This window comes from Actinosynnema sp. NPDC023794 (genome assembly GCF_040639675.1).
Taxonomy (GTDB): domain Bacteria; phylum Actinomycetota; class Actinomycetes; order Mycobacteriales; family Pseudonocardiaceae; genus Actinosynnema; species Actinosynnema luteola.
Map to the genome: position 1 here is coordinate 113647 of NZ_JBFAFR010000002.1, position 55469 is coordinate 169115.

A 55469-nucleotide genomic window follows, 5' to 3' on the forward strand; every position below is an offset into this window, starting at 1 on the left:
CGCGTTGCGCGCGGTGGAGGAGATCCCGAAGCCGACCGCGGCCGCCATCACCGGCTACGCCCTCGGCGGCGGCTTCGAGCTGGCGCTGTGCGCGGACCGGCGGATCGCGGGCGACAACGCCAAGGTCGGCCAGCCGGAGATCCTGCTCGGCGTCATCCCCGGCATGGGCGGCACGCAGCGCCTGCCGCGGCTGATCGGGCCGTCGCGCGCCAAGGACCTGATCTACACCGGCCGGTTCGTGGGCGCCGAGGAGGCGTTGCGCATCGGCATGGTGGACGAGGTCGTGGCCCCCGACGACGTCTACGGGGCGGCGAGGCGGTGGGCCGGCCAGTTCGTGAACGGCCCGGTGCGCGCGTACGCCGCCGCGAAGGCCGCGATCGACGGCGGGCTGGACACCGACCTCGGCAGCGGGCTGAAGCTGGAGAGCCAGCTGTTCGCGGCGATGTTCGCCACCGAGGACCAGAAGACCGGCATGGCGTCGTTCATCGAGAACGGCCCGGGGAAGGCGAAGTTCAGTGGCCGTTGATCCCAAGCCCAACCCGCACGCCACCGCCGAGGAGATCGAGGCGGCGTACTCCGACCCCAAGCTCGCCAACGTGCTCTACCACGACTGGGAAGCGGGCACGTACGACGAGAAGTGGTCGATCTCGTACGACGAGCGCTGCATCACCTACGCCACGGACCGGTTCCGCGCGGTCGCGGGCGACACCGGGCCGTACGAGCACGCGCTGGAGCTGGGCTGCGGCACCGGGTTCTTCCTGCTGAACCTGATGCAGGGGGGTGTGATCAAGCGCGGCTCGGTGACCGACCTGTCGCCGGGCATGGTCGAGGTCGCGCTCCGCAACGCCGGGCAGCTGGGCCTGCCGGTCGACGGCCGGGTGGCCGACGCCGAGCGCATCCCGTACGACGACGACACGTTCGACCTCGTGGTGGGGCACGCCGTGCTGCACCACATCCCGGACGTGCCCGCCGCGATGCGCGAGGTGCTGCGGGTGCTCAAGCCGGGCGGCAGGTTCGTGTTCGCGGGCGACCCGACGAACGTGGGCAACCTCTACGCCCGCAAGCTCGGCCAGCTGACGTGGTGGCTGACCACGAACGTGACCAAGCTGGCCCCGCTCAACGACTGGCGCCGGCCGCAGGAGGAGCTGGACGAGTCCTCGCGGGCGGCGGCGCTGGAGGCCGTGGTCGACCTGCACACGTTCGACCCGTCCGACCTGGAGCGGACCGCTCGCGGCGCGGGCGCGGTCGGGGTGCGCGCGGTGACCGAGGAGCTGTCGGCGGCGTTGTTCGGCTGGCCGGTGCGCACGTTCGAGGCCGCCGTGCCGCGCGAGAAGCTGGGCTTCGGCTGGGCGATGTTCGCCTACAAGACCTGGCAGCGGCTGTCCTGGGTGGACGAGAACGTGCTGGCCAAGGTGCTGCCGCGCGAGGTGTTCTACAACGTCTCAGTGACGGGTCGCAAGCCGGTCCGGTGAGCTACGCCTTCAGCCTCGACGACGTGGCGTACCTGCGTTCGGACGCCGGGTGCGCCGCGTTGTCGGCGCTGGCCGACCTGCCGCTGACGCCCGCGTCGCGGCTGGCGGACGTGAACCGGGCCAGGCAGGTCTCGCCGACGCGCTTCGCGGCGGTGCTGGAGACGGTGCTGCTGCGGCGCAAGGCGGTCGGCAAGGTCGGTTTCGCCGACGGGCTGTTCACCTCCGACGCGTTGCAGCAGGCCACCGCCCACCCGGTGGCGGCGCACCGGGCACGCCGGTTCCGCGGTCCCGCGCACGACGTGACCTGCTCGATCGGGGCGGACCTCGCGGCGCTGCCCGAGGGTTCGATCGGGTCGGACCTGGACCCGGTGCGGCTGGCGATGGCGCGGCACAACCTGGGTGACGCGGTGCCGCTCGTGCGGGCGGACGCCCTGCGGCCGGTGTCGCGTGGCACGGCGGTGCTCGCCGACCCCGCGCGGCGCGACGCGAGCGGGCGGCGCACGTGGCGACCCTCGGACTTCGCGCCGCCGTTGGACGAGCTGGCCGACGCCTACGCGGACCGCGACCTGGCGGTGAAGTGCGCGCCGGGCGTGGACTTCGCGGTCGCGCCGTGGGCGGACGAGGTCGAGCTGGTGTCGTTGGACGGGCAGGTGCGCGAGGCGTGCCTGTGGACGCGCGGCCTGGCCACACCCGGCGTGTCGCGGCGGGCGACCGTGCTGCGGTCGGACGGTCCCGAGTGGACGATCACCTCCGCCGACCCCGACGACTGCGGTGTGCGCGAGCCGGACGAGTGGCTGGTCGACCCGGACGGCGCGGTGGTGCGGGCCGGGCTGGTGCGGCACTACGCGGCCCGGCACGGGTTGGCGCAGCTGGACGAGCGGATCGCCTACCTGACCGGGCCGGTGCCGCCGCCGGGCGTGCGGGCGTTCCGGGTGGTGGAGCACGGGCACTACAGCGAGAAGGCGTTGCGGTCCGTGCTGCGGGCGCACGACGTGGGCCGGCTGGAGATCCTGGTGCGCGGGCTGGACGTGGACCCGAACGCGTTGCGGCCGAGGCTGAAGCTGTCCGGGTCGGGTGAGGCGACCGTGGCGCTGACCCGCGTCGGCCGCCGTCCCGTCTACCTACTCGCGCACGCCGAGCGCACCTAGCCTCTCGAAGAGGAACGCGCGCAGGCCGTCGAGGTCGGCGTCCAGGGTGATGTCGAGCGTCTTGGGCGCCTCCACCTCCAGCCGCTGGTCCACCACGAGCGCGCCCCGGTTCGGGCCGTACGAGCAGTCGACGTCCACCGGGAACGGCGTGCCGCTCAGGATGCCCGGCCGGACCGCCTCGGCCACCGCGACCGCGTCGTGCACCGCCATGCCGTCCCAGCCGAGGAACCGCCGGTAGGTCTCCAGGTAGGCGGGGGTGAGGCCGACCAGCGTGGCGGCCACCCGGGACGTCTTGGCCAGCGCGTCCAGCCACTCGGCGCTGACCGCGCAGCGGCGGGTCAGGTCCATCGGCACGAGCGTCGTGGGCACGTCCTCCTCGACCAGCACGCGGCGGGCGGCCTCGGGGTCGCTCCAGACGTTGAACTCGGCCGTGGCGGTGACGTTGCCGCCGTTCACCCCGCCGCCCATCACGACGAGCCTGCCGATCTTCGGCTTGAGGCCGGGGTGTGCCGCCAGCAGCAGCGCGATGTTGGTGAGCGGGCCGATGGGGACGATCGTGACGGGTCGGTCGGCCCGCTCGAGCAGTTCGCGCAGGAGCGTGACGGCGTCGCGCGCGTCCGGGCCGCGGGTGGCTTCCGGGAGCGTGTCGGCGTACCCGGAGAGACCGTCCGCGCCGTGCGCGCTGGACAGGTGCGGGTGGGGGTGGATGAGCGGCCGGGACGCGCCCACGCCCACCGGCACGTCGTCGCGGCCCAGGAGCGCCAGCAGTCGCAGGGCGTTGCGCGTGGTGTTCTCCAGCGACACGTTGCCGAAGACGGTGGTCACCCCGATCAGGTCGACCTCGGGGCTGGCGGCGGCGAGGGCGAGGGCGAACGCGTCGTCCACGCCGGGGTCGGTGTCGATGATCAAAGGAGTGGTCACGGGCACCATCCTGGTCTGGTGGTGACGGTGTTCTCCCTCCAGGTCGATGACTGGGCGTCGGTGGACGAGCAGCGGTGGCGGCAGCGGCTGCACGGGTGGCTGAACCTGGTCGCCTCGCTCGACGGCGAGCACGTGGGCATGGCGAGCGGCAAGGTCGGCGACCCGTGCAACCGGCATCGCTGTGGGTGGCGCCGCCCGCCCGCGGCCACGGCGTCGGTGACGCCTTGGTGGACGGCGTGGTCGCGCGGGCCGCACCACGTCCGGTCGTGTTGAGCGTGTCGGCGGGCAACGAGCACGCGGCGGGCTCTACCTGCGGTACGGGTTCGTCCGGGTCGGTCCCGGCAAGCTCGTTAGAGTGCCCTCCGTGACGAGCATGTGGGGTGCCCCGGTGTGGACGAGGTGGCGTCGGTCGCGCCGCGATCCGGCGCAGGCCAGGTTCCTCACCGTGGCGTCGCTGCGCTGGGTCCTGCGGCACAGGGCGTACACGCCCTGGTACCTGGTGCGGTACTGGCGGCTGCTGAAGTTCCGGATCGCGAACCCGCACGTGGTGCTGCGCGGCATGGTGTTCCTGGGCAAGAAGGTCGACCTGCACTGCCGCCCCGGCTACGGCAGGCTGGAGATCGGGCGCTGGGTGCACATCGGCGACGGCAACGCCATCCGCTGCCACGAGGGTTCGCTGCGGATCGGCGACAAGGCCGTGTTCGGCAAGGACAACACGGTCAACTGCTACCTGGACGTGGAGATCGGCGCGGCCACGTTGATCGCCGACTGGGTGTACATCTGCGACTTCGACCACGTCACGGCGGACATCACGCTGCCGATCAAGGACCAGGGCATCGTGAAGTCGCCGGTGCGCATCGGGCCGGACTGCTGGCTCGGCACGAAGGTCACCGTCACCCGCGGCACGCGGATCGGGCGCGGCTGCGTGATCGGCGCGCACGCCGTGGTGCGCGGCGACGTGCCGGACTTCAAGATCGCCGTGGGCATCCCCGCGAAGGTCGTCAAGGACCGCCGCGCGGACTACGAGGCCGACGCCGTGCGCCGCGCGGCCGTCGCCGACATGGCGCGCAAGGCGCAGGAAGCCCTCGAACAGTCGCGCAACGGGTCCTAGTGCTGCATCTCGGAACGTTGACCCGGTAATCGCCCCGGTGGGCTGACCGTCCAGGCTGGTCCTCCCATGTCGATTGGGAGGTGGTCGTGGGTCGTCGTCCGGAGGTGTTCGTCCGGCCGTTGTCCATGGAGGAGGGCCGGAAGTTGGCCCGGGTCGGTCGGACCGCGAAGGACCCGGTGCGGTTGCGTCGGGCGATCGTGGTGTTGATGTCGGCCCAGGGGCAGGCGGTCCCGGACATCACGTCGTTGATGCAGGTCAGCGCCGACTATGTGCGTGATGTGATCCATGCGTTCAACGAGCGGGGGTTCGCGGCGCTGGACCCAAAATGGAGCGGGGGACGTCCCAGGACGATCGGTGAGGCGGTCCGTGAGCGGATCTGCCTGATCGCCCGGACGTCCCCCGCCTCCTGGGGCATCACGGCGTTCTCGACCTGGTCGCTCGCGAAGCTGCGCGACCACCTGCTCGACCGCGGCACCGTCGCGACGATCAGCCGGGAGACCCTGCGTCGCATCCTGCACGCGGGCGGCGTGTCCTGGCAGAGCACCTCCACCTGGAAGACGTCCACCGACCCGGACTTCATGGTGAAAACGCACCGGATCCCGGACCTCTACGACCATCCGCCGGAGCAGGGGCGGGTGATCTGCGTCGACGAGTTCGGGCCGCTCAACCTCCAGCCACGCAAGGGCAAGGCATGGCGGCCGACCGGGGCGCCGCGCCGATTACGGGCCACCTACAACCGCCACCACGGCGTGATGCACATGCTCGCCGCCCTGGATCCGACCACCGGGAAGATCCACTACCGCATCCGCCGTCGCAAGCGGCACGGGGAGCTTCTGGAGCTGCTCAGAAGCCTGCGGACACGGTGGCCGGACCAACGACTCCACCTGGTCATGGACAACTTCTCGCCCCACCGCCACCCCGATGTCCACGCCTGGGCCGCCGCCAACGACGTCGAATTGGTGTTCCTGCCGACCTACTCCAGCCGGCTGAACCGGATCGAGGCCGAGTTCACCGCCCTGCGCTACTTCACCCTCAACGGCACCGACCACCGCAGCCACGCCGAGCAGAACGCCACGATCGCCGCCTACATCCGCCGGCGCAACGCCCGAGCCAGACCCAAGACCGGCTTCGCCACCGATTCACCCATCCGCACCTGGACCGATTACCTGATCAAGGTTGCGTGACGCAGCACTGGCCGGGTCTTTCAGCTCAGGCTGAGGCGCGTTGACGGAGGTTTCTGCGAGGGCTTCCCATCCCGCAGAGCCCAACCGTGGGGCGGACCCGGTCGGCGCGGTGCTCATGGCTCATCCGTGCCGAGCGGTGCGTGGTCCCCCAACCCTTCCCGGTTCGACCAGGACAGGAAATCCGACCAGAACGCTGCTGTGGCGGCAACGACGTGCCGCTCCTCGTCGGCTCTGCCCTGCGGGCCGCCGAACTCCTGGTGCACGTAGTCGATGAGGTCGTACCCGTAGGGGATGATGTCGGCGCCGCGGATCGACAACACCGGGTGAGCGAATGTCGCCTGGCCCGCGGGCAGGTAGCGATGGGAGTAGACCGGAACCAGCTGCGGCACTGACGCCAAGTGCGCCCTCGCGCCGGCTACGGCGTCGGTCTGCCGGGCAGGGCGCGTGCCCCAGCTCGGATGCCAGAAGTCCGCCTCCGCCACCGCGAATACCACGTCCTCGACCGGTCTGTCGAGCCAGGAACGAAGCTGTGCGGCGTTGCCGTGGCGCCAGTCGGGCCATGCCCCTCCCGTGGGCAGCCCCGCCGCGAGAAAAGCGCGGTGGTCGTCGGCGAACGCGAACCCGAACCGCGCTTCGATACCGGTCAACTCCTGCTCCGTCAACCCTGGGCGGATCTCGGCGCGTCCGAGCCGGGCCAGCAGGCGTGCGGCCTTGGCGCCGAGACTCACCCCGAACGGATTGATCATTTGTGCAGGTTACAGCCCCATGGCGTGCAATCAGGGCGCAAGAGCTGCGAGTTCGTCGACGCGCAGAAGATGTACGACGCGCATCGGAGCGATCGTCAGCACCGCACTCGCCCCGCTCGACATGGGAGGACCAGCCTGGACCGTCAGCAGACCGAGCCGATTACCGGGTCAACGTTCCGAGATGCGGCACTAGACGGGCTGGAGCGGCTCGCCCGCCTTGCGGTCGTACTCCTCCTGCGCGGCGCGGATGTCGTCGATGTGGGTCTCCGACCACACCCTGATCGCGTCCATCAAGCCGCCCACGTTGTCACCCAGCGGCGTGAGGCTGTACTCGACGCGCGGCGGCACGCTCGGGTAGACGGCGCGGTGCACGAGCCCCGCCCGTTCCAGGTCCCGCAGGGTCTGCGTGAGCATCTTCTGGGTGACGCCGTCGAGGCGTCGCCGCAGCTCGCCGAAGCGCAAGGTGCCCGGCCGCAGGGCCCCGACCACCAGGCACACCCACTTGTTCGTCAGCAGGTCGAGCACCGCGCGTGACGCGCAGGTGCGGAGGTAGGCGTCCGCGCCGCCGTGAGTGCGCAGGTCAGGAGTGGTATACACGAGGTACCTAATTACCATTCAAGTGCCTACTTCACAAGGGGTACCGCCGAAGATGATCCTTTGACCATGACGAACGAGATGCGAGCGGTTGTGGTCGAGGCCTTCGGCGGGCCCGAGGTCATGGAGGTGCGGACGGTCGCGCGACCGGAGCCGGCGCGGGACGAGATCGTGGTCGAGGTGCGGGCGGCGGGCGTGAACCCGTTCGACTGGCACGTGCGGCGCAACGGCTACTGGTTCACCACGCCGTGGGTGCCCGGATGGGACGTCTCCGGCGTCGTGGTGGGCGTGCCGGCGGGGGAGAACCGGTTCCGGGTCGGCGACGAGGTGTTCGGCATGCCACACCTGCCGCGCGCGGCCGGCGCGTACGCCGAGTACGTCGCCGCGCCCGCCCGCCACTTCGCCCGCAAGCCCGCCAACCTCGACCACGTGCACGCGGCGGCCCTGCCGCTGGGCGCGCTCACCGCGTGGCAGGCCCTCACCGAGGCCGCCGACGTCAAGCCGGGCGACCGGGTGCTGGTCCACGCCGCCGCGGGCGGTGTCGGGCACCTCGCCGTGCAGCTCGCGAAGTCGCTCGGGGCGTGGGTGATCGGCACCGCGAGCGCCGGCAAGCACGACCTGCTGCGCGAGCTGGGCGTCGACGAGCCGGTGGACTACACGACCCGGGACTTCGGCGAGCTCCGGGACGTCGACGTGGTGCTCGACCTGATCGGCGGCGACTACGAGCGGCGGTCGATGGGTGTGCTCAAGCCCGGCGGGCGGTACGTCGGCCTGCCGGACCCGACCCGGTTGCCCGACCTCCGCGTCATGGCGGACGCGCTGGGCGTGCGCGCGGAGGTCGTGTCCGTGGTGCCGGACCACGCCGTGCTGGAGCACGTGGCCGGCCTGGTGGAGCGCGGTGAGCTGAAGGTGGTCGTCGCCGAGACGTTCCCGCTGGAGGACGTCGTCAAGGCGCACGAGGTCGGCGAGGCGAACCGGACCACCGGCAAGCTCGTGCTCACCGTCCCAGGCCGTTGACGACCAGGTCGACCGTGCCGACGAGGAAGTCGTCGGCGACCGGACGGCCGGTCACCAGCAGGTGGAAGTAGGGCGGCCCGAGCACCGCCTCGATCACCCGCTCGGCGTCGACGGGCGCGATCTCGCCGCGTGCGACGGCGCGGTGGACCACCTCCGCGTCCACGGCCAGGCGCTCGGCCCAGAACGCACGGCCGGCGGCGGCCGGGGCGTCGTCGTGCGGCGAGAGCGCGACGGACGCCCGGACCATGGCCTGCACCTCCGCCGTGGTCAGGTTCGCAGCTGATCCGGGCTCTCGACGAGGATGTCCGCACCGGCGTCCTCACCGTGCTGGACGAGCTGATCCGATCGGTGCACGAGCGGGGCCGTCTCCAGGACTCCGTCCTGGACTACCTGTCGGCGCACCAGGCCGGACGAGCCTTCGCGGACCTCCCCGCGGCTCCTCGCACTCCAACGCATGGTGGAGGACTAGAGGAACACGTTGCCGGTCGGGATCTTGGGGCGGCCGAGCGGCGGGTGGTCGCGGACCGCGGCCGAGCGGTAGACCGCCGCGGTGTCCTCGGCGATCTTCGACCAGTCGAAGTCCGTGGCCAGGCGGGACTTCGCGGCGCGGGCCCGGCGGACGGCGGCGGGGCGGTCGTCCAGCACGGACCGGACCGCGCCGGCCAGGGCTTCGGTGTCGCCCGGCGCGAACGACAGACCGGTCACGCCGTCGAGGACGACTTCGCCGAGGCCGCCGGCGGTGGACGCGACGAGGGGCGTGCCGGCCGCCGCCGCTTCCAGCGCCACGATGCCGAACGGCTCGTACTTGCTCGGCAGCACGACCGCGTCCGCCGCCGCCAGCGCCGCCGCCAGCGCCCGGTCCGACAGGTGGCCGACGAAGTCCACCGCCCGTCGCACCTTGTGCTTGCGCGCCTGCTCCACGAGCCAGTCCCGGTGCGTGCCGGTGCCGGCCACGACCAACCGGGTGCCCGGGTGGATCCGGCGGATCCGGGGCAGGGCGGCGATCAGGTCCTGCACGCCCTTCTCCCACTCCAGCCGCCCGAAGAACAGCAGCAGCGGCGCGCCCGACGGGCTGTGCGCGGCACGCGCGGCGGCCACGTCGGACGCCCGGACCCGCCACCGGCGCGGCTCGATGCCGTTGTGCAGCACCGTGACCGACGACGGCTCGACCTCGAACAGGTGTGCCACCTCGGTCCGCATCGCCGACGAGCACGTGATCAGCGCGTCCGCCCGGTTCGCCAGCCACCACTCGACCGAGTGCACCTGCTGGTTCAACGTCTGCGACAGCCACCCGCTGTGCCGACCGGCCTCGGTCGCGTGCACGGTCGCCACCAACGGCGCGCCGCACTCCTCGGCCAGCGCGATCGCGGGGTGCGTGACCAGCCAGTCGTGCGCGTGCACGACGTCCGGCCGCCAACCGCGCAGCAGCGCCAGCCCGGCCCGCGCCATCGCGTGACCCATGGCCAGCGTCCACGCCACCAGGTCCCGCTCGAACACCAGGTGCGTCGGGTCCTCGGCCACCCGGATCAGCCGCACGCCGTCGACCACGGTGTCCGACGTGGGGTGCGTGACCGCGTCGGTCCCCGAGGGCTGCCGGCACAGCACGACCACGTCGTGCCCCCGCGCCGCCAGGTGCCCGGCCAGCGCGTGCACGTGCCGGCCCAAACCTCCGACGACGACCGGCGGGTACTCCCAGGACAACATCAGCACGCGCATGGGCCATCCTCGCATCTCTGCACCGCTACCCTGGGAAGCTCCGGGGAAATCGGGGGGTACGGTCATGCAGCCTTGGGTCTGGGCGGTCCTGTTCTGCGCCGCGATGCCGGCGATCGGGTTCGTGGTCGACCGGAGGGCCCGGGCCAAGCGCGCCGGCCTCGAACGACCCGCCGACACGAAGGGCCGCTCGAAGGCGGACCCGGTCGTGCAGGCGAGGATCGACAACCCCGGTTCGGCCGGCGTCGCGCTCCGCCAGCACGGCAACGACCTGTCGGGCGGCGGGGGCGTCAACTAGCCAGCCCCCGCGCGTCGAGGTGGCCGAACGGACCGTCGACCAGGCGCAGTTCGGCCGCCCGGTCACGCCCGCGTCCCACCCGCCGCAGCGCGACGAGCTCGGCGAACCGGTCCGCGTGCACCTTGGCCCGGTACCGGGCGTAGTCGGCGGCCGAGTCCTTGGTGACCATGAACGCCCAGTCGCTGGACAACGCCAGCAACGCCTCCCGCACGGCCTGGTCGGCGACCGGGTCGCGCACCGCGCCGGACAGGTCGAGGGCGAGCAGCTCCCGCTGCACCTGCGCGTTGCCGTGCACGATGTCGCCGACCTGGGGCCCGTTCCACACCTGCCAGTCCTTGCCCGAGCCCCACGACGACGGCGGCACGTCGACCGGCGCGCCGACGTGCCCGGCCTCGACCGCGCCGCGCAACGTCGTGACCCGCACCCCGGCCTCGGGCAGCTGCCGCAGCACCGCTTCCAACCACGCCGGGCCCTCGTGCCACCAGTGCCCGTACAGCTCGGTGTCGTACGCGGCGACCACCAGGGACGGCTCGCCGTGCTGCTCCTTCAACGCGCGCAGCCGCCGCACCACCGTGTCCACGAAGTCCGCCGCGTGCCGCCGGACGGCCTCCGCCGCCAGGTCCGGGTCGTAGGGCCGCTTGTCGGCCGGCTCGACCTTCTTGCCCGTCACCCGCGACGGCTTGAGCCCGCTGGGGTGGTCGTAGGTGTGGAAGTCCCGGTACGCCGGGTCGCCCGGGTAGCCGACCTTGGGCGACCACACCCGGTACGACACCTCCAGGTCACGACCGAAGGCCACCACGTCCGACGTGCCGACCGGCCGGCCCGCGGCGGTGTCGCCGCGCAGCGACGGGCCGTCCACCAGGAACCGCCGCACGCCCGCCCGCGCGTAGTCGTGCTCCATGCCGGGCGCGTACGCGCATTCCGGCGCCCAGATGCCCTCGGGCGTCGAGCCGATCCGCTGCGCGGTGTCGGCCAACCCGGTCCGCAGCGAGAACGCCCGCAGCCGCGGGTCGAGCAGCGGCTGGAACGGGTGCGCGGCCGGCCCGCCGAGCAGCTCGATCGTGCGCGAGTCCACAAGGGACCGCAGGGTGGGCGAGAAACCGTGCCGCCACCGCGTTTCGAAGCGGTCCAGGGCCCACGCCGACGCGCGGTGCTCGCGTGCCGCCAGGTCCGGCAGCCGGGACGACGCGCTGTGCGCGCGCAGCTGCCAGTCGCCCAGCCAGTCGTGCAGGCCCCGCAGGCTGTACGGGTCGTCGAGCTGCGCGGCCAGGACCGGCGTGACGCCCAGCGTCAGCACGTCCTCGCGGCCCTCGGCGGCGAACCGCTCCAGCAAATCCACCACGGGCAGGTACGAGTGCGCCCACGCCTGGTACAGCCACTCCTCGCCGACCGGCCAGGCGCCGTGGTGCGCCAGCCACGGCAGGTGGCTGTGCAGGACCAGGCAGAACGTCCCCTCGCGCGTCACGGGCGCACCGCCACGGCGACCAGGTCCAGGCTCGCGTCCAGGTCGTCGGTCGTGATCTCGAAGTCCTCGCTCCGCACGGACGCCACGGCGGTCAGCAGGTCGTCGGGCCACGCGCCGCCGTCCACCACCACGGCCACCTGCGCGTCGATGATCGAACCGCCGAACCGCTCGTCCAGCGCGCGCAACGCCGGACCGTGCCGCAGACCGGCCAGCAGCTCGACCCGAAGCCCCGCGCCGACCAGCAGTTCCCGCAGCTCGGCAGGCGCCAGCTCGCGGGTGTGGAAGGGGTTCAGCGGTGTGTCGCGGCCGGGGGAGAAGGTGATCCGGTTCGGCGTCGTGACCAGCAGCCTGCCGCCGGGCCGCAGCACCCGCGCGCACTCGGCCAGGAAGCCCTCCTGGTCCCACAGGTGCTCGATGACCTGGAGGTTCGCCACCACGTCCACGCTCTCGTCGCGCAGGGGCAGCGACGCCAGGTTGCCCCGCAGCACCGCCAGTTCCGGGTACGCCCGGTGCGCGTGCGCCGCGGTCAGCCGGTCGTAGTCGAGCGCGACGACCCGCGCGGCGTGCCCGGCGATCAGCGCGGCGCCGTAGCCCTCGCCGCAGCCCGCCTCCAGCACGACCGTGCCGACGCAGTGCCGGACCAGGTCCAGGTACGCCGCCTCGTGGCGCCTGAACCAGTAGTTCTCCTCGGCGATACCGGGCACGGTGCGCTCACCGGTGAGGGGCAGCGGCTCGACGGTCACCCGGCAAGCGTAGTTGCCCGTTACTCGCGGGTAGGCATCGCCTGTCCGTTAGGGCGTCACTGTTTCGTGTGAACTTTTCGCCGCTCTATGGCGGATTTATGTTGCTGTGCGCATTCACAATACCCCGGTTGATGACCGTTGAATGACTCCATCGGGTGACCTGAATCAAATTACCGGCGATCTTCCCTGATGGTGTTTCGCCTGCAAGAAGGGTGCTTGGAGTGGGTTGCACCAGGGTAGTCGTGGGTGGTCATGTGCCGGTTGGGTGCCTTACGCTCGGTACCCTCGGCCAATCTTCGAACGAGCGGGGCCGCCATGGGTGCGAAAGAGCCGGACATCGTTCCGCTGCACGCGGGTTTCGACGTGGTCTACCGGGGTTTCCACCGCCGACAGGTGATCGAACACCTGGAGAACCTGGACGAGCAGCTCAAGTACACGACCCTCGACCGGGCCGAGGCCCTGGCCCAGGCAGCCGACCTGCGCAAGCTGCTCGAGATGACCCGGAGCGACCTCGACGCGGCCCGTGCCCGCATCGAACGGCTGGAGATGTCGCCCAACACGACCTCCGGCGCGTCCGAGCGCCTGCACCGGATGCTGACGCTCGCCGAGGACGAGGCGAACGACCTGCGGGTGCGCGCCGAGCGCGACACCGCGGCGTTGCGCGAGCGCGCCGAGGCCGAGCTGGCCGACCTGCGGCGCCAGGTCGACGAGGAGTTGGCCGCCCGACGGGCGGAGGTCGAAGCGCACGCGCGCGACCGGCGTGAGGCGGCCGACCTGCGTGCCGCGGACCTGGACCAGCGCGAGGTCGACCTGGAACGTCGTCAGGCCGAGGTCGAGGCGCACCTCAAGGCCCGCACGGAGGAGGTGGAGGCCGAGTGCGCCGCGGCGCTGGCCAAGGCGGAGCAGGACGCGGAGCAGTTGCTGCGGGAGGCCGCCGAGCGGTGCGCGCAGCTGGAGGCCGAGTCCGACGCCAAGCGCGCCAAGGCGCAGAACTTCTTCGAGCTGACCATGAACCGGCGGCGCAACGAGGCCCAGCAGCACTTCGCCGAGCAGGAGGAGCTGGCGAAGGCGCGGGCCGCGTTCCTGATCAAGCTCGCGGCCCGCGAGGCGCACCGGCGGATCGACGAGATCCAGCGGCAGTCCGACGACTTGCGCGAACTGCGCCACCTGGTGGCCGCGCAGCTGGCGTCGGCGCGCGTCGCGCTGGACGAGGCGGCCGACCGCGTGCCCAACCTGATCCCGGAGCAGACGACCGTCGCGCAGGCGAGTGCGGGGGAGGCGGGTGCGGCCCAGGCCGGTCCGGGCGAGGTTGGGCCGGGACCAGCCGGTGACGGGATCGCCGGCGCGGAGCCGGTCGAACCGATCGCCGCCGAGACGATCAGCGCCGAGACGATCAGCGCCGGGAAGCCGAAGGGCGAGCAGGCGGACACCGACGGCCAGCGGGTCGGTGCTTGATGGCGGCAGCGCCGGCGGCCCGCCGGTCGAGTGGGGATGCGTGATGTCCGGGGCGGCGGTCGTGTTCGGGTTGTGCGCCTTGTCGTTCGCGGCGGGCTGCGTGCTGACAGCGGTCATGCTCCGCCGGGAACAACCACCCGAACCGACCCCGCAACCGGCGCCCGCCGTGCCGATGCCCCGGTTCGAACCGCAGTTCCCGCCGGAGGACTACGCGACGAAGCCGATCCACCGCAACCCGGTGGTGGGCATCCCGACCGCACTGCCCGAGCCGGACCGCCCGACCCCGCGCCCGAACCTGGTCGCCGTCCCGGACCCGGTGTCGCACAGCGGGAAACCCGCGCGCCAGGACGAAGTGCGCCGGATGCACGTGGTCCGCGCCGAGCCCGAACCGGCCACAGCTGCGGTCGGGTCGACCGAACCGAGCGCCGGGACCGCCGACCCGGGCAAGACCGCCGAGCCTGCCGACCCGGGCGACACCGGGGAACCGGGCTCCGGGCCCGAGGTCGTCCAAGTGGTGGTGGCGGGGACCGAGCCCGTCGTGGCCCGGCGCGCGTTCGAAGCGGCCCGCCCGGAAGCCAACCGGTAGCGGGCCGCTGAACGTCGAAGCTCGGTCAGCGCTTGCGGAACTTGCGCAACAGTTGCTGGGCCTTGGCCTTGTTGCGGGGGTCGCGCGCCGCGTGCTTGACCTGCTCGGTGACCCGGCGGCCCTGCGGACTGCGGGCGAACGCGGCGAGTTTGCTGAACAGAGATGCCATGTCCACCTCCTTCCCTGTCCGCTCAACGCTCAAACCCCGCACCGAGTTCCCAACCCGGCTAAACCGGCGAAACGGTCACGCCCACCGCGCCCGGCCCGACGTGCGCGCCGATCGCCGAGCTGACCTGGGTCACCAGGAACCGCCGCACGTTCGGCAGCTTGGCGCGCAACTGGTCGAGCACGGTCTGCGCGCGGTCGGCCGCGTCGAAGTGCTCGACCGCGATGTCGACCGCATCCGCGCCCGCCCGCTTGACCGCGATGTCGATCAGCTTGCGGATGGCCCGCTCCGCGCCGAGCACCTTGTCCAGCGGCGTGATCTGCCCGTCGGCGACGGTCAGCAGCGGCTTCATCGACAGCGCCGAGCCGAGCAGCGCGGCGGCCTTGCCGATCCGCCCACCGCGCTGCAAGTACTCCAACGTGTCCACGTAGATCAGCTCGGTGCTGCGCCGGACGCTGTGCTGCGCGGCGGCCAGCACGCGGTTCGCGTCACCGCCGGCGGCGGCCGCGGTGGCGGCGGCGACCACCGCGTACCCGAGGCTCATGCCGCACGTCTGCGTGTCCACCACGTGCACCGGCACTTGCACCTGCGCGGCCGCCTGGCGGGCCGCCTCCACGGTCTTCGACAGACCGGTCGACACGTGCAGCGACACGATCGCCTCGGCGCCGGAGGCCGCCGCGTCGGCGTAGGTCCAGAAGAACGCGCCGGGGTCCGGTGGCGCGGTGGTCACGTCGAGCTGCCCGCGCAGGGCGTCCACGAGCTTCGGCACGGGCACGCGGACCTCGTCGTCCACCCAGTCGCCGATGCGCACCTGGATCTGCGCGACGGTCACGCCGAGCTTCTCGGTCAACTGCGCCGGCAGGCAGGCGGTGGAGTCGGTGACAATCGCTACTCGCCGTGGCATGCGTTCGAACCTAGCCGAGTAGGGGGAGGGTCTGTAACGCCGTCGTACGGACTGGCGACAATGTCCGAATGGCCCGGTGAGCGCCAGTGAGCATCATCACCCGCAGTGGGTGCTTGCTGCCGTTTGCACCTCTGCTACCGGTGGGTAACATCCAGGTGGCAGACACCACCATGCCAATGCGGCGATGACATGGCAGGGTCACGAACAATCCGGCGACCGCAGGCAACTACCGTCGCCCACCCACGTCGCCGCCCGTCCGCAGGAGGTCGAAGAGGACCCATGAACATTGTCGTCCTGGTCAAGCAGGTGCCCGACACCTGGTCCGAGCGCAAGCTCGCCGACGCCGACCACACCCTCGACCGCGAGTCCGCGGACGCCGTGCTCGACGAGATCAACGAGCGCGCCGTGGAAGAGGCGCTGCTGCTCCAGGAGGCGCACGGCGGCGAGGTGACCGTCGTCGCGATGGGTCCCGACCGCGCGACCGACGCGATCCGCAAGGCGCTCTCCATGGGTGCGGACAAGGCCGTGCACGTCTCCGACGAGGCCCTGCACGGTTCCGACGCGCTCACCACCGCCAAGATGCTGGCCAAGGCCATCGGCACGATCGAGGGCTTCGACCTGGTCATCGCGGGCAACGAGGCCACCGACGGCCGCGCGGGCGCGGTGCCCGCCATGCTGGCGGAGCTGCTGGGCGTGCCGCAGGTGACGCAGGTGCGCAAGCTCACCGTCGAAGGCGGCACGGTCAAGGCCGAGCGGGAGACCGACGAGGGCGTCTCGCACCTCGAAGCGAGCCTGCCCGCCGTGGTCAGCGTGAACGAGAAGATCAACGAGCCGCGGTACCCGTCGTTCAAGGGCATCATGGCGGCGAAGAAGAAGCCGGTCAGCAAGCTCACGGTCGCGGACCTGGGGCTGGACGCGGGCGAGGTCGGCCTCGGCGCCGCCTGGTCGCAGGTGCTGGAGTCGGCCCCGAAGCCGCCGCGCGGCGCCGGTCAGCGTGTCGAGGACTCGGGTGACGGCGGTTCGAAGATCGCCGCGTACCTGGTCGACCAGAAGCTCATCTGAAGGCGAGGAATCCAATGTCTGAAGTACTCGTCCTCGTCGACCACGTCGACGGCGAGGTCAAGAAGGTCACCTATGAGCTTCTATCCGCCGCGCGCCGTCTCGGCGAGCCGGCCGCGGTGGTGGTCGGATCGCCCGGGACGGCGGGCAAGGTGAGGGAGTCGCTGGGCCGCTACGGCGCGGTGAAGGTGTACGCGGTGGAGTCCGACGACGCCGTGAACCACCTGGTCACGCCGAAGGTGGACGCGCTCGCCGCGGTCGCGGCCACCGCGTCGCCCGCCGCCGTGCTGGTGTCGGCGACGTTGGAGGGCAAGGAGGTCGCGGGCCGGCTGGCCGTGCGCCTGGACTCCGGTCTGCTCTACGACGCCGTCGACCTCGACGGTGAGGGCGTCGCCACGCAGTCGATCTTCGGTGGCGCGTACGTGGTGAAGTCCAAGGTCACCAAGGGCGTGCCGGTCATCGCCGTGCGCCCCGGCGGTGTCGAGGCGTCCGAGTCGCCCGCGGACGCGGTCGAGCAGGCCGTCGAGGCGCCCGCCGCGGACCCGGCGCTGGTCACCAGGGTGACCGGTCGCGAGCCGGTCGCCGGTGGCGACCGCCCGGAGCTGACCGAGGCGTCGGTCGTCGTGTCCGGTGGTCGTGGCGTGGGCAGCGCGGAGAGCTTCGAGGTCGTGGAGAAGCTGGCCGACAGCCTCGGCGCGGCGGTCGGCGCGTCCCGGGCCGCGGTCGACTCCGGCTACTACCCGCACCAGTTCCAGGTCGGCCAGACCGGCAAGACGGTCTCGCCGCAGCTGTACATCGCGCTGGGCATCTCCGGCGCGATCCAGCACCGGGCGGGCATGCAGACGTCCAAGACCATCGTCGCGGTCAACAAGGACCCGGAGGCGCCGATCTTCGAGATCGCCGACTTCGGCGTGGTCGGCGACCTGTTCGCGGTCGCGCCCCAGCTGACCGACGAGGTCGGCAAGCGCAAGGGCTGACCTGGGGGTTCGTCCGCAGTCGGGATCGAGGGCCGCTCCGCTTCGCGCGGGGCGGCCCTCGTGCTGCCCGCGGCCTCACCGTGCCTTAACCGACCTGCCACTGAGGCGTCATCGGAACGACCTGCTCCCGGTCGCCAACCGGTCGGTAGACCAGACCCATGACGCAGCCGCAACTGCTTGTCAGCACCGGTGACGCCGCTTCCGACGCGCCGCGCTACTCCCTGTTGGTCGCGCGTGACAGCGACGAGGTCGTGGCCGCGCAGCGGCTGCGGCACCAGGTGTTCGCCTCCGAGATGGGCGCCGTGCTGCACAGCTCCGTGCCGGGGCACGACGTCGACTACTTCGACCAGTTCTGCGACCACCTCGTGGTGCGCGACGACCGGACCGGCGACATCGTCGGCACCTACCGGATGCTGCCGCCCGAGCGCGCCGCGGAGGCGGGCCGGCTGTACTCCGACGGCGAGTTCGACCTCTCCGCCCTCGACGCCCTGCGGCCCTCGCTCGTGGAGACCGGCCGGTCGTGCGTGCACCCCGACCACCGCAACGGGGCCGTGGTGTCGCTGGTGTGGGCCGGCATCGCCCGGTACATGCTGCTGTCCGGGCACTCGTGGCTGATCGGCTGCGCTTCCGTGCCGCTGCACGACGGCGGTTCGTTCGCGGCGGGCGTGTGGGACGTCGTGCGGGCCAAGCACCACGCGCCCGAGGAGTACCGGGTCGAGCCGCTGACGCCGTGGGACGTCGACGCCGCGGCGCGGCCGGACCGGACCGTGCTGCCGCCGTTGCTGAAGGGCTACCTGCGGCTGGGCGCGTGGGTGTGCGGGCGGCCCGCGCTGGACGCCGACTTCGGCGTGGCCGACCTGCCCGTGCTGCTCGGGATGGACCGGGTCGACCAGCGGTACCTGAAGTTCTTCCTCGGGGAGACGGCGTGAGCAAGCACGCGTGGATGCCCGTGTCGCCGTGCGGCGACGGGTGCGTGGACCACTCGACGGCCTCCGTGGGCACGTTGCGGGTGGCGTGGCGGGTGCTGACGGCGTCGGCCGTGATGCTGTCCGGGGTGCTCGTGGTCCTCGCGGTCCTGTGCGTGCGGGGGCAGGTTCGGTCGGCGCTGCTGCGGCGCTGGTTCCGGGCCCTGCTGGGCGCGTTCGGCGTGCGGCTGCGGCTGATCGGGCCGGTGTTCCAGGACAACCCGGGACGTGGCGTGCTGGTGGTGTCCAACCACGTGTCCTGGTTGGACGAGCTGGCGATCGACGCGGTGCAGCCCATCCGGATGGTGGCCAAGCGGGACATCCGGGACTGGCCGGTGCTCGGCAGGCTGATCACCGCGGCCCGCACGGTGTACCTGGACCGGGAGCGGCTGTCGCTGCTGCCGGGGACGGTGGCCGAGCTGGCGGCGGCGCTGCGGGACGGTGCGGCGGTCGGCATCCACGCGGAGGGCACGACGTGGTGCGGCGTGGCGTCCGGGCGCTACCGGCCGGCGCTGTTCCAGGCCGCGCTGGACGCCGGTGTGCCCGTGCGGCCGGTGGTGCTGCGGTACTCGCAGGACTCGAAGACGTCCACCCGGCCCGCGTTCGTGGGTTCCGACACGTTGGTCGACTCGATGCGGCGGGTGCTGCGCTCGCGCGGGCTGGTGGTGGAGGTGCACGTGCTGGACGAGGTCGCGCCCGGTCGTGCGGCGACGCGCCGCGAGCTGGCGGCGCTCGTGCAGCAGGAGGCCGAACGGGCGGCGTACGGCTCGGTCGAGGTCCCCTCGCCCCGCCGGCACGCCACCCGGGTGGCCTGAACCGCGTTCAGCAGGCCCTGACCGGCACGGTGTGGACCCGGCCGGGGATGTCGTTGATCGCCACGGTGATCCAGCCGCCGTTCGCGGTCACGTGGTACTGGTAGCCGGACTGGACCCGCCGGCTGCGCGTCTCGCCCGCCGGGACGCTGGGCTCCTGCACGACGGACGTCCCCGACTTCGTCCCGCTGGCGTAGATGATCCCGTAGAACCAGGGGCCGCCGCAGTTGTTGGTCCAGTTGATGTAGCCGTAGCTCTCGGCGGACGCCGGGCCCGCCGTGACGGCGAGTCCGCCGACGGCAAGGCCCAGGGAGGCGAGCAGGACGGTTAAGCGCTGACGCACGGGTTCCTCCTTCGGTGCACGGGTGGATCACGCCCAGTGAACACCACAGCGCGCGCTGTCATGTCGGTCGTTCGCACCACACGGTCCGTGCAGGTGGTCGGGGCCGAACTGCGTCATATTGCCTTGACCTCCACCCAGGTGGAGGTTGAACCATTGGCCCGTGACGACGACCGAGACCCCCGCCAAGAGCAACCTGTGGACACCTGAACGGCGGGGCCCGACGGTCGGGATCATCCTGCTCGTGACGCTGCTCGCGTTCGAGAACATGGGCGTCAGCACGGCGATGCCGCGCATGGTCGCCGACCTCGACGGCAACGACCTGTACGCGTGGCCGTTCCTGGCGTTCCTCGCCGCGAGCGTGGTGGCCACCGTCCTGTCCGGACGTCTCAGCGACCTGCGCGGGCCGCGGCCGTCGCTGCTGGCGGGCCCCGCGCTGTTCCTGGTCGGCCTGGTCGTCGCCGGCCTCGCCCAGGACATGCCGCTGCTGCTCCTCGGCCGCGTGCTGCAGGGCATCGGCGGCGGCGCGCAGGTGGTCGCGGTCTACGTCCTGATCGGCCTGGTCTACCCGGAACGGGACCGGCCGGCGGTGTTCGGCCTGCTCGCCTCGGCGTGGGTGGTGCCGTCGCTGGTGGGGCCGGCGCTGTCCGGGTGGCTGACCGAGACGCTGAGCTGGCGGTGGGTGTTCCTGGGGCTGGCGCCGTTCGTGCTGATCGGCGTGCTGCTGCTGGTGCCCGTGCTGCGGAACCTGCCGCCGCACACCCCCGACGGGAACGCCCGGCGCGGACTGCCGCTGGCCGCGCTGGGCGCGGGGTTCGGCGTCGCGGCGCTGAGCTGGGCGGCCCAGCACCCCACCGGCGTCAACCTGGTGTTCGGCCTGGCCGGGCTGGTCGCGCTGGCGCCCGCGCTGCGCGTGCTGCTGCCCAAGGGCACGCTCACCGCGCGCCGCGGCCTGCCGGTCACGATCCTGGCCCGCGCGCTGCTGGCGGGCTCGTTCTTCGCCGCCGAGGCGTTCATCCCGCTGACGCTGACCGCCGTGCACGGCTACTCGGCCATCGCCGCCGGCATCCCGCTCACGCTGAGCGCGCTGGGCTGGTCCAGCGCCGCCTGGTGGCAGTCGCGCAAGCCGGACATCCCGCGCGAGAAGCTCGTGCGGTGGGGGTTCGTGCTCAACGCGGTGGGTATCACCGGAGTGACGCTCATCGCACCGTCCTGGGGTCCGGCGTGGGCCACCCCGCTGCTGTGGGCGGTCGCCGGAGCGGGGATGGGGTTGGCCATGTCGAGCTTGAGCGTGCTCACGCTGGGCGCGTCGTCCGAGGTCGACCGGGGGTTCAACTCCTCGGCCCTGCAGATCAGCGACATGCTCGGCTCGGCGTTGCTGGTCGGCCTCGGCGGTGTGCTGGTCACCACCTTCGCCTCGGCCGCCGCGCCGACCGCCGCCGTGGTGCCGTTCGACCTGCTGATGGCGGGCGTCGCGGTGCTCGGTGCGGTGCTCGCCGGACGTCTGGGCCGGGCTACCCTGGAAAGCTGATGGCCTACTTCGACCACGCCGCCACGACCCCCATGCTCCCCGAGGCGATCGAGGCGATGACTCGGGCGTTGTCCACCACGGGCAACGCCTCGTCGTTGCACACCTCGGGCCGGCGGGCGCGGCGGCTGGTGGAGGAGGCGCGGGAGGACATCGCGGACGCCCTGGGCGCGCGGCCTTCCGAGGTGATCTTCACCAGCGGCGGCACGGAGAGCGACAACCTCGCCGTCAAGGGCGTCTACTGGGCCCGCCGCACGTCCCGCCGCCGCCGGGTGGTGGCGTCGTCGGTCGAGCACCACGCCGTGCTGGACGCCGTGCAGTGGCTGGTCGAGCACGAGGGCGCCCAGGTCACCTGGCTCGAGCCCGACGGGCTCGGCCGCATCCGGCCCGAGGCGCTGCGCGACGCGCTGGACGACGACGTCGCCCTGGTCACCGCGATGTGGGCGAACAACGAGGTCGGCACGATCAACCCGGTGCGCGAGCTGGCCGAGCTGGCCGCCGAGCGCGCGGTGCCGTTCCACACCGACGCGGTGCAGGCCGTCGGCGCGGTGCCGGTGGACTTCACCGACTCGGGCGCGTCCGCGTTGACGCTCACCGGCCACAAGCTCGGCGGGCCGTACGGCGTCGGCGTGCTGCTGCTGGGACGTGACGTGACGACGACGCCCGTGCTGCACGGCGGCGGGCAGGAGCGGGAAGTGCGGTCCGGCACGCTGGACGTGCCGTCGATCGTGGCCCTCGCCGCGGCGGTGCGGCACGCGGTGTCCCGCCAGGCCGCGACCGCCGCCGCGCTCGTCGCGCTGCGCGACGAGCTGGTGGCGTCGGTGCGGCGCGTGGTGCCGGACGTCGAGGTGAACGGCGACCCGGTGCACCGGCTGCCCGGCAACGCGCACCTGACGTTCCCCGGCTGCGAGGGCGACAGCCTGCTGATGCTGTTGGACGCCAAGGGCATCGAGTGCTCCACCGGCTCGGCCTGCACGGCGGGGGTGGCGCAGCCCAGCCACGTGCTGCTGGCCATGGGCGTCGACCCGGTGGCGGCCCGCGGCTCGCTGCGGTTCTCGCTGGGGCACACCTCCACGGCGGCGGACGTGCGCGAACTGGCCGAGGTGATCGGCCCGGTGGTCGAACGCGCCCGCACGGCGGGCATCGCGGGGCTGAAGAGGCTTGCGGGCAAGGCGACGGCGGAGGTGTGACGGGCATGCGGGTGCTGGCGGCGATGAGCGGCGGGGTGGATTCCGCCGTGGCTGCGGCGCGGGCGGTGGCGGCGGGCCACGAGGTGACCGGCGTGCACCTGGCGTTGTCGGCGAAGCCCGGCACGTTGCGCACCGGCGCGCGCGGCTGCTGCACGGTCGAGGACGCCCGGGACGCGCGGCGCGCGGCGGACGTGCTCGGCATCCCGTTCTACGTCTGGGACTTCGCGGAGCGGTTCACCGAGGAGGTCGTGGACGAGTTCGTGGCCGAGTACGCGGCCGGCCGCACGCCCAACCCGTGCCTGCGGTGCAACGAGAAGATCAAGTTCGAGGCGCTGCTGGACAAGGCGATCGCGCTCGGCTTCGACGCGGTCGCCACCGGCCACTACGCCCGCTTGTCCACTGTGGACGGTGTGCCTGAGCTGCGCCGTTCGGCCGACGACGGCAAGGACCAGTCGTACGTGCTGGCGTCGTTGACGCACGAGCAGCTGGCGCACGCGATGTTCCCGCTGGGCGACTCGACCAAGGCGCAGGTGCGCGCCGAGGCCGCCGAGCGCGGGCTCCAGGTCGCCGAGAAGCCCGACAGCCACGACATCTGCTTCATCCCCGACGGCGACACCCAGGGCTTCCTGACCAGGAAGCTCGGCGAGCAGCCCGGCGTCCTGGTGGACGACGAGACCGGCGCGGTGCTCGGGCGGCACGTCGGCGTGCACGAGTTCACCGTCGGCCAGCGCAAGGGCCTCGGCATCGACGCGCCCGCGCCCGACGGTCGGCCCCGGTACGTGCTGTCGCTGGAGCCGGTGACCGGCACCGTGCGGGTCGGCGCGGCGGAGAAGCTCCAGGTCACGGAGATCGTCGCGCAACGGCCCGTGACGCGTGTCACGTTCGACGGTCCGGTGGAGTGCGTGGCGCAGGTGCGGGCGCACGGCGGTCTCGCGCCCGCGGTGGCCGAAGTTGTCGGTGGAGAGCTGCTCGTCCGCCTGCGCACGCCGTTGAGCGGCGTCGCCCCTGGTCAGGCGGTCGCGGTGTACCGGGAGGACGCGGCGGCGGGCGACTTGGTGCTCGCCAGCGCCACCATCAGCTCGACGCGTTGAGGTGCGGCTTGTTGTTTTGTCGGTGGCGCCTGCGACACTGCGTGCGTGCCGTATGACAACGCACGACGCCGGAGGTCGCTGGTGGACATCGGGATCCGGGTGAGGGTGCTCTCGAGCAAGCTCGATCACCCGTCCGCGCAACGTCTCGACGCGGAGCAGTTCGAACGGCTGCGCGCGGAGGTCCGCACGCTGCGCTGGGTGGTCCGGGAGCGCCTGCACCGGCCCGAGTGGGCCGACCTGATCGCCGAGGTGGAGGCCATGGTGGAACGGGTGGAGCGGCTCGACCCGGCGCTCGCGCTGGAGGTCGAGGTGCCGACGCAGGCGGGCGGGTCGCTGGGGCGCGTGGCGCCGGACCGCGGTTCGGCCGAGCGGGGGTCGGCCCAGCCGGGTGACCGGGTGCCGCTGAGCGGTCAGACGAACGCGTTGTAGGCCGCCGCGGCGGCGATGAGGGCGCAGCAGGCGATCGAGACGAGGGCGACGGTCCGGGTGCGGTGGTGCTCGGACCACGTCGTGAGGCTCAACGCCGAGGCCGGCGCCGGCAGCAGGACGCCGTGCATCGCCACGCCGTGCGCTGGTGTGACTCGCGCCCTCGCCCGCCGTCTGCGGAACAGCGGCAATCCGGCACGGCCGGGCCCGGTACGCGGCCACGGCCAGGGCGAGCACCGACACCACGATCGTCACTCCGCCGGGTCACGGCGCCGAGCGGCCTTCCGCTCTGCGCCGGGGGACGTCCTAGGCCGTCCAGTCGGTGTTCGCGCCGCACAGCACGACGCACGCCAGTTCGCCCGGCACCTGCCCCGCCAGCCACGCGGCGAACGGCACGGCCGCCGCCGGTTCCACGGCCAGCCGGAACTCCTCCCAGAGCCGGTCGCGCGCGGCCAGGATCTCGGCGTCGGGCACGAGAACCGACGTCACCGGGTGCGTGCTCAGGACCTCGAACGGGACGTCGCCGACCCTGGTGGCGCCCAGCGCCGACGAGGCGACCGAGACCACCTCGGAGTCCACCGGCTCGCCCGCCGCCAACGCGTGGCGCAGGGCGCAGCACCGCTCCGGCTCCACAGCGACCGTGAGGCGACCCGACGCCAGCGCCGTGCCCGCGGCCAGCCCGCCGCCGCCCACGGCGACCGCGATCGCGTCCACGTCCGGCGCGTCCTCGACCACCTCGGCGGCCACCGTGCCCTGACCCGCCACGACGACCGGGTCGTTGTAGGCCTCGACGTAGAAGCCGGGCGTCTCGCGGGCCGCCAGCACCGCCTCGGCGTACGTGTCGCCGTGCCGGATCAGCTTCGCGCCCGCCGCCTCGATCCGCCGCACCTTGCCCTCCGGCGCGCTGACCGGCACGAACACCGTGGCGTGCAGCCCGAGCAGTTGCGCGGCCTTGGCCACGCCGAGGCCGTGGTTGCCGCCGGACGCCGTGACCACCCGATCCGGTGAACCGGCGGCGAGCAGCGTGTTGAGCGCGCCGCGCAGCTTGAACGAGCCGGTGAGCTGGAGGTGTTCGAGCTTGAGCGCGATCGGCCTGCCGTCCACCTCGGTGCGCCACAACGGCGTGCGGCGGACGTGCGGGCGGATGCGGTCAGCGGCGGCGGCGACGTCGGGGGTCATGCCTCCAGCATGCGCTCATCCGGCGAACCACCTGTAGGCCCACATGACCAGCGTCACCACGCCGACCACGAAGCACAGCAGCACGATCACCAGGCCCACCAGCACCAACACGTTCGTGCCCCACGACGAGTCGCGGTCGTCGGCCACCGACAACTCGGCCCGCAACTGCTCGTTGGCCGCGGTCCGCAACGCCACCAGCCGTTCCCGCGCGGTCGCGGTCGACGCGCCGGCCTCGCCGCTGATCCAGTTCATCGCCCGCAGCCGAGCCAACGGCGTGCGGTAGGCGCGTTCGAACGCCGCCACCTCCGCCTCGTCGCGCGCCTCGGACAGGTAGCTCCACCGCCCGGCCTGCGCCGCGTCGCCGAGCAGCCGGTACACCTCCGCGAGGCGCTCGCGCAGGTCCAGCCGGTCGGGGTAGCTGGTGACCAGCCCGACCAGCCGCTGTCGCGCCCGCAGGACACTGGCCAAGTCACCGCGTTCGACCTCTTCGGCGGCCTTGTGGAGCGTCGGCTCGAGCGGCATGAGCGACATCGTCCCAGCACGCGCAACCGTAGGATCTCCGGGTGATCGCGGTGTCGGTGGTGACGTTCGGCCTGGCCTGGTGGCTGGGGCTGTACCTGCTCGTGCGTGATCCCCGCAAGCACCTGCTCCAGCGGGCCTCGGTCGGGTTGCTCGCCTACGCGCTGGTGATCGTCCTCCCGGTGCCGACGATGGCGATGGCGGTGCCGGCGGTGGCGTGGACCGGGGTCGTCGTGTGCTGGCTGCCGGTGCGCTACGACCGCTGGTGGCGGTACAGCGCGCTGCCGTTGCTGGTGGCGGCCTACTTCGCGCCCGTGGTGGTGCTGATCCCGTTGGCCGCGGCCCTGGTGCTGTGCCTGCGGGTGCGGCGGGCGTTGCTGGGGGCGGCGACGATCCTGTTCGGGCTGAGCTGCGCGTTGTTGTTGGTGGACGTGCTGCCGGCGCCGCTGGTGATCGCGTCGGCCGGGTTCGACCTGCTGGTGTTCGGCGTGGTCGTGGCCGTGGCGGACGCGTTCGACGAGGGTGAGGCGATCCGGGCGGACATGGTGCGCTCGCTGCTCACGTCGGCGGGGCTGGCGGCGGTGTTCGGCGGGCAGGTGGCGTTGTTCCTGGACGACCGGCTGGTGCCGCTGCTGTTCGGCACGGTCGCCGCCGCCATCGCGGTGCAGGTGCTGGCCAACCCGCTGGCGTTGCTGGTGGACCGGGTCGCGGTGCCCGACGTGGCCGCCTCGCGCGCGGAGCTGCGTGACGCGGCCGAGGCGCTGCCCCGGCGTGCCCCGCTCGACCCGGCCGAGTTCGTGAAGCTGACCAGGCGTGCCCTGAGCAATTACGGCGACCTCGGGAAATTGGTCGCCAGCCCGTTGACGGAATTGCCGGTGATCGAGGCCCGGCTCGCCGCGCGGGGCGCGTCGGACCAGCCGCTGGAACGTGCGGCCGAGCTGAAGTCGTTGTTGCTGGAGAGCATCCGCCGGCTCAAACCGCGGGACGGCGAGTTCGGCACCAGCGACGAATGGCGGCACTACAACGCGCTGTACTTCTACTACGTGGTCGGCATCCGGCCGTACAGCAGGCGGACCAAGCGCGAGGGCCTCGACCCGGAGGCGCGGCGGGCGCTGGCCTGGTTCGTCAACCAGGTGCCGGAGCGGACGCTGCACAACTGGCAGAACGCGGGGGCGAAGCTGGTGGCCGAGGACTTGTCCGCCCAGGTCGAGGCCTCGTGACTGGCAGGCGTTGGCAGTGTTCGGCGTACCGCCGGCAGTACCACCGGCCCTAACTTCCGAGCCATGACGACAACTCAGGTTCGCAACGACGGTCTCCTCCGCTTCGCCCTCAAGCTCGACGGTGTCGCCTCGGGCGGGCTGGGCCTGCTGGCCCTGCTCTTCGACCTCGACACGGGATTGCCACGCGGTCTGGTGATCGGCCTCGGCGCATTCCTCGTCGCTTACGGCGTCGGCGTTTTCGTGCTCGGCCTCCGGCCCGTTCGCCCACTGGTCGCGGTGGTGGTGATCGGCAATTCGGTGTGGGTGCTGGACAGCTTCCTGACCGCGTTCGCCGGGTGGTTCCCGGTGACCGGGCTCGGCGTTTTCCTGATCGTCGCCCAGGCGATCGCCGTGATGGGTTTCATCACCCTTCAGGTGCTGGGTCTGCGTCGTTCGGCCTGAGGGTCCGGCTCCGGCCGCGGAACTCCGCCACCACCTCCTCGCCCCGGCGGACGGTGATGTCGTAGATCCCGCTGCGCCCGAACCGCACCCGTTCCACCGCCTCCGCCACCAGCTCGTCGCCCTCGTGCACGGTGGCGATGAAGTCGATCTCCGCCTGCGCCGCCACGGTCACCGAGCCGTGGCGGTTGCACGCGCAGGCGAAGGCGGTGTCGGCGAGCAGGAACACGTACCCGCCGTGCCCGATCCCGTGCCCGTTGACCATCCGGTCGGTGACGGTCATGGCCAGCTTGGCCGTGCCGTCACCGAGTTCGAGCGCCCTGATGCCGAGCGCGGTCGACGCGGCGTCGTTGGCGAGCATCTCCGCGGGTCCGTTCATCCCTGCACCTTAGGGTTCGCGGGCGCGGTGCCGGGCCGAGCGTCGCGCGTGGAGCCGGTGGCGTCGCGTGAGCGGTCGTGCCAGTGGCGGAGTCAGCGGTCGTGTCAGCTCGGTGACCGTCCGGTGTCAGGACGGCGGGCGATCGTGGTTCCCGTCAGCAGGTCCGCCCGAACGAACACCCGGAGAGCACGATGCAGACGTTCGACACCCCCGCCCCGATCGCCACCGTCCTGGACATCCCCGGGGGGCGCGTCCAGCTCATCGCCGCCGACCGGGTCGACACCACCGTCGAGGTGCTGCCGGCGGACGCCGCGAAGCGCCGCGACGTGAAGGCGGCGGAGCAGACGACCGCGACCTACGCCGACGGCGTCCTGCGGATCGAGACGCCGACGGGCAACCAGGTCCTCGGCCCGTCCGGCTCGGTCGCGGTGACGGTCCGGCTCCCCGCCGGCTCACGGGTCGAGGCGAAGGCTGCCGCCGCGGAGTTCCGGGGCGTGGGACGGCTCGGCGACGTCGTCTTCGACGGCGCGCACGGCGTGGTCACGCTCGACGAGGCCGACAGCGTCCACCTCACCGCGCACGCCGGTGACGTCTCGGTCGGCCGCCTGGGCGGTCCGGCCCTGATCAGCACCCAGAAGGGCGACATCCGCATCGCCGAGGCCGTGCGCGGCACCGTCACGCTGTCGACGCAGGCGGGCGGGATCTCGATCGGCGCCGCCCACGGCGTCTCGGCCACCCTGGACGCCGGCACGTCCTACGGCCGGATCCGCAACGCGCTCGTGAACACCGTGGGCGCCGCCCAGCTCGACATCCGCGCCACCACCTCGTACGGCGACATCACCGCCCACAGCCTCCCCGGCGACGCGGCCGACCGGTCGCAGTCAGCCTCCGCCGGGCCGGACCGCCCGGAGTTGCAGCAGGCCGTGCAGGCGGTCGTCGACGCCGGTTTCGCCGGCGCGGAACTGCGCGTGCACGACGAGCGGGGTGACTGGGTCGGCCGCGCCGGTGTGAGCGAGCTGGGCGGGACCGCCGAGCCGCCGGCCAACGGGCAGGTGTGGGCGGGCAGCGTCAGCAAGCCGTTCACCGCGACCGTGGTGCTGCAGCTGGTGGCCGAGGGCAGGGTCGGGCTGGACAGCCCGGTGGCCGACAGCCTGCCCGAGCTCGGGCTGGACGAGCGGATCACGGTGCGGATGCTGTTGCAGCACACCAGCGGCTTGTACAACTACACCGGCGACGTCGAGCCCGACGGGACGTTCGTGATGGGGCTCCCCTCGCACGGCAAGGCGTGGGTGGAGAACCGGTTCCACTCCTACCGGCCCGAGGAACTGGTGCGGTTCGCGTTGTCCAAGCCGGCGCGCTTCGAGCCGGGGACGGACCAGAGCTACGCCAACACGAACTACACGCTGGCCCTGCTGCTGATCGAGAAGCTCACCGGCCGGACCTACGCGGAAGAGGTGCGGCAGCGGATCCTGGAGCCGCTCGGCCTGTCGGACACCGTGGTGTCGGCCGACTCGCCGGACCTCCCCGGCCCGCACGCCCACGGCTACTGCCGCTACCAGGACGCCGGCGAGTGGAAGGTCGTCGACGTCAGCCGCCAGAACCCGTCCCTGCTGGCCGGCGCCGGCGACCTCATCTCGACCGCCGAGGACCTGAGCACCTTCATCTCCGCGCTGCTGGGCGGCCAACTCCTGCCGGCCCCTCTCCTGACCGAGATGACCACCCCGCACGGCAAGCTCAACCTCGGCCTGGGTCTCTGGATCCAAGACCTCGGCCCGCACGGCACCATCGTCCACCACAACGGCGGCGCCCCCGGAGGCTACGGGGCCTTGATGATCAGCACCCCCGACGGCACCAAGACCCTGACCGCTTCCCTGACGACCGGCGACGTCGACCCGGCCGGGGTGTTCCCCACGACGTTGGACGGGCTGATCAAGGCGGTGTTCTGCGCCGACCCGGCTCAGCCCACCGACTGAACCCCAACCTGAACGGGCCGCGCCGCGCTCACCGAGCCCAGCGCGGCCCGTTCACGTTGGCCCAAGTCAGGCCGTGAAGCCTTTGAAGATGGTGGTGTTCTTCCACCTGTCCTGACCGGACCTGCGGCGGAGCGGCTCGGATCGCCTCTGACCTGGCCGGACGTGTCCGGTTGCGTTCCGTCCCGTTTCGACCTTCCTCAACGCCCCACGGCCCACAGACGGCCTGGTAGTTGATCAACGATCAACGGGTGTCACCCCGACTGAGCCTCACCACGGCCAGCCGAGGTGACGCCCGTTCGTGCTTCCGTGGTCCTGGCCCTCGTCGCCGGTCGACCTTCCCGATGGCAAGACGGCGAAGCCGTCGCGGCAGCCGATCGCCGCGCCCAGCCCGACCAAGCCGCGTGACCGCGCGATCGTTCCAACCGGTGCCGCTGACAGCTCGTCGTCCTGGCGGCCGTCATGGTGCGCGCCGCCACCCGACCACGTGCACCGACTCCGCGCACGGCCGACGGGCGGAGCGAAGCGGAAGCCCGGCGTGCCGTGATGCGGGGAGTCGGTGCCAACGTGCGCCAGACCGCCCCGCGCGCCGCCGCAGGCGGCGCGCCTTGATCCCATAGAGCCAAGTTCGGCAGTAGGCTGCACTTCGGTAAAAAGTAAAATCACAAGGGACAGGCCAAAATGTACGTTAAGCGCGTTAAAATATATGAGTTCCGGAATATTAGAGACGTAGAGTTTGGGCCTTTTGAAGAGCCGGGCAGCTTGGCTGAACTAGTGGCTCTTACCGGTCCTAATGGTGGCGGAAAGTCATCAGTTCTCGAGCTTATCGCTTACGTAACCTCTACGGTACTCGGAAACCATTTCGAGCCGAGCCGCGGCAGCAGCACAGATTTTCGAGGTGTCGTAACTTTCGGCTTTCGCGACAGCGAGATTGATTTTCTCAAAAGAATCGAGCCGTCCTCTACTGGGATAGCTGTGGAGATGGTGGATCGAGCCATCTCCACGCGCTCGTTGGACGTCACCTTCGACCTGGGGCTTGTTCAAGACCAACCGGCTTACGCATGTCAACGTATAGGTGCGTACCTTCGGCAGTATTACCAGCGGTCAGTAGGTCTCTTCATTAGGGCAGACAGGGGAGGCTCGCGACGCTACTTTGATAGGCAGGAGGTATTTAACTACGGCAGTACCCGCCTCGCGGCTCATGCTGATCAGTATTCGTTTCGTTCCCCTGATCAGCAGTATCAAGACATCTATAATCACTTGACGCAGCTAAGCTACCACCACAACGCAGAACTTGGACGCGTAACTAAGCTTGAGCGTGCCGGAGAAGCCAGCATACGAGACTACCCTCCTGACCCTCTTGATCCGTATACCGATCTACTCGATCGCGTGTTTCCGGGATACTCGTTCGCCGATCAAGAGGCAGGTATCCCAACCGATCTATTTATCTCTTTGCCTTCGGGTCACGTAATAGCATTTAATGAACTTTCCTCGGGAGAAAAAGAGGTCTTCCTACTCCTTTCGTTTTTCATACGCCACAGTGTGAGGAATGCTGTAATCCTAATTGACGAACCTGAACTGCACTTGCATCCCCAGTTGAGTAGGGCACTCGTAAGGGAAGTGCAAAGAGTGTCGCCAGGTAGTCAAGTATGGATGGCGACCCATAATGCCGAGATTATCGATGAAGTGGGCCGCGACAAGGTCTTCTACATGTCTCGATCACTTGAGGATGGCGCCATATCTGTCTCAGTAGAAAGCGAACACACCTCGCAAGTATCGAGTCTTCGCCACCTTTTTGGTGATACCGGCTATGTAGGCGTGGGTCGAACTTTGGTCTTCTCCGAAGGGCAGGCTACTTCTGCCGATAGGAAAACCTTTACGCGACTCTTCCCTGATAGTGGTTCATCAATAAAAATCGTGCCAGTAGGTGGCGTCGAAAGTCATCTACGGGTCAATTCTGCAATTCTCGCGCTTCTTGAAGACACGTTCGCATGGGTTCAATTCTACCTTGTAAGGGATCGCGATTACCTTACGGAAGGGATGGTTGAGAAGTATAAGTCTAAGAGTCGAGGGAAAATTCATGTCCTAAGCAGGTGTCAGATCGAAAACTACCTGCTTGAGTTCGATATAATTGCAGATGTGCTTGCAGATATGTATGATATCAGGCAGCCAAGTTCATACTGGCGAGATCGATTCGGTGCATTAGCACGACAGATGTCCGGAGAGGTAGCCTCTTCTCTGGTCGCCTACAGGTTAAACCAAATTGTCGCACCGCAGGACTTTTCATTGCCTAAGCTCAATGCTGGCAAGCCTCTGGTGGCTGAAGACGGATCCTTTCTAGAAGAGCGTCTGCAAACACTTAAAGAGTACGTACACCGCCGCACAGCCGGTGTGTCCGAGGTAATAAGTGAACAACTCAAATGGTCGAAGCTTGAATCGAAAATCGACTCATGGTTGGGTGAGGTCGCAGCATGCTTTTCGGGCGATGCTGACGGCTGGGTCACACTTTTTCCAGGGAAAGACCTTCTATCGCGTTTTGTCAAAGAAGGCGACCTTGGTCCGCCTGTTCTGCTGATCAACGGCATCCTTAAAGAAATGGCAAATCGAGGGTTTGCTCCGGGTGAACTGCATGAGTTTGTCGCACGAGCAACAAAAGGTGAACCGCTGGTTTAGCTTCTCTGTGCCAGAGTCGCTCCGATTCGATTCAAATCTTTAATAATTCCTGGCGTGGCGGCCATCATGCTTTGCGACTCAATCGTGTATGGATCTCCTGCGACGTTGGTCACGGTAGCTCCCGCTTCGCGAGCCATAAGCACGCCACCGGCCATGTCGAGGGTATTATTAGAAAGAATGACTGCTGCGTCGGTTCGTCCTTCGGCCAGCCAAGCCAAATCGTGAGCTGCTGAACCGAACATCCGAATACGTTCGACCTTCTCTGCGAGGAGGGAAGTAAGTCGCATGCGGGTCTCGTTTTTCTCAGTAGCTTTTTCGCCGGTTGCATAATCGCCTATAGAAATAATGGATTTCGCCAACTCCCGCCCCGAGCTGACTCTGAGTCGCATTCCGTCACGGAAGGCGCCCATGCCTTTAGTTGCGTGATAATGCATGTCCGTATACGGGAGGCTAATCGCAGCAACCACTGCCTCGTTTTGAAACATAAGTGCAAGCTGCACCGCGCATAGTGGTATGCCGTGCACGAAGTTTGCGGTTCCGTCGATTGGGTCAAGTAGCCAGACGTACTCACTATCGATAGTCAGGTCGCTGATTCCCTCTTCCTCGCCGATGAACCCGATCTCCGGCGTGGTCTCGGCTAGATAGGCTCGGACCTTCCGTTCGATGCGAACGTCCACATCGGTATAGGTATCGCGATCTGACTTCTCAGTGATGCTCTGCGGGCGCATATGTTTGATAAGGTCATTGCCAATGGCGACAGCCTTTTGCGCGATCTCGGTCAGTTGGTCGAGTGGTCGCTTCACGCGGGCTCCTTTGCGCGGTTCCACATGGAGTCGAACACCTGGGAGAAGGTGGCGAAGAGGCCTGGTACCGCATCGTCCTTCTCGATCACGAGGGTGGGGGACTCGACGCCTCGGGCGTCGGGCAAGTAGGGCTGGACCACGCATTTGGCCTGGTCGGTGATGAGGATGTTGTAGCGGAGTGGTTCGTCGTAGACGCGGATGTGGAGCTGGCCGCGTGCGTCGGGTGAGACCTTGGCTCCGACTCGGCGTAGGGCTTCGATGTTGAGGCGGGTGAGCATGGAGAGGTGGCCTTCGGGTAGGCCCTCTTCGTGTTCGCGGGCGGTGATGTTGTGGCCGTTGGGGTCGAGGAAGAGGGCCTTGATGGTGGTGCCGGTTTCGATGGAGTCGAGTAGGGCCTTGTCGGAGTACTGCTGGCACAGGACGTTGAGGGACAGGCCTGCGATGTCGATGGTTCGCGCGCCTTCGAAGAGGTCGCGTGGGGTGATGTTGTGCAGGAACTCGGAGCGGCTTGGGTAGACGGCGGTGACGTCGGCCAGGCGGGCCTGTTGGGGCATCTGGACCGGGCGCGGTACGGGGTGGGTGGTGGCCGCGGTTCGTTGGGGTGGGGTGATGAGGCTGTCGGTGTCGCCCTCGTGTGGGGACAGGAGTTGTTCGGCGGTCCAGCCGGGGAACATCTTTTCGAGGATGCGGCAGTGGTCGGCGTAGGGCAGGCCGAGTAGGTCGCCGGACAGCCAGCGGTAGAACTGGGCTTTGCTGGGGTAGCGGCCGATCAGGTCGGTGTCGAGTTGTTTGGCGACGCGGTCGTACTCCTTGCAGAAGGTGCGGTAGCCCTGCATGTGGCGTTGTCGGAGCAGGACTCTCAAGAGAGTGGACTCTGTGGCCATGTGGTCTCCCCCCACGTGGTTCCTTCGGTCGAGGCTAGCACCGGGACGAGACCAAGACGAGACTCGTTGAGATCGACACGCGGCCTGGGCGCGGTAGGTGAGACCGCTGCGGACCTGGGACGGGACCATTGGCCAACGAATCTGAATGGGCAAGCCGCGACACAGCGGCACCAGTCAGAGGAGTGAAGCCGATGGCGATCAGCAAGGGGTACCGGTTCCCCGTCTCGTTCGATGACGCGTTCCCTCAGGGCCTGGTGATGGTCGGGGAGGTCATGCCGGACACGGAGTACCAGACGCGTGACGAGAGGGCGGCCGGTCGGCCGGTGCGTCAGCGGGTGGACGAGGCGACCGGTAAGAGGCAGTGGAAGGTCACGGTCACCGATCCGCACGAGCCCAACGCCAAGCGCAAGAGCTTCGAGATTACGTTGCTGGCCGACGTTCAGCCGGTGCCGACGACCGGTGAGGTGTTGCCGGGGATGCGGCCGGTTGAGTTGGAAGGGCTGACGGCTGAGCCGCGCATTGCGGGCAACGGTGAGTTCAAGTACCAGTCGTTCCTGTTTCGGGCGACCGGGTTCCGGGCGGTGGGTAAGGCGGCTGGTTCGGCTCCGGCCGGTGGCAAGGCGAACGGTGGCAGCGCCGAGGCCAAGGCCGCGTGAGCCGTGTCGGATCTTCAGCAACTGACGGTGCAGTGGCAGGCGGCGTACCGGGCCTACACGGAGGCGCACGAGGCGAATCGGTACGTCGCGGCCGATGATCCGGCGGCTGCGGCTCGGATCGCGCCGACCTATCGGCGGGTGGCGTGGTTGTGGAGGCAGCTCGCGGCGTTGGAGAGCACGCCGTGGTGGGCCAAGGCGGCGGCGTTGCACGCGGCCGAGACGTTCGACCACCAGGCCGACGTCAACGAGCGCGTTGCCGGTGGTGATCGGCAGGCCGGTGGTCATCGCGTGCACGCGCCGGTCGAGGGGGTGAGCGGTCGTGGCGAAGACCAAGCCTGACCGGTGGGCAGCGGCGTACGCGGTGACGTCGCTCAAGCACGCCCACGAGGCGTTGACGCATCTCATGCCCGGTCCCGACGCACCACCTGACATGTGGCGGGAGTTCTACACGCGATCGGCCGAGGTGTACGCGCGGGTCGCGGAAGTCGATCGGGGTCATCACCACGAGGCGCTGTATTGGGCCAAGCGCGAGCGTGCCAAGGCGGAGGGGATCGAGACGGATGAGCGTTGATCGGGATGTGCAGCGGAGTCGTGGCCACGCCGGTGGCGGGTTGGCTCGTGTCGTCGGGGAGGGGTTGCCGCTGGCGGAGTTGTCCGATGCCGGGTACGCGCCGTTCATGTTCGAGGCGGTGATGCGGCACATCGTCGGCTACCCGCACGAGGAGTGGTCGGTGCGGGCGTTGGAGAAGGCGGCGAAGGTGCCGTACTCCCCAGTGCGTGACATCTGCCGTGACCTGGTCGAGCTGGGGCACCTGACGGTCGATAAGGGACCTTCGCGGAGTGCGGCGTCCGCGCAGCGGCATCGTCTGTCGCCCGAAGGGCTCGCCTACTGGGGTGGGCCGGTCGTGGCGCACGACTGGTTGCGAGATGCGGATATGTGGCGTGATCCACGGTTGATGCCGGTGATGGGGTCGCGTTTGTCGGACGAGGACCGGGCGCGTGGCGAGTTGGTGGGCTACTCGTTCCCGGTGGTGTACCGGGTGGCGGATGCGCTGGTGTTGGTGCCGTCACGGGCGTGGGCGATCGAGGACTTGGTGACGGCGGCGGGCGCGGCTGAGGAGATGGTGCGGCTGGCCTGCCTGGACTTGGTCGCGGCCGGTCACGCCACGGCGCACGAGTGGCGGGAGGACGGCGGGGAGGAGCGCGAGGAAACGCGGTTCAAGATCACCCTCGGCGGTCTCGCGGCCTGGTTGCGCTGGATGCCTGACCCGCTCGGCTACTAGCTAGCCGGTGGTGTGGGCGGGCATCGGACGCGGCGGTGTCCGCCCGCGCTGTCGGGTGACAACTGAAGACGATCACTGACCTGTCGGTCGTGGTCGTCGGTGAACGGACCTCAAGTCTTGGCGGGCCTGGAGCAGTTCACCGACGACACAACGACCGGTCATTCTCGCGCGCTTTTGTTGACACACAAGGGGTTCCGGTCATGTCAAGGCTATCGGTACGTGGGGGCCGCGCGTCAAGTCGGCGTGGTGCCCCGTCTGTGTGGAAGCTGTCCAACGGTCGCCCCTGCGGGGCGTGCAAGCGGTTCGGCGTCTACGCGCCCAACCAGCTCGTCTGCTGCTCCTGTCTGGGCTGGCTGCCGCTGATCTTCGCCCCCCTGGGGCGTGCGTGATGGGCGGCAAGTGGGTGGACCCGGCTCCGTTCGAGGGTGTGCGGCCTCGGGTGCCGTGGTGGGCGCTGGTGCCGGGCAAGGCCAAGTGGCTCGCCGCGCTGGTGATGCTGGCCTGGCTCGGCCTGGTCGGCGTCGTGCGCCTGGTGCTCATCGTCGTCCGGTACCCGGTGGTCACGCTGGTGCCGGCGTCGGCGGCCTGGTGCTGGTGGCGGTTCGGCCTCTCGCCGCTGGTGCTAGCGCTGTTGTCACTGGTCGCGGCACTGACCATCTGGGCGGGATTGGATCGTGCGTCGTTTCTGCGGCACGGCTGGTACCGGCTGGTCACCGAGTGGCGACGGGCGACGGTCTACGTGCCGAAGTGGCGCTCGGTGATGCGGCTGGCTGACCTGGCCAAGCGGGACCGTGGCCGTGAGTACCGGCCGAAGCTGCGTCGGGTCCGCTCTGAGGGCTGGCGGGATCGAGTTCGGGTGCGGATGGTGCCTGCTCAGTCGCCGGAGGCGTGGGAGCTGCGTCGGGATGGCCTGGCGCACTCGTTCGGTGCTCACTCGTGTCGGGTGCGGGTGCTGCGTCCGAGGGTGATTGAGCTGGATTTCGTCCACCGTGACCCGCTGCTGCGTCCTCTGACCGTCCCGGCGTTGACGGATGCGGAGGTGGATCTCAAGCGGGTGGTGGTCGGCCGGACCGAGACGGGCAAGCCGTGGCGACTGCGGCTGCTCGGGTCTCAGGTGCTCGTCGTCGGCGTGCCAGGTGCGGGCAAGGGCTCGGTGCTGTGGTCGCTGGTGTGGCAGCTCGCTCCGGCGGTGCGGGCGCGCCTGGTGCGGCTCGTGGGGATCGATCCGAAGGGCGGAATGGAACTCGGGCAGTGCCCGGACGCGTTCGACCGCGTCGTGTACGACAACGGCCCGGAAGCCGTTGTCCTGCTTGAGGAAATCGCCGCAGAGGTCAAGGAACGGGCGACGCGATACCGGGGTGTCCGGCGGCTGTGGGCACGATCGACCGGGGAGCCGTTCACGGTCCTGGTGGTCGATGAGCTGGCCGACCTGATCGCCTACCAGCCGGACAAGCAGCTCCGCGAACGAGCGGTGCGGGCAATCCAGACCATCACCTCACAGGGCCGTGCACCCGGCTATGCCCTGGTGGGCCTGGTCCAGGACCCGCGCAAGGAGGTCGTCTCCTTCCGGCACCTGTTCTCCACCCGTGTGGCGCTACGGCTGGATGAGCCACAGCAGGTGGACATGGTCCTTGGCGACGGCGTTCGCCAGCGCGGCGCTGCGGCTCACGAGATCAGCGAGAACACCCCCGGCGTCGCTTGGATCAAGGAGGACGGACAACGGGAGCCGGATCGGGCTCGGGCGTTCCACGTCACGGATGCCGACCTGGTCGAGCTGGGTGTGTTCCTGGCCGGTGCCACGGTGCACGACTTCCCGGACCGGTCTGAGGGCACTGAGGGAAGGGCGGCGGCATGAGCGGTGAGACTCGCGCTGAGCGGATGCGGCAGCCCATCGCGCTGGACGTGGCCAAGGCTGCGGCCGAGAAGTACGGCGTGTGCGTGCGGCCGTTCACGATGGAAGTCGAGGACCGGGCCACGTACGAAGTGCGCTACGTCGCGGTGCCGTGTGGGTCGACGGTCGAGAGCGTCTGTGCGCCGTGTGCGAAGAAGGCCAAGGCGTTGCGCATGGCCCAGTGCCGTGAGGGCTGGCACATGGCCGAGGAACCCGACTTCACCCCCGAGCGACCCACCAAGGATCAGAAGGAGCTGTTGACGTTCCGGGCCGATCTGGTCAAGGCGTACCGGGAGGCGGTCGAGACCGGTGAGGCGGGCGACGCTGACGAGTTGCGGGAGGAGATCCACGGCGTCGACGCGGAACTTCGGCAACTCGGTGTCCGGGGCCGCTTCCCCTCGCCCGACGCACCTGCCAAGCGGCCGGTGAAGCGGTCGACCAAGCGTCGGCAGGACGCTCCGAATCTGCCTCGGCGGCGGGTCGAGAAGCGCACCGTGGGCCGGGAGTACGCGGGAGGGTTCCGGCCCTCGATGTTCGTCACGCTCACCCTCGACACCTACGGACGGGTGCGCGATGACAGCACACCCGTGGACCCGGACACGTACGACTACCGGCGGGCGGCTCGGGACGCGGTGCACTTCGCCTCGCTGGTGGACCGGTGGTGGCAGAACCTGCGGCGGGTCGTCGGCTGGGACGTGCAGTACTTCGCCACGGTCGAGCCACAGAAGCGAGCGGCGCCGCACCTGCACGCGGCAGTCCGCGGTTCGATCCCGCACGAGACCATCCGGCTCGTCACGGCGGCCACGTATCACCAGGTGTGGTGGCCCAGCCACGACGAGCGGGTCTACAGCGGTGAGCACCTGCCGGTCTGGGACGCGCGGGCGGAGGCGTTCGTCGACCCGGACACACGCACGCCGTTGACGGCCTGGGCGGACGCGGTCGAGGCCGTGGACGAACCGGCCCACGTGGTGACCTTCGGTCGTCAGGTCCACTCCAAGGGCATCCTCGGCGGCTCGGAGGAAGCCGGACGCCACATCGGCTACCTGACCAAGTACCTCACCAAGTCCATCGGAGAAGTGGTCGAGCAGACCACCGACCGGCAACGACGGCACGCTGACCGCCTGGCGGACGAGCTGGCTGTGACGCCCTGCTCCGACCGCTGCCCCGTGTGGCTGCTCTACGGCGTCCAACCACACGGAGCGGGCTCCCGGACCAGACCGGGCCACTGCAAGGGGCGCGCACACCGCCGAACCACCCTTGGCCTGCCCGGTCGGCGGGTGCTGGTGTCGCGGAAGTGGTCGGGCAAGACGCTCGCCGATCACCGGGCCGATCGAAAGCGCTTCGTCATGGAGGCGCTCAAGGCCGTGGGCATCGAGAAGCCGGAACCCGACACCTCCCAGCTCGTCTGGCACAAGGTGCGGCCCGGTGACCCGAACGTGCCACCACGGGCGCACCTGCTCATGCGCGCCATCGCGGAGCGGACCCGGTGGAAGGCCGAGTACGACCGCGCGATGTTGGCCGCTTCGGGCTCGCCACCTGCCGCAGATGTTTCGGCAACTGGGTCCATAGCTGCCTGACCAGGGGAATTGGGGGAGTTATGTCCGATCGACCGCGTCACATCGTCATCGAAGTGCTCTGGAAGCCGACCGACCTCGCGGACTTCCTCGGCCTTCCGGAGACCACGTTGCGCCAGTGGCGGCACAAGGGCTACGGCCCTCGGTTCGTCCGCCTCGGCAAGCACGTCCGCTATCGGCCGGAGGACATCCGGGACTGGCTGGACGAGCAGGAAACCGACCCGGCTGCGGCCTAGCAAGGGGGAACGTCATGGCAGGACACATCCAAGATCGCTGGATGCGCGTCAAGCGCGATGAGAATGGCGCGCCAGTACTCGACGCCAAGGGGAAGCGAACCAAGGAACGCGACCCGGAGAGGTGGGGCAAGGGCGACCGGTACAAGGTCCGGTACTTCGACCCGGACGGCAACGAGAAGTCCGAGTCGTTCCCGGACAAGCAGCTCCGCAAGGCGCAGGCGTTCCTGACCGAGATGCAGCACAACGTCTTGTCGGGCACCTACATCGACCAGGACGCCGGGAAGGTCAACTTCAAGACCTACGCCGAGAACTGGCTCAAGGGCCAGTCACAGGACGCGGCCACCCAGCAGACGCTGCGGAGTCGGCTCAAGAGCCAGCTCTACCCGTTCTTCGAGACGCGCAACGTCGGCTCGGTCAACGCCGAAGTGGTCCGCAACTGGCTCGCGTGGCTGCGGGAACGCAAGCTGGAGGTCTCCACCCAGGCGGTGTACTTCGACATCCTGTCGTCCATCCTCAACGCGGCTGTCGAGGACCGGAAGATCCGGGTCAACCCGTGCAAGGCGCAGAGCGTCAAGAAGCCCAAGCCCAGCACCCGCAAGATCGTCCCGTGGCCGGAAGCCAGGCTTCGGGCGGTCCAGCTCGCCCTACCAGCGCGGTTCAAGCCGACTGCCCAGCTCGGCGCGGGCTGTGGGATGCGGCAGGGCGAAATCCTCGGGTTCTCGATGGACGACTTGAACCGTGACGACATGCTGATCAACCTCGCCCGACAGATCAGGGTGATTGACAAGCAGCTGGTCTTTGCGCCGCCGAAGGGCGACAAGACGCGGGTGGTCCCTCTATCGAGTGGTGTCCTGGAGGGCCTGGACTCCTACGCGGAGAACTTCGAGCCCGTGGCGGTCACCCTGCCATGGCTCCAACCGTCCGGACGGCCGGTCACGGTCCGGCTGCTGATGGTCGGAAACCAGGGCGTGCCGTACTCAGGGAGCGCCTTCAACGAGGTGGTCTGGAAGCCGGCCTTCAAGCGGGCCGGACTGACCTACACGACCAAGGGGGACGGGATGCACGCGCTGAGGCACTTCTACGCCTCGACGCTGCTCGGCCAAGGCGTCTCGATCAAGGAGCTGGCCGAGTTCCTCGGTCACGCCGATCCAGGGTTCACGCTGCGGACGTACACCCATCTCCTGCCGTCGAGCTACGGGCGTGCTCGGTCGGCGGTGGATCGAGTCTTCCGTCCTAATCGGACGGTCCGGACAGCGTAAGCCCGCTTCGTTAGTGAACATCGATGTTCGCACGAGGACCCTGGACGGTCCCACGCGTGGAAGGACACTCAGCGGAGACGTCAAAGGTCATCGGCCTGCCCAGACCCGGTCCTCCAACTCACCCTCCCCTTCGGACTCAGGACGGCTCCGCTGGGTACACACGCAGCGCGTTCACGGTGGGACATCGTTACTCAACTTAAGTAACGCTTTGTGATGTTGAGCCGATGAGGGTGGCATAGCGGTGGATTGGAGCGTCCCAATGAGCATCGAGACTAACGATCATAGTGTCAGACCCATTGAATCTGTCGAGGCTGAATCACTGTTGCGATGCTATTACCTGGCCGACTTCTTGGGTAGTTGCATCGTTGATGACAAGTATAAGCCTCCCGTCACCCTTTCCGCCTCGATCAAGCTTTCCACTAAAGGTCGGACTCTTGCGAATCAGGCTAAAGGTGAAGGTATATCGCTGATGGAGGGAGAACTTGCTGCATATATGACCATGTGGGCGGGCGATGAACTGCTGATCGACGCCAATGAGACCGAGATTGACAGCTTGCGGAGTGCTATTTCATCGGAGATCAAGCGTAGCAAGATCAGGTTTCCGTGGATATACGGAAGAAAGCTATACGACGCAGTCAGTTCATCATCTTTCCATGGGTCAGCGCATCCGAGTCATGAAGACACCTTGCGATTGCTTGATCGTCTACCGCTCGGTGTATTCCAGATCGGACCATATGTAGCCGGGCCGTACGGTCTGGTCGAGTCGAAGCAGTGGAGGATTATCAGGCCACGCATCGTAGTCCCTTCTTATCACTGTGATGACATTGAGTGTGATCGTGTGCATTCGGTTCATCTCTCGACGGCAGACTCAGGTGTCTCGAAGGCCATAGGGAAGCTGCGATCGAAGGTGGCGAAGCTTCATAAGGTCAACGTCGAGTACCGCGAAGCTGTGCTTGAGGTGCAATCCAAGCATATTCCCCCATTCAGTTGGTTCAATAACTCAGACTTGCCGTTCTTCTTGTTCGAGTGTCTCACTATTGACGAGATCCGCAAACTCCTTGTACGCCTTCTCGATGCGCCGGGAGGGCATCTACGGGCTGAGTGCTTGAAGCTGGGAGAAGTGGTTAAGGATGCTGGTACTTTCGCCGGTCAGTTGAGCGAGGGGCAGTTGCTTCAAGTGATTCTCCTGGCAGGCGATTCTGAGGTTCACGAAACGCTGAACCGAATGGTATGGAGCAGCGATATCGAAGTTGCTCGAGCGGAGATTCGCTACGCGCGGATCGTTGCCGAGGCCCCTAGTGGCCTGTCGGGAAGAATGCAGATATCGCATCTGGGTGTTCGTCACGCACCTAGCGTTCGGCTCGCACCGGTACGTCTTCGAAAGTTGATATCCGAGTGTTTCCCCGAGAATGACCAGATGGCGGAGAAAAGGCTTGGGTGGCTTCTTCGTGAGTATGAAGGTGAGTCCCCGGGGGCTAAGCTTACAAGCGCCTTGAACCTAGAAGAACCAGCTTCCTTGGTTAATAAATTGATAGTCCGAGACGAGAAGTCGTATAGAGTGGCCCTCCTATCCCTGGGGCTCCCCATCGACGTTTTTGCAAACGCTTCCGACGAAGAAATTGCTAGGCTTATAGCATGGCATGTGGGATTCGTTTCTGTAGACAATAGTGTCGAATTGCAGCACTTGAATGACCGTGTGGCGGCACTCAAAAAACTTATCAGTAGTATCCCTCCGGCTTTTATTGACCGTACGGACGCGAACGAGATCCGTGCACTCTCGATCAACCTGTTCGTCGGCTTAGAAGAAATCTTGAAGCGAGCGCTGTGTTTCATCGTCTGGGCTATGCTTCGTGACTACAGGGGTAACTCTTATGTTTTAGACTATTCGCAGGCTAGGGCGCAAGATTACTTCCAATCGTGGATACTGGAGCAACAAGGAGGCCTGAAAGTAGAGAGGTTCGAGAAGTGGTCACTCGGTGACATTCTGGAGGGATACGGAATCGTTGCCAAAGTGTTGAAGAAACTTGAAAGCGAGCGAGTGGTTCACCTACGTCCTGAATCGGAGTGGCCTAGGTCAGCTCGGTACGGTGCAAACCCCTTCGTGTTTCCTTTTCAGCACAAATTCCCGTTTTTGGATCTCGACGCGCAATCGCGCAACTTCATCACCGAGGCGACCCAAAGGATCGCTTCTTCTTTGTCGGAGTCGGGAGTGCTTGACGTTCGAAACGGTTACTCGCACCACACTGATGAGGTGCCTGATACCGGTAAAATCGGAGTCGCACTAGACGCAATTGATGGCCGCGTTGCCGAGTTGGTTGCAAGCGGGCTCTATCCATCGGTATACGTGATGGACAGTTCAAACGAAGATAACACGGGCAGGCGGCGCGTTACTCTGCGCAGCGCTAGTGGGGCTAAAGTCGTTCTGACACGTCCGAGTGCCATCGACCTTTTTGGGTTTCCGGTGCTCAATAGACCGCAGGTCATCGTTCCGCGAGCGAAGGTTGCCGAATCGGGTGAACCGTTGCGCTTCTTGTTTCGTGTCGATTCTGCTTACGACGTGGACTGGGAGGATTTCCCGAAGAGGCCGGTTAAATCTAATGGCTTCGTTGTTTCGGAGTTCGAGGACCTAGGCTGAGTTGCATTTGGTCTACATCTATTGCTGCTGATATCGACCGCGGACGCCATGCTGCGTATCAAGCAGGTACCGGGGCGTGCGCTAAACGAGTGGACTAAGCCGGTCATCGACTGGCTCGACCTGCGCAGAAGGTCTGGAGGCGAGTGTTGCGGCAAGTCGGCCCCCGACGCTGCTGGCCAGGGCGTGTCGATCCGGGAGTTGGCCGATCCGAGTACGCCAATCCGGGATGCGCCCTGCGAGACATACAACCGCCTTCCGCCGACCGAGTTGCGGGTGCTCGGTCGGCGGTGGATCGGGTGTTCCGTCCGCAGCGGCCCAGTGAACTCCGGACGGCCTGATGACGGCCTGACAAGATCAATAACTAGCGTTTGTGCAGGTCAGGTCGTGAAGCCTTTGAAGATGTTGGTGAACTCGTACTGGGTCTGGCTGATGCTGCTGCACGTCGGCGAGATGCCGCCGCCGGGACAGCCGCCGTTGTCCCGGCCGACCGACCAGAAGCCCAGCAGGCCGATGCGGTTCGTGTTGGCCCACGCCACCAGCTTCCGCGCGTGAGCCTGGGTGAAGACCTTGCCGTTGAAGTTGCGGCCGATCATGGGTGTCACGCCGAGCAGCCGCTTCAGCTCCGCGTCCGACTTGGCGGGCCAGATCTGCTTCATCTGCCGCAGGCTGCTCTCGGCGGCGGCGATGACGGCGTCACCCCAGTCCGGCCGGGAGGAGCCGAACTCCATGGTCATGGGGTTGACGAGGACGGTCAGGCCCTTGGCCGCCGCGTTCTGCAGGATCTGCACCGAGTACGGGTCCATGCCGTAGTCGTCGCCCTGCACGCGCATCGTGTAGCTGATCGACGTGCCGCGCTCGGTCTGCAGGCGCTTCAACGCCGTGTTCACCATGTCGTGCGGGATGGTGGCCTCGACGTCCACGTCCAGGTGGTTGCTGCCGACGGCGTCGAGGACCTTCTTGTACGCCGCCAACAACGCGTCGGCGCTGGGGCACGAGTACTCCAGGTACGGCCCGGCGGCGCCGCCGGTCGCCACGATCACGTCACCGCCCAACGCCTTCAGCGCACGCACGTCGTTGACGATCCGGCTGTCGTTCAACGGGATCGTGCCACCCCACGAGGGGTTGCAGCCGCTGCTGTCCGCGAGCGCGAAGGCGAGCGTGAACACCTTCTGCCCGGTGGCGCGGGCGACCGACTCCAGCGACGGCGTCGGCATGGTGATGTCCACGTACGGCGCGGACTTCAGGCTGCCCGGTAGGGGTGGCTGGTCCGAAGTCGTAGTGGTGGTCGTGGTCGTGGTCGTCGTGGTCGTGCCGCCGGTGCACGGTTGGCCGTTGAGCTTGCAGTTGGCGGGCAGGCCCGTGCCGTTGACCAGGAACCCGAACGACGTGGACGCGCCCGCCGCGAGCCCGCCGTTGTACTCGCGGTTGGTGAACGTGTGGTGCGAGCCGCTGCTGGTCAGCGTGGCGTCCCAGTACGAGCCGGGCGCGCTGCCCGCCGGCAGGTCGAACTCGACCTGCCACCCGGACACCGCGCCCGACCCCGCGGTGACGGTGAACTTGCCCTGGTAGCCCGAACTCCACGCGGAGTCCTGGGTGAACACGGCCGTCGGTGTCGGCGCGGCGCCCGCGGGGGCGGCCAGCAGCAGACCGGCGGCGGTGACGCCTGCCGCGAGTGCGGCCAGGCTCGTGCGCTTGAGGGACATGGGCACCTACTCCCGTGCAGGGGGAACGGGGTGGGAGTGGTGGGGAGCGCGGGGCGCGGCACGCCCCCACACCACGTCGTGGCGGTGCCCGCGAACACCGTCGGCACCGACACGGTGACCGTAGGTGGACTGGACCACCTCGTCAATGGGTCTAGACCTTTTCGGGCCCGAACGGTCGACCGCCCGTAGTGGGAGACTGTCCGGGTGGATGCCCTCCCTTGGTCCGCCGGCGCCGCAACCGGCATCGGCTCGCTACCCGGAACCGACCCGCTGGAGGCTGCCAGGATCGTTCTCGGCGAACTCCCCGAACTCCCTCACCTGCCCGAACTCCCCGCACGGGGCGTCGGCGCGGACATGATCGGCCGCACCGCCGCGCTCCTGGTCGACCTGCCGGTCGAGGTGGTCCCGTCCGGCTGGCGGACCGCCGCGCACCCCGGCAAGGACCATCGGCGCGCGTTCGACCTGCTGCGCCGCGACCTGGACGCGTTCGAGGAGGCAGCCGAGCCCGCGCCGCCGTCGGTGGTCAAGGTGCAGTCCGCCGGGCCGTGGACGCTCGCCGCGAGCGTCGAGCTGCCGCGCGGCCACCGCGTGCTGACCGACAAGGGCGCGCTGCGCGAGCACACCGAGTCGCTGGTCGAGGGCCTCAACCGGCACGTCGCCGAGGTCGCCAGGCGCACCGGCGCGAAGGTCGTCGTGCAGCTGGACGAACCGGGGCTGCCCGCCGTGCTCAAGGGCCTGCTGCCGACGCCGTCCAAGCTCGGCACGGTCGCCGCCGTCCCCGAGCCGGACGCGAGGGCCGTGCTCCAGACCGTGATCGACGGCCTCGACGCGGACGTGATCGTGCACTGCTGCGCGCCGAAGCCGCCGATCACGCTGATCCGCCGGGCGGGCGCGACGGCCGTCTCGTTCGACGTCACGATCCTGGACGACACGATGTGGGACGAGCTCGGCGAGGCGTGGGAGGAGAAGACCCAGCTGTTCCTGGGCCTGGCCCCGAGCACCGACCCGAGCACGCCGAGGACGCTGAGGTCGCTGGCCCAGCCCGCGCTCGACCTGGTGGACCGGCTCGGTTTCCCGCGGTCGATCCTGGGCACGCACGCGGTGCCGACACCGACGTGCGGCATGGCCGGCGCGAGCGAGAAGTGGGTGCGGCGGGCGTTGGCGCTGACGCGTGACGTGGGCAAGGCGTTCGTGGAACCGCCCGAGGACTGGTGACCCTCGCTACAGGGCGCTGAACGGCGCGGCGTAGGTGAAAGGGCCGGTGAGGGCGGGCGTGTAGGCCGACAGGGCCCGGGCCTGGAAGTACGGGGTCCAGTCCGGGTCCGGCGGGGTGATGCCGTAGGTCGACGCCAGTGCGAAGCCGAAGCGCGAGTAGTACGCCGGGTCGCCCAGGAGGATCACGAGGGGCTCGTCGAGGGCGTCGGCGGCGCCCAGGACGGTGTGCATCAGGGCCTTGCCGACGCCGGAGCGCTGGTGGGCGGGCAGCACGCTCAGCGGGCCGAGGCCCAGCGCGGGAGCGTCACCAACGGACCCACGCGTGCACACGACGTGCCCGACCACCGCGCCGTCCACCTCGGCGACCAAGGACAGGGCCGGGATCCAGCCGGGATCCGCCCGGAGCGCGTCGACCAGCCACACCTCCCCACCCGGTCGCGCCGCGAACGCGGCCTCCGTCACGTCGTGGACGGCCTGGATGTCGGCGGTGGTCTCGCGTCGGATCAGCACGACACAGCACCCTACGACCCCACCAGGTGAACCCCCGAAGGCATTTCCGCCCCGCGCAGGAAGGCCAGCAGCACGCTCTGGAACGCCCGCCCGGCCGACGTCGGCGCCACGTCCGTCCGGTGCGCCAACGCCACCGTCCGCGTGGTCGCCGGGGTCAGCGGCGTCCCGTGCAACGACCGCGTGGCCAACACCGTGCTCGGCACGATCGCCACCCCCAACCCCACCTCCACGAACCGCAGCACGGCGTCCATCTCCCCGCCCTCCACCGCGAACCGCGGCTCGAACCCCGCCTGCCGGCACGCCGCCAACGTCGTCTCCCGCAGGTCGTACCCCGGCCGGAACATCACCAGCGGCTGCTCGCGCAGGTCCGTCAACCGCATCCGGGACACGCCCAACGGCGCCGCCGACGCCACCACCAGCTCCTCCCGCAGCACCGGCACCACCGTCAACGCCCGGTCCGCGTCCGCCGGCGACACGATCACCAGCGCCAGGTCGAGCTGCCCCGCCTCCAACGCCGCGACCAGGTCACGCGACCCGCCCTCCGTCACCGACACCTGGATCCCGGGGTACGCGTCGTGGTACCGCTTGATCACGTCCGCGAACAGGCTGACGCACAGGCTCGGCGTCGCGCCGACCCGCACCCGCCCCCGCCGCAGCCCCACCAGCTCGGCCACCTCCAGCCGCGCCGTGTCCACATCCGACAGGATCCGGGCGGCGACCGGCAGCAGCGCCTCACCCGCCGGCGTCAACGTGACGTTCCCCCGCGCCCGGCTGAACAGCTCCGCGCCCAGCTCCTTCTCCAACGCGTGGATCTGCTTGGACAGTGAGGGCTGCGCCACACGCGCCTCCGCCGCCGCACGCGTGAAGTGCCGCGTCCGGGCCACTGCCAGGAAGTACACGAGCTGCTGCAGCGTCATAGCCCCAGGCTATCTTCAGGCAGCTCACGATGTATTGGACGACTCGTCACACCGGTTCCTAGCGTCAGCGACGTGGACACGATCGGGCTCTACCGCACCACCGTCGGCAAGAAAGTCGTCATGGCGGTCACCGGCGCCGGACTGCTGCTGTACGTCGTCGTGCACATGCTCGGCAACCTCACCGTCTTCTCCGGCGCGGACGCGATCGACGGCTACGGCCGGTGGCTGCGCGAGATCGGCGCGGTCTGGCCGACGCGGGTCGCCCTGCTCGCGTGCGTGGGACTGCACTTCGCCGCCGCCTACCAACTGACCGCGAAAGCGCGCAAGGCCAAGGGCCGGTACGAGCACCGCAGACGCGTCCAGGGCAGCTACGCGGCCCGCACCATGCGCTGGGGCGGCGTGATCATCGCCCTGTTCGTGGTCTACCACCTGCTCGACCTCACCGTCGGGTGGCTCAACCCCCACGGCGTGCCCGGCGAGATCCACGCGAACGTGGTCGCCGACTTCCAGCACTGGTACGTGGTGCTGGCGTACGCGGTCGCCGTGCTCGCCCTGGGCTTCCACATCCGCCACGGCGTGTGGAGCGCCACCCAGACGCTCGGCGTCACCACCTCGCGCGTGATCGGCCTCGGCGTCGCCGTGGCGATCTGCGCCGGTTTCCTCTCCGTTCCCTTCGCCGTCTTCACCGGATTGGTGAGCTGACATGCCCTACACCGAAGGCGCCCCGATCACCGATCAGCGCGTGCCGACCGGACCGATCGAGACCCGCTGGGACCGCCGCCGCTTCTCCGCCCGGCTGGTCAACCCCGCGAACCGGCGCAACCGCAGCGTGATCGTGGTCGGCACCGGCCTCGCGGGCGGCTCGGCCGCGGCGACGTTGGCCGAGCTCGGCTACCAGGTCAAGTCGTTCTGCTACCAGGACAGCCCCCGCCGCGCGCACAGCATCGCCGCGCAGGGCGGCATCAACGCGGCCAAGAACTACCGCAACGACGGCGACAGCGTGCACCGGCTGTTCTACGACACCGTCAAGGGCGGCGACTTCCGCTCCCGCGAGTCGAACGTGCACCGGTTGGCGCAGATCAGCGTCGAGATCATCGACCAGTGCGTGGCGCAGGGCGTGCCGTTCGCCCGCGAGTACGGCGGCCTGCTGGACACCAGGTCGTTCGGCGGCGCGCAGGTCTCCCGGACGTTCTACGCCCGCGGCCAGACGGGACAGCAACTCCTCCTGGGCGCTTACCAGGCGTTGGAACGGCAGATCGCCGCCGGACGCGTCGAGATGCACCCGCGCACCGAGATGCTCGACCTCGTCGTGGTGGACGACCGGGCGCGCGGGATCGTCGTGCGCGACCTCGTCACCGGCGCGGTGTCCACCCACTTCGCGGACGCCGTCGTGCTCGCCACCGGCGGCTACGGCAACGTGTTCCACCTCTCCACCAACGCCAAGGGCTGCAACACCACGGCGATCTGGCGGGCGCACCGGCGCGGCGCGCTGTTCGCGAACCCGTGCTTCACCCAGATCCACCCGACGTGCATCCCGATCAGCGGCGACCACCAGTCGAAGCTGACCCTGATGAGTGAATCCCTGCGCAACGACGGCCGCGTGTGGGTGCCGCGAGACCCGCGCGACACGCGTGCGCCGAACGACATCCCCGAAGCCGACCGGGACTACTTCCTGGAACGCATGTACCCGGCGTTCGGCAACCTCGTGCCGCGGGACATCGCGTCCAGGGCGGCCAAGAACATCTCAGACGAGAAGCGCGGCGTGTACCTCGACTTCGCCGACGCCATCGAACGCCTCGGGGCGCTCGCCGTCGAACAGCGCTACGGGAACCTGTTCGAGATGTACCAGCGCATCACCGGCGACGACCCGTACCGGACGCCGATGCGCATCTACCCGGCCGTGCACTACACGATGGGTGGCCTGTGGGTCGACTACGACCTGCGTGCCACGATCCCCGGCCTGTACGTGATCGGCGAGGCGAACTTCTCCGACCACGGCGCGAACCGGTTGGGCGCGTCGGCGTTGATGCAGGGCCTGGCGGACGGCTACTTCGTGCTGCCCGGCGTGATCGGCGACTACCTGGCCGACGCGCCGTTCGGACCCCTGGACGAGAGTCACCCGGTCGTGGCGGACACGGTGTCCGAGGTGCGCGGTCGGGTGAAGACGTTGCTGGCCGTCGACGGTGACCGCACGGTCGAGTCGTTCCACCGCGAGCTCGGCCGGTTGATGTGGGACGAGTGCGGCATGGAGCGCGACGAGGCGGGGCTGCGCAAGGCGTTGGAGCGCATCCCGGAGCTGCGCGAGGAGTTCTGGCAGCGGGTGAAGGTGCCCGGCACCGGGGAGCGGCTCAACCAGGAGCTGGAGAAGGCGGGCCGGGTCGCGGACTTCTTCGAGCTGGCGGAGCTGATGTGCGTGGACGCCCTGCACCGCGCCGAGTCGTGCGGCGGGCACTTCCGGTCGGAGAGCCAGACCCCGGACGGCGAGGCGTTGCGGGACGACGCGAACTACTCCTACGTCGCCGCCTGGGAGTACACGGGCGTGGGCCAACCGCCCGTGCTGCACAAGGAAGCGCTGACCTTCGAGCACGTCACGCCGAGCACCAGGAGCTACTCGTGAAGCTGACCCTGCGGATCTGGCGGCAGAGCGGCGCCACCGGGCGGCTGGTGGAGTACGCCGTGGACGACCTGTCGCCTGACATGTCGTTCCTGGAAGCGCTGGACGTGCTCAACGAGCGGTTGATCACGTCCGGGCAGGAGCCGGTGGCGTTCGACCACGACTGCCGCGAGGGCATCTGCGGCATGTGCGGGATGATGATCAACGGGATGGCGCACGGGCCGGAGAAGGCCACCACGGCGTGCCAGCTGCACCTGCGGCACTTCCGCGACGGCGACGTGGTGACCGTGGAGCCGTGGCGGGCCGAGCCGTTCCCGGTGGTGCGCGACCTGGTGGTGGACCGGTCCGCGTTCGACCGGATCGTGGCGGCCGGCGGGTACATCAGCGTGCCGACCGGGTCCGCGCCGGACGCCCACGCGACGCCCGTGCCCAAGCCGGACGCGGACACGGCGTTCGAGGCGGCGGCGTGCATCGGCTGCGGCGCGTGCGTGGCCGCGTGCCCCAACGGGTCCGCCATGCTGTTCACCGCCGCGAAGGCCACGCACCTCGGCGTGCTGCCGCAGGGGCAGCCGGAGCGGTACTCGCGGGCGCGGGACATGGTCGCCGAGCACGACGCGTCGGGCTTCGGCGGCTGCACGAACACCGGCGAGTGCACGTCAGCGTGCCCCAAGGGCATCCCGCTGACCACCATTGCCCGGCTGAACGCCGACCTGCTGCGCGCTCACACCACCCGCAGCGACAGGTAACCCGTCCCGCACACCAGGAGCGTGGAGAGCAGCCCCAGGAGGAGCGCCCTGGGGCTGGTCCGCACGAGGCTCTTGAGGCGCACCGACGTGCCCAGGCCGAACAGCGCGGCGGCCAGGACGACCGCCGTCGCGGTGCCGGCCACGTCCACGACAGCCGGTGGCACCAGCGGGCTGACCAGCATCAACGCCAGGAAACCGAGCAGGAAGCCGGGCACCAGCGGCGCGCCGCGACCGCCGACGCCGGCCACGATCGGCGCCAACAGCGCCACCCGGCCGAGCTTCACCGCCATCGCCGTCGCCAGACCGCCGGCCGGTGCGGCGGCGGCCACCTGCGCGACCTCGTGCACGCTCAGCCCGATCCACTGCGGTGAGGCGTTCAGCAGCGGCAACGCGATCATCGCCAGCGCGCCGTAGAGCGTGACGAGGGTGACGCTGGTGGCCACGTGCTCGTCCTCGCGGTCGACCCGGCCCTCGACAGCGGCGATGGCCGACGCGCCGCAGATCGAGAAACCGCTGGCCACGAGGATGTACAGGCCGCGCGGCAGGCGCAGCCGGCGGCCGAGCGCCACCGTGCCGAAGAACGTCACCGAGACCGTCGCCAGGATCGCCACCAGAACGCCCGGTCCCAGGTCGAGCAGTTGCACAACGGACAGTTGCAGACCGAGCAGCACCACCCCGGTGCGCAGCAGCCTGCGCGTGACGCCGGTCAGATCCGGCAGGCGTCCACCCACCAGCACACCCAGGACCAACGCGGCGATCAGCACACCGTCCAGCCTCCGTCGGCGCCGGCGCTTCCGGTAGGCGGCCGTCGATGCCGCAGTCATACCCTGTGGCTATGACCCCGGACCTCGAATCGCTGCGCCTGCTGGTGCTCGTCGGGGAGCTGGGCAGCCTCGGCCGGGCCGCCGAGCACCTCGGCATCGCGCAACCGTCGGCGAGCAAGCGGCTGTCCACACTGGAACGGCGACTCGGCGTCGTGCTGGTCGACCGCGGCCGGCGCGGCTCCGTGCTCACGCCCGCTGGCGTGGTGGTGACCGAACGGGCACGGCGGGTGCTGGACGAGGTCGCGGGCCTGGTGGAGGGCGCGCGGGCGCTGCGGTCGGCGCAGGAGGCCGAGCTGCGGGTCGCCGCGAGCATGACCGTGGCCGAGCACCTCGCGCCGAGCTGGATCGGCGAGCTGCGCCGCACCCGACCCGACCTGCGCGTGGGACTGCGGGTGACGAACTCGGAGACGGTCGGCGCACTCGTCCGCGACGGCGCGGTCGACCTCGGCTTCGTCGAAGCACCAGGCCCGCTACCAGGGCTGTCGTCCCGGAAAGTGGCCGTGGACCGGCTCGCGGTGGTCGTCGCGCCCGGCCACCCGTGGTCACGCCGACGCCGACCGCTCACCCCGCCGGAACTGGCCGCGACACCGCTCGTGATGCGCGAACGCGGCTCCGGCACCCGCGACACGCTCGACCGGGCGTTGCCCGACGCGTGCCCGCCCGCGCTGGAACTCGGCTCCACCACGGCCGTGCGCGGCGCGGTGGTCGCCGGGGTCGCGCCCGCCGTGCTGAGCGTGCTCGCCGTGGACGTCGACCTCGCCGAAGGCCGGCTGGTCGAAGTGCCCGCGGAACTCGACCTGCGACGCGTGCTGCGCGCCGTGTGGCCGGGCGGGCGCAAGCTCGTGGGACCCGCGGCGGAACTGCTCGCCGTGGCCGACCGCCGGGGCTCGGCGCCCCCGCAGTTCCGGGCACAGCCGCGGTCCGGCCGTAGTTCAATGGAGCCATGAGCTGGTTCCGCCGACGCACCGAACCCGAACCCGCGCCCGTCCACCTGCCCAACCCGGCCGAGGCCGCGGCGGCGTTCTGGCAGGAGTGGTTCGAGCTGCTGCCGACCGTGAGCGCGGCCCTGGGCGACGGCGAACCGTACCGGGTGGAGGGCGACCTGGGCGCGATGGTCGCCGCCATGCACCCCGACCTGGAGTTCTCCCTCGAACGCGGCCACCGGGCGATCTACGCCCTGGTGATCACCGGCCGTGAAGACCCGAAGCTGCGGCCCTACACCGACGCGTGGATCGGGGCCGCACCCGCCGAGGACATGATCTGGGAGTACCACGACTCGGTGCCCGCGGTGCCGGACCCGACCCTGGTCACCATCAACCTCGGGCCCCGCCGGCTGCGACTGGCCGACGTGCGGGTGGTCGCGCAGGTCTCCGACGGCCTGGTCGACGTCGCCGTCTACCACCCCGGGTTCGCCGACCTCGACGACAAGGCCAGGCAGACCATGACGTTCCTCCCGTTGGACGTCACGCTGGGTGAGCGACTGGCCGGTGAACGACTCGGCCGGGTGGAAACCGCGTCCGCCGAGCCGGAGGGCACGATCGGCCTGCTGGAACTGCGCGACCTGGTCCGCGCGATCGCCGCGGATCCCTCCTGAAATTGTCGGACCCCCTGGTTACCCTCATGCCGTGACCAGCAGCGACTCGTTGAACCCGACCCAGGTGCCCGCCGAGGGCGTCGAGGACGTGCCCGCCGACGTGCGCGAGCGGCACGCCGCGTTGGCCGAGGTGGTGCGCGGGCACCAGTTCCGCTACTACGTCCTCGACTCGCCGACGGTCAGTGACGGCGAGTTCGACGCGTTGCTCCGGGAGTTGGAAGCGCTGGAGCAGGCGCACCCCGGGCTCGCCACGCCCGATTCGCCCACGCAGCTCGTCGGCGGCACGTTCTCGACCGAGTTCAAGGCGGTCGACCACCTGGAGCGGATGCTCAGCCTCGACAACGTGTTCTCGGCCGAGGAGCTGCAGGGCTGGTTCGACCGGGTGCGCAAGGAGGTCGGCGCGGACGCGCACTTCCTGTGCGAGCTGAAGATCGACGGGTTGGCGATCAACCTGCTCTACGAGCACGGCCGCCTGGTCCGGGCCCTGACCCGCGGCGACGGGCGCACCGGCGAGGACGTCACGCTCAACGTGCGGACGCTCGAGGACGTGCCGGAGACGTTGACCGGCACCGACGAGTACCCCGTGCCCGCGCTGGTCGAGGTGCGCGGCGAGGTGTTCTTCGCCGTGGAGGACTTCCTGGAGCTCAACGCGCGGCTCGTGGAAGCCGGCAGACCGCCCTTCGCGAACCCGCGCAACACCGCCGCCGGGTCGTTGCGGCAGAAGGACCCGAAGGTCACGGCGTCGCGCCGGCTGCGGATGATCTGCCACGGGCTGGGCAAGCGCGAGGGGTTCGAGCTGACCCGGCAGTCCGAGGCCTACGAGGCGCTGCGCGCGTGGGGGCTGCCGGTGTCGTCGCACACCGCGGTGCTGGGCACGTTCGAGGAGGTCGGCGCGCACGTCGCGCACTGGGGCGAGCACCGCCACGACGCCGTGCACGAGATCGACGGCGTCGTCGTCAAGGTGGACGAGGTGTCGTGGCAACGGCGGCTCGGCAGCACGTCCCGCGCGCCGCGGTGGGCGATCGCGTTCAAGTACCCGCCGGAGGAGGCCACCACCACCCTGCTGGACATCAAGGTGCAGGTCGGGCGCACGGGCCGGGTGACGCCGTTCGCCGTGATGGAGCCGGTGAAGGTGGCGGGTTCGACGGTCGCCCGCGCGACTTTGCACAACGCCAGCGAGGTGAAGCGCAAGGGTGTGCTGATCGGCGACCGCATCGTGATCCGCAAGGCCGGCGACGTGATCCCCGAGGTGCTGGGTCCGGTGATCGACGCGCGGCCTGATGGCGCCTACGCGTTCGAGATGCCCCTGACGTGCCCCGAGTGCGGGCACGCGTTGCGCCCGATGAAGGAGGCGGACGTCGACATCAGGTGCCCCAACGCCGCGGGGTGCCCGGGACAGCTGCGCGAGCGCTTGGCGTACCTGGCGTCGCGCTCGGCGTTGGACATCGAGGTGCTGGGCTTCGAGGCGGCGGCGGCGCTCGTCGACTCACCCGTGTACGGCGACGAGGGCGACCTGTTCGACCTCGACGCGGACAAGCTGGCGCGGGTCGACCTGTTCCGCACCAAGGACGGCGACCTGACCGCGAACGCCGTGAAGCTGCTGGACAACCTGGAGACGGTCAAGCAGCGTCCACTGTGGAGAGTCCTGGTCGCCCTGTCGATCCGCCACGTGGGCCCCACCGCCGCCCGGGCCCTGGCGCAGGAGTTCGGCTCCCTGGACCGCATCGTCGCCGCGACGGAGGAGGAACTGGCCGCCGCCGAGGGCGTGGGCCCGACCATCGCCACGGCCGTGCGCGAGTGGGTCGAGACCCCGTGGCGGCAAGCCGTCGTGGCGAA

General features: G+C 69.5%; 58 protein-coding genes (2 of these 58 only partly in view). 38 read left to right on the forward strand and 20 right to left on the reverse strand.

The genetic code is table 11. The features are described 5' to 3' along the window. The 3 genes in view from AB0H12_RS05005 to AB0H12_RS05015 are tightly spaced (each overlapping or abutting the next) and all read left to right on the forward strand, a layout consistent with a single transcriptional unit that may run on beyond the window. Positions 1-526, forward strand: the 3' portion of a protein-coding gene (locus AB0H12_RS05005) for an enoyl-CoA hydratase/isomerase family protein (RefSeq protein ID WP_499620944.1). Its footprint begins 254 nt before the window's first position; only the last 526 of its 780 coding nucleotides appear in the window; its start codon lies off the left edge, out of view; it ends in the stop codon at positions 524-526. Continuing rightward, complete coding sequence (locus AB0H12_RS05010) at positions 516-1472, forward strand: class I SAM-dependent methyltransferase (protein ID WP_499620945.1); 957 nt, start codon at positions 516-518, stop codon at positions 1470-1472. The genes AB0H12_RS05005 and AB0H12_RS05010 overlap by 11 nt, the downstream gene beginning before the upstream one ends. Next, positions 1469-2620: a THUMP-like domain-containing protein gene (locus AB0H12_RS05015; RefSeq protein WP_499620947.1), complete on the forward strand. Its 1152-nt coding sequence runs from the start codon at positions 1469-1471 to the stop codon at positions 2618-2620. Before AB0H12_RS05010 ends, AB0H12_RS05015 begins: the two co-directional genes overlap by 4 nt. On the opposite strand, the gene AB0H12_RS05020 is transcribed toward AB0H12_RS05015, so the two are convergent. After that, complete coding sequence (locus tag AB0H12_RS05020; protein ID WP_499620948.1) at positions 2594-3541, reverse strand: nucleoside hydrolase; 948 nt, start codon at positions 3539-3541, stop codon at positions 2594-2596. The genes AB0H12_RS05015 and AB0H12_RS05020 overlap by 27 nt on opposite strands. Positions 3542-3559: 18 nt before the next feature. Here AB0H12_RS05020 and AB0H12_RS05025 point away from each other — a divergent pair, with 18 nt between their 5' ends. From AB0H12_RS05025 to AB0H12_RS05035, 3 genes are all read left to right on the forward strand, one after another. Next, positions 3560-3814, forward strand: a complete 255-nt coding sequence (locus tag AB0H12_RS05025) for a hypothetical protein (protein ID WP_499620949.1) — start codon at positions 3560-3562, stop codon at positions 3812-3814. Positions 3815-3905: 91 nt separating this feature from the next. Then, complete coding sequence (locus tag AB0H12_RS05030; protein WP_499620950.1) at positions 3906-4652, forward strand: acyltransferase; 747 nt, start codon at positions 3906-3908, stop codon at positions 4650-4652. Between the two features lie 86 nt (positions 4653-4738). After that, positions 4739-5836: an IS630 family transposase gene (locus AB0H12_RS05035; RefSeq protein ID WP_499620951.1), complete on the forward strand. Its 1098-nt coding sequence runs from the start codon at positions 4739-4741 to the stop codon at positions 5834-5836. A 113-nt stretch (positions 5837-5949) separates the two neighbouring features. On the opposite strand, the gene AB0H12_RS05040 is transcribed toward AB0H12_RS05035, so the two are convergent. After that, positions 5950-6582 carry a hypothetical protein gene (locus AB0H12_RS05040; protein ID WP_499620953.1) on the reverse strand — a complete coding sequence of 211 codons (633 nt, stop codon included), beginning with the start codon at positions 6580-6582 and terminating at the stop codon, positions 5950-5952. 189 nt (positions 6583-6771) lie between these two features. After that, complete coding sequence (locus AB0H12_RS05045; protein ID WP_499620955.1) at positions 6772-7179, reverse strand: winged helix-turn-helix transcriptional regulator; 408 nt, start codon at positions 7177-7179, stop codon at positions 6772-6774. Positions 7180-7245: 66 nt separating this feature from the next. On the opposite strand from AB0H12_RS05045, the gene AB0H12_RS05050 reads away from it, so the two are divergent. After that, positions 7246-8193, forward strand: coding sequence for an NADP-dependent oxidoreductase (locus AB0H12_RS05050; RefSeq protein ID WP_499620956.1), 948 nt, complete (start codon positions 7246-7248; stop codon positions 8191-8193). Here the strand turns inward: AB0H12_RS05050 and AB0H12_RS05055 are convergent. Next, positions 8174-8464 carry a TetR-like C-terminal domain-containing protein gene (locus tag AB0H12_RS05055; protein WP_499621766.1) on the reverse strand — a complete coding sequence of 97 codons (291 nt, stop codon included), beginning with the start codon at positions 8462-8464 and terminating at the stop codon, positions 8174-8176. The two genes, AB0H12_RS05050 and AB0H12_RS05055, sit on opposite strands and share 20 nt — an antisense overlap. 194 nt (positions 8465-8658) lie before the next feature. Continuing rightward, positions 8659-9909: a glycosyltransferase family 4 protein gene (locus AB0H12_RS05060; protein ID WP_499620957.1), complete on the reverse strand. Its 1251-nt coding sequence runs from the start codon at positions 9907-9909 to the stop codon at positions 8659-8661. 64 nt (positions 9910-9973) lie between these two features. On the opposite strand from AB0H12_RS05060, the gene AB0H12_RS05065 reads away from it, so the two are divergent. After that, positions 9974-10204 carry a hypothetical protein gene (locus AB0H12_RS05065; protein WP_499620958.1) on the forward strand — a complete coding sequence of 77 codons (231 nt, stop codon included), beginning with the start codon at positions 9974-9976 and terminating at the stop codon, positions 10202-10204. Here the strand turns inward: AB0H12_RS05065 and AB0H12_RS05070 are convergent. Together AB0H12_RS05070 and AB0H12_RS05075 are read right to left on the reverse strand one after the other, a co-directional pair. Further along, positions 10197-11669, reverse strand: coding sequence for a 1,4-alpha-glucan branching protein domain-containing protein (locus AB0H12_RS05070; protein WP_499620959.1), 1473 nt, complete (start codon positions 11667-11669; stop codon positions 10197-10199). The two genes, AB0H12_RS05065 and AB0H12_RS05070, sit on opposite strands and share 8 nt — an antisense overlap. Continuing rightward, positions 11666-12412 (reverse strand): class I SAM-dependent methyltransferase, encoded by a 747-nt coding sequence (locus AB0H12_RS05075; protein WP_499620960.1) that lies wholly within the window; start codon positions 12410-12412, stop codon positions 11666-11668. Before AB0H12_RS05075 ends, AB0H12_RS05070 begins: the two co-directional genes overlap by 4 nt. A 315-nt stretch (positions 12413-12727) precedes the next feature. Here AB0H12_RS05075 and AB0H12_RS05080 point away from each other — a divergent pair, with 315 nt between their 5' ends. Continuing rightward, a complete protein-coding gene (locus AB0H12_RS05080) occupies positions 12728-13867 on the forward strand; it encodes a hypothetical protein (protein ID WP_499620961.1) in 1140 nt (379 codons plus the stop codon). Between the two features lie 43 nt (positions 13868-13910). Next, positions 13911-14453, forward strand: a complete 543-nt coding sequence (locus tag AB0H12_RS05085; RefSeq protein ID WP_499620962.1) for a hypothetical protein — start codon at positions 13911-13913, stop codon at positions 14451-14453. Between the two features lie 25 nt (positions 14454-14478). Here AB0H12_RS05085 and AB0H12_RS05090 read toward each other — a convergent pair whose 3' ends face one another. Both AB0H12_RS05090 and AB0H12_RS05095 read right to left on the reverse strand, forming a co-directional pair. Then, complete coding sequence (locus AB0H12_RS05090; protein WP_499620964.1) at positions 14479-14622, reverse strand: hypothetical protein; 144 nt, start codon at positions 14620-14622, stop codon at positions 14479-14481. A 58-nt stretch (positions 14623-14680) separates the two neighbouring features. Further along, positions 14681-15523, reverse strand: coding sequence for a DegV family protein (locus AB0H12_RS05095; protein WP_499620966.1), 843 nt, complete (start codon positions 15521-15523; stop codon positions 14681-14683). A gap of 279 nt (positions 15524-15802) precedes the next feature. On the opposite strand from AB0H12_RS05095, the gene AB0H12_RS05100 reads away from it, so the two are divergent. From AB0H12_RS05100 to AB0H12_RS05115, 4 genes are all read left to right on the forward strand, one after another. Next, positions 15803-16585 carry an electron transfer flavoprotein subunit beta/FixA family protein gene (locus tag AB0H12_RS05100; protein WP_499620967.1) on the forward strand — a complete coding sequence of 261 codons (783 nt, stop codon included), beginning with the start codon at positions 15803-15805 and terminating at the stop codon, positions 16583-16585. Positions 16586-16599: 14 nt separating this feature from the next. Next, a complete protein-coding gene (locus AB0H12_RS05105) occupies positions 16600-17559 on the forward strand; it encodes an electron transfer flavoprotein subunit alpha/FixB family protein (RefSeq protein WP_499620968.1) in 960 nt (319 codons plus the stop codon). A 158-nt stretch (positions 17560-17717) separates the two neighbouring features. After that, entirely contained in the window at positions 17718-18488 is a 771-nt protein-coding gene (locus AB0H12_RS05110) for a GNAT family N-acetyltransferase (RefSeq protein ID WP_230567810.1), read from the forward strand. Further along, positions 18485-19339, forward strand: coding sequence for a lysophospholipid acyltransferase family protein (locus AB0H12_RS05115; RefSeq protein ID WP_499620970.1), 855 nt, complete (start codon positions 18485-18487; stop codon positions 19337-19339). Before AB0H12_RS05110 ends, AB0H12_RS05115 begins: the two co-directional genes overlap by 4 nt. Before the next feature lie 7 nt (positions 19340-19346). Here the strand turns inward: AB0H12_RS05115 and AB0H12_RS05120 are convergent, their stop codons facing one another. Next, positions 19347-19679 (reverse strand): hypothetical protein, encoded by a 333-nt coding sequence (locus AB0H12_RS05120; RefSeq protein WP_499620971.1) that lies wholly within the window; start codon positions 19677-19679, stop codon positions 19347-19349. 160 nt (positions 19680-19839) lie between these two features. On the opposite strand from AB0H12_RS05120, the gene AB0H12_RS05125 reads away from it, so the two are divergent. Genes AB0H12_RS05125 through AB0H12_RS05140 form a run of 4 tightly spaced genes read left to right on the forward strand, consistent with a single transcriptional unit; the run spans position 19840 to position 23914 of the window. Further along, positions 19840-21207: an MFS transporter gene (locus tag AB0H12_RS05125; RefSeq protein WP_499620972.1), complete on the forward strand. Its 1368-nt coding sequence runs from the start codon at positions 19840-19842 to the stop codon at positions 21205-21207. After that, the gene (locus tag AB0H12_RS05130; RefSeq protein WP_499620973.1) at positions 21207-22394 is read left to right on the forward strand and encodes a cysteine desulfurase family protein; all 1188 of its coding nucleotides are present in this window, start codon (positions 21207-21209) and stop codon (positions 22392-22394) included. Before AB0H12_RS05125 ends, AB0H12_RS05130 begins: the two co-directional genes overlap by 1 nt. Before the next feature lie 5 nt (positions 22395-22399). Continuing rightward, positions 22400-23485: a tRNA 2-thiouridine(34) synthase MnmA gene (gene mnmA, locus AB0H12_RS05135; protein WP_499620974.1), complete on the forward strand. Its 1086-nt coding sequence runs from the start codon at positions 22400-22402 to the stop codon at positions 23483-23485. Positions 23486-23530: 45 nt separating this feature from the next. Continuing rightward, positions 23531-23914, forward strand: a complete 384-nt coding sequence (locus AB0H12_RS05140) for a hypothetical protein (RefSeq protein ID WP_499620975.1) — start codon at positions 23531-23533, stop codon at positions 23912-23914. Here the strand turns inward: AB0H12_RS05140 and AB0H12_RS05145 are convergent. The 3 genes from AB0H12_RS05145 to AB0H12_RS05155 form a co-directional block, all read right to left on the reverse strand. Next, positions 23896-24042, reverse strand: coding sequence for a hypothetical protein (locus tag AB0H12_RS05145; RefSeq protein ID WP_499620977.1), 147 nt, complete (start codon positions 24040-24042; stop codon positions 23896-23898). The genes AB0H12_RS05140 and AB0H12_RS05145 overlap by 19 nt on opposite strands. Before the next feature lie 175 nt (positions 24043-24217). Beyond that, the gene (locus AB0H12_RS05150) at positions 24218-25090 is read right to left on the reverse strand and encodes a serine/threonine dehydratase (protein WP_499620978.1); all 873 of its coding nucleotides are present in this window, start codon (positions 25088-25090) and stop codon (positions 24218-24220) included. A gap of 15 nt (positions 25091-25105) precedes the next feature. After that, positions 25106-25612 (reverse strand): DUF6584 family protein, encoded by a 507-nt coding sequence (locus tag AB0H12_RS05155; protein WP_499620979.1) that lies wholly within the window; start codon positions 25610-25612, stop codon positions 25106-25108. A 41-nt stretch (positions 25613-25653) separates the two neighbouring features. On the opposite strand from AB0H12_RS05155, the gene AB0H12_RS05160 reads away from it, so the two are divergent. Next, positions 25654-26829: a hypothetical protein gene (locus AB0H12_RS05160; RefSeq protein WP_499620980.1), complete on the forward strand. Its 1176-nt coding sequence runs from the start codon at positions 25654-25656 to the stop codon at positions 26827-26829. Between the two features lie 63 nt (positions 26830-26892). Further along, entirely contained in the window at positions 26893-27270 is a 378-nt protein-coding gene (locus AB0H12_RS05165; RefSeq protein ID WP_230567799.1) for a hypothetical protein, read from the forward strand. Here AB0H12_RS05165 and paaI read toward each other — a convergent pair. After that, positions 27233-27646 carry a hydroxyphenylacetyl-CoA thioesterase PaaI gene (gene paaI, locus AB0H12_RS05170; RefSeq protein WP_499620982.1) on the reverse strand — a complete coding sequence of 138 codons (414 nt, stop codon included), beginning with the start codon at positions 27644-27646 and terminating at the stop codon, positions 27233-27235. The genes AB0H12_RS05165 and paaI overlap by 38 nt on opposite strands. Before the next feature lie 191 nt (positions 27647-27837). On the opposite strand from paaI, the gene AB0H12_RS05175 reads away from it, so the two are divergent. After that, the gene (locus tag AB0H12_RS05175) at positions 27838-29619 is read left to right on the forward strand and encodes a serine hydrolase (protein WP_499620984.1); all 1782 of its coding nucleotides are present in this window, start codon (positions 27838-27840) and stop codon (positions 29617-29619) included. Positions 29620-30297: 678 nt separating this feature from the next. After that, a complete protein-coding gene (locus AB0H12_RS05180; protein WP_499620985.1) occupies positions 30298-32289 on the forward strand; it encodes an AAA family ATPase in 1992 nt (663 codons plus the stop codon). Here the strand turns inward: AB0H12_RS05180 and AB0H12_RS05185 are convergent. Next, positions 32286-33092 carry an inositol monophosphatase family protein gene (locus AB0H12_RS05185; RefSeq protein ID WP_499620986.1) on the reverse strand — a complete coding sequence of 269 codons (807 nt, stop codon included), beginning with the start codon at positions 33090-33092 and terminating at the stop codon, positions 32286-32288. The two genes, AB0H12_RS05180 and AB0H12_RS05185, sit on opposite strands and share 4 nt — an antisense overlap. After that, positions 33089-33976 (reverse strand): DUF5919 domain-containing protein, encoded by an 888-nt coding sequence (locus AB0H12_RS05190; RefSeq protein ID WP_499620987.1) that lies wholly within the window; start codon positions 33974-33976, stop codon positions 33089-33091. The genes AB0H12_RS05185 and AB0H12_RS05190 overlap by 4 nt, the downstream gene beginning before the upstream one ends. Positions 33977-34167: 191 nt before the next feature. Here AB0H12_RS05190 and AB0H12_RS05195 point away from each other — a divergent pair, with 191 nt between their 5' ends. From AB0H12_RS05195 to AB0H12_RS05235, 9 genes are all read left to right on the forward strand, one after another. After that, the gene (locus AB0H12_RS05195) at positions 34168-34632 is read left to right on the forward strand and encodes a hypothetical protein (protein ID WP_499620988.1); all 465 of its coding nucleotides are present in this window, start codon (positions 34168-34170) and stop codon (positions 34630-34632) included. Between the two features lie 3 nt (positions 34633-34635). Beyond that, a complete protein-coding gene (locus AB0H12_RS05200; RefSeq protein WP_499620989.1) occupies positions 34636-34971 on the forward strand; it encodes a hypothetical protein in 336 nt (111 codons plus the stop codon). Then, a complete protein-coding gene (locus AB0H12_RS05205; RefSeq protein ID WP_499620991.1) occupies positions 34952-35203 on the forward strand; it encodes an AMED_5909 family protein in 252 nt (83 codons plus the stop codon). The genes AB0H12_RS05200 and AB0H12_RS05205 overlap by 20 nt, the downstream gene beginning before the upstream one ends. 40 nt (positions 35204-35243) lie before the next feature. Then, positions 35244-35915: a hypothetical protein gene (locus AB0H12_RS05210; protein WP_499620992.1), complete on the forward strand. Its 672-nt coding sequence runs from the start codon at positions 35244-35246 to the stop codon at positions 35913-35915. A 388-nt stretch (positions 35916-36303) separates the two neighbouring features. Beyond that, a complete protein-coding gene (locus AB0H12_RS05215) occupies positions 36304-37770 on the forward strand; it encodes an FtsK/SpoIIIE domain-containing protein (RefSeq protein ID WP_499620993.1) in 1467 nt (488 codons plus the stop codon). Continuing rightward, a complete protein-coding gene (locus tag AB0H12_RS05220) occupies positions 37767-39383 on the forward strand; it encodes a replication initiator (protein ID WP_499620994.1) in 1617 nt (538 codons plus the stop codon). The genes AB0H12_RS05215 and AB0H12_RS05220 overlap by 4 nt, the downstream gene beginning before the upstream one ends. A 53-nt stretch (positions 39384-39436) precedes the next feature. Beyond that, complete coding sequence (locus AB0H12_RS05225; protein WP_499620995.1) at positions 39437-39616, forward strand: helix-turn-helix transcriptional regulator; 180 nt, start codon at positions 39437-39439, stop codon at positions 39614-39616. A gap of 41 nt (positions 39617-39657) precedes the next feature. Beyond that, on the forward strand, positions 39658-40875 hold the full coding sequence (locus AB0H12_RS05230; RefSeq protein WP_499620997.1) for a tyrosine-type recombinase/integrase: 1218 nt from the start codon (positions 39658-39660) through the stop codon (positions 40873-40875). Positions 40876-41134: 259 nt separating this feature from the next. Further along, positions 41135-43510, forward strand: coding sequence for a hypothetical protein (locus tag AB0H12_RS05235; RefSeq protein ID WP_499620998.1), 2376 nt, complete (start codon positions 41135-41137; stop codon positions 43508-43510). A gap of 377 nt (positions 43511-43887) precedes the next feature. Here the strand turns inward: AB0H12_RS05235 and AB0H12_RS05240 are convergent, their stop codons facing one another. Continuing rightward, a complete protein-coding gene (locus AB0H12_RS05240; RefSeq protein WP_499621000.1) occupies positions 43888-45213 on the reverse strand; it encodes a glycoside hydrolase family 18 protein in 1326 nt (441 codons plus the stop codon). A 204-nt stretch (positions 45214-45417) separates the two neighbouring features. On the opposite strand from AB0H12_RS05240, the gene AB0H12_RS05245 reads away from it, so the two are divergent. Further along, positions 45418-46428, forward strand: a complete 1011-nt coding sequence (locus tag AB0H12_RS05245; protein ID WP_499621002.1) for a methionine synthase — start codon at positions 45418-45420, stop codon at positions 46426-46428. Between the two features lie 6 nt (positions 46429-46434). Here the strand turns inward: AB0H12_RS05245 and AB0H12_RS05250 are convergent, their stop codons facing one another. Beyond that, positions 46435-46938 carry a GNAT family N-acetyltransferase gene (locus AB0H12_RS05250; protein WP_499621004.1) on the reverse strand — a complete coding sequence of 168 codons (504 nt, stop codon included), beginning with the start codon at positions 46936-46938 and terminating at the stop codon, positions 46435-46437. An 11-nt stretch (positions 46939-46949) separates the two neighbouring features. After that, entirely contained in the window at positions 46950-47855 is a 906-nt protein-coding gene (locus AB0H12_RS05255; protein WP_230567794.1) for a LysR family transcriptional regulator, read from the reverse strand. 72 nt (positions 47856-47927) lie between these two features. Here AB0H12_RS05255 and AB0H12_RS05260 point away from each other — a divergent pair, with 72 nt between their 5' ends. Genes AB0H12_RS05260 through AB0H12_RS05270 form a run of 3 tightly spaced genes read left to right on the forward strand, consistent with a single transcriptional unit; the run spans position 47928 to position 51215 of the window. Then, a complete protein-coding gene (locus AB0H12_RS05260) occupies positions 47928-48557 on the forward strand; it encodes a succinate dehydrogenase cytochrome b subunit (protein WP_499621007.1) in 630 nt (209 codons plus the stop codon). Between the two features lies 1 nt (position 48558). Then, complete coding sequence (locus AB0H12_RS05265) at positions 48559-50472, forward strand: fumarate reductase/succinate dehydrogenase flavoprotein subunit (protein ID WP_499621008.1); 1914 nt, start codon at positions 48559-48561, stop codon at positions 50470-50472. Beyond that, complete coding sequence (locus AB0H12_RS05270; RefSeq protein ID WP_499621009.1) at positions 50469-51215, forward strand: succinate dehydrogenase/fumarate reductase iron-sulfur subunit; 747 nt, start codon at positions 50469-50471, stop codon at positions 51213-51215. The genes AB0H12_RS05265 and AB0H12_RS05270 overlap by 4 nt, the downstream gene beginning before the upstream one ends. Here the strand turns inward: AB0H12_RS05270 and AB0H12_RS05275 are convergent. Then, a complete protein-coding gene (locus tag AB0H12_RS05275; protein ID WP_499621010.1) occupies positions 51191-52039 on the reverse strand; it encodes a YeiH family protein in 849 nt (282 codons plus the stop codon). The genes AB0H12_RS05270 and AB0H12_RS05275 overlap by 25 nt on opposite strands. Positions 52040-52050: 11 nt before the next feature. Here AB0H12_RS05275 and AB0H12_RS05280 point away from each other — a divergent pair, with 11 nt between their 5' ends. The 3 genes in view from AB0H12_RS05280 to ligA are tightly spaced (at most 31 nt apart) and all read left to right on the forward strand, a layout consistent with a single transcriptional unit that may run on beyond the window. After that, positions 52051-52986: a LysR substrate-binding domain-containing protein gene (locus AB0H12_RS05280; RefSeq protein ID WP_499621011.1), complete on the forward strand. Its 936-nt coding sequence runs from the start codon at positions 52051-52053 to the stop codon at positions 52984-52986. Beyond that, positions 52983-53633 (forward strand): hypothetical protein, encoded by a 651-nt coding sequence (locus AB0H12_RS05285; protein ID WP_499621012.1) that lies wholly within the window; start codon positions 52983-52985, stop codon positions 53631-53633. The genes AB0H12_RS05280 and AB0H12_RS05285 overlap by 4 nt, the downstream gene beginning before the upstream one ends. 31 nt (positions 53634-53664) lie before the next feature. Beyond that, on the forward strand, positions 53665-55469 hold the 5' portion of the coding sequence (gene ligA / locus AB0H12_RS05290; RefSeq protein WP_499621014.1) for an NAD-dependent DNA ligase LigA. 394 nt of this gene lie beyond the right edge of the window; only the first 1805 of its 2199 coding nucleotides appear in the window; the start codon lies at positions 53665-53667; the stop codon falls past the right edge of the window.

Bases quoted from the DNA above. Each gene is read 5' to 3' on its own strand.
- AB0H12_RS05040 (WP_499620953.1), bottom strand. From the start codon at position 6,582: ATGATCAATCCGTTCGGGGTGAGTCTCGGCGCCAAGGCCGCACGCCTG.
- AB0H12_RS05050 (WP_499620956.1), top strand. From the start codon at position 7,246: ATGACGAACGAGATGCGAGCGGTTGTGGTCGAGGCCTTCGGCGGGCCC.
- AB0H12_RS05060 (WP_499620957.1), bottom strand. From the start codon at position 9,909: ATGCGCGTGCTGATGTTGTCCTGGGAGTACCCGCCGGTCGTCGTCGGA.
- AB0H12_RS05065 (WP_499620958.1), top strand. From the start codon at position 9,974: ATGCAGCCTTGGGTCTGGGCGGTCCTGTTCTGCGCCGCGATGCCGGCG.
- AB0H12_RS05080 (WP_499620961.1), top strand. From the start codon at position 12,728: ATGGGTGCGAAAGAGCCGGACATCGTTCCGCTGCACGCGGGTTTCGAC.
- AB0H12_RS05085 (WP_499620962.1), top strand. From the start codon at position 13,911: ATGTCCGGGGCGGCGGTCGTGTTCGGGTTGTGCGCCTTGTCGTTCGCG.
- AB0H12_RS05090 (WP_499620964.1), bottom strand. From the start codon at position 14,622: ATGGCATCTCTGTTCAGCAAACTCGCCGCGTTCGCCCGCAGTCCGCAG.
- AB0H12_RS05095 (WP_499620966.1), bottom strand. From the start codon at position 15,523: ATGCCACGGCGAGTAGCGATTGTCACCGACTCCACCGCCTGCCTGCCG.
- AB0H12_RS05100 (WP_499620967.1), top strand. From the start codon at position 15,803: ATGAACATTGTCGTCCTGGTCAAGCAGGTGCCCGACACCTGGTCCGAG.
- AB0H12_RS05105 (WP_499620968.1), top strand. From the start codon at position 16,600: ATGTCTGAAGTACTCGTCCTCGTCGACCACGTCGACGGCGAGGTCAAG.
- AB0H12_RS05110 (WP_230567810.1), top strand. From the start codon at position 17,718: ATGACGCAGCCGCAACTGCTTGTCAGCACCGGTGACGCCGCTTCCGAC.
- AB0H12_RS05130 (WP_499620973.1), top strand. From the start codon at position 21,207: ATGGCCTACTTCGACCACGCCGCCACGACCCCCATGCTCCCCGAGGCG.
- mnmA (WP_499620974.1), top strand. From the start codon at position 22,400: ATGCGGGTGCTGGCGGCGATGAGCGGCGGGGTGGATTCCGCCGTGGCT.
- AB0H12_RS05145 (WP_499620977.1), bottom strand. From the start codon at position 24,042: ATGCACGGCGTCCTGCTGCCGGCGCCGGCCTCGGCGTTGAGCCTCACG.
- AB0H12_RS05150 (WP_499620978.1), bottom strand. From the start codon at position 25,090: ATGACCCCCGACGTCGCCGCCGCCGCTGACCGCATCCGCCCGCACGTC.
- AB0H12_RS05155 (WP_499620979.1), bottom strand. From the start codon at position 25,612: ATGCCGCTCGAGCCGACGCTCCACAAGGCCGCCGAAGAGGTCGAACGC.
- AB0H12_RS05165 (WP_230567799.1), top strand. From the start codon at position 26,893: ATGACGACAACTCAGGTTCGCAACGACGGTCTCCTCCGCTTCGCCCTC.
- paaI (WP_499620982.1), bottom strand. From the start codon at position 27,646: ATGAACGGACCCGCGGAGATGCTCGCCAACGACGCCGCGTCGACCGCG.
- AB0H12_RS05175 (WP_499620984.1), top strand. From the start codon at position 27,838: ATGCAGACGTTCGACACCCCCGCCCCGATCGCCACCGTCCTGGACATC.
- AB0H12_RS05180 (WP_499620985.1), top strand. From the start codon at position 30,298: ATGTACGTTAAGCGCGTTAAAATATATGAGTTCCGGAATATTAGAGAC.
- AB0H12_RS05190 (WP_499620987.1), bottom strand. From the start codon at position 33,976: ATGGCCACAGAGTCCACTCTCTTGAGAGTCCTGCTCCGACAACGCCAC.
- AB0H12_RS05195 (WP_499620988.1), top strand. From the start codon at position 34,168: ATGGCGATCAGCAAGGGGTACCGGTTCCCCGTCTCGTTCGATGACGCG.
- AB0H12_RS05215 (WP_499620993.1), top strand. From the start codon at position 36,304: ATGGGCGGCAAGTGGGTGGACCCGGCTCCGTTCGAGGGTGTGCGGCCT.
- AB0H12_RS05220 (WP_499620994.1), top strand. From the start codon at position 37,767: ATGAGCGGTGAGACTCGCGCTGAGCGGATGCGGCAGCCCATCGCGCTG.
- AB0H12_RS05230 (WP_499620997.1), top strand. From the start codon at position 39,658: ATGCGCGTCAAGCGCGATGAGAATGGCGCGCCAGTACTCGACGCCAAG.
- AB0H12_RS05235 (WP_499620998.1), top strand. From the start codon at position 41,135: ATGAGCATCGAGACTAACGATCATAGTGTCAGACCCATTGAATCTGTC.
- AB0H12_RS05240 (WP_499621000.1), bottom strand. From the start codon at position 45,213: ATGTCCCTCAAGCGCACGAGCCTGGCCGCACTCGCGGCAGGCGTCACC.
- AB0H12_RS05255 (WP_230567794.1), bottom strand. From the start codon at position 47,855: ATGACGCTGCAGCAGCTCGTGTACTTCCTGGCAGTGGCCCGGACGCGG.
- AB0H12_RS05265 (WP_499621008.1), top strand. From the start codon at position 48,559: ATGCCCTACACCGAAGGCGCCCCGATCACCGATCAGCGCGTGCCGACC.
- AB0H12_RS05275 (WP_499621010.1), bottom strand. From the start codon at position 52,039: ATGACTGCGGCATCGACGGCCGCCTACCGGAAGCGCCGGCGCCGACGG.
- AB0H12_RS05280 (WP_499621011.1), top strand. From the start codon at position 52,051: ATGACCCCGGACCTCGAATCGCTGCGCCTGCTGGTGCTCGTCGGGGAG.
- AB0H12_RS05285 (WP_499621012.1), top strand. From the start codon at position 52,983: ATGAGCTGGTTCCGCCGACGCACCGAACCCGAACCCGCGCCCGTCCAC.